The organism is Croceimicrobium hydrocarbonivorans (assembly GCF_014524565.1).
Taxonomy (GTDB): domain Bacteria; phylum Bacteroidota; class Bacteroidia; order Flavobacteriales; family Schleiferiaceae; genus Croceimicrobium; species Croceimicrobium hydrocarbonivorans.
Genome location: NZ_CP060139.1, coordinates 2660866 through 2718536, shown reverse-complemented (window position 1 = coordinate 2718536; position 57671 = coordinate 2660866). Strand labels below are relative to the sequence as shown.

The 57671-nt window shown below is 43.7% G+C and carries 59 protein-coding genes and 1 tRNA gene (1 of these 60 running past the window's edge); 30 read left to right on the top strand and 30 right to left on the bottom strand.

The features are described from left to right. From H4K34_RS12380 to H4K34_RS12370, 3 genes are read right to left on the bottom strand one after another with little or no spacing between them, the layout of a single operon-like run. Nucleotides 1–471, bottom strand: a complete 471-nt coding sequence (locus H4K34_RS12380; RefSeq protein ID WP_210757704.1) for a hypothetical protein — start codon at nucleotides 469–471, stop codon at nucleotides 1–3. Nucleotides 472–508: 37 nt separating this feature from the next. After that, complete coding sequence (locus H4K34_RS12375) at nucleotides 509–2287, bottom strand: hypothetical protein (protein ID WP_210757703.1); 1779 nt, start codon at nucleotides 2285–2287, stop codon at nucleotides 509–511. Continuing rightward, entirely contained in the window at nucleotides 2284–2769 is a 486-nt protein-coding gene (locus H4K34_RS12370) for a hypothetical protein (RefSeq protein WP_210757702.1), read from the bottom strand. Before H4K34_RS12370 ends, H4K34_RS12375 begins: the two co-directional genes overlap by 4 nt. Nucleotides 2770–3133: 364 nt before the next feature. Between H4K34_RS12370 and H4K34_RS12365 the strand changes: the two genes are divergently transcribed. Next, nucleotides 3134–5500, top strand: a complete 2367-nt coding sequence (locus H4K34_RS12365) for an NACHT domain-containing protein (protein WP_210757701.1) — start codon at nucleotides 3134–3136, stop codon at nucleotides 5498–5500. Between the two features lie 3 nt (nucleotides 5501–5503). Here the strand turns inward: H4K34_RS12365 and H4K34_RS18190 are convergent, their stop codons facing one another. From H4K34_RS18190 to H4K34_RS12350, 3 genes are all read right to left on the bottom strand, one after another. Next, entirely contained in the window at nucleotides 5504–5725 is a 222-nt protein-coding gene (locus H4K34_RS18190; RefSeq protein ID WP_210757700.1) for a DUF4248 domain-containing protein, read from the bottom strand. A 48-nt stretch (nucleotides 5726–5773) separates the two neighbouring features. Beyond that, a complete protein-coding gene (locus H4K34_RS12355; RefSeq protein WP_246452112.1) occupies nucleotides 5774–7021 on the bottom strand; it encodes a site-specific integrase in 1248 nt (415 codons plus the stop codon). Between the two features lie 269 nt (nucleotides 7022–7290). Next, nucleotides 7291–7375 (bottom strand) — tRNA-Ser (locus H4K34_RS12350). Between the two features lie 127 nt (nucleotides 7376–7502). Here H4K34_RS12350 and H4K34_RS12345 point away from each other — a divergent pair. From H4K34_RS12345 to H4K34_RS12335, 3 genes are read left to right on the top strand one after another with little or no spacing between them, the layout of a single operon-like run. Further along, a complete protein-coding gene (locus H4K34_RS12345) occupies nucleotides 7503–9020 on the top strand; it encodes a GWxTD domain-containing protein (protein WP_210757698.1) in 1518 nt (505 codons plus the stop codon). 9 nt (nucleotides 9021–9029) lie between these two features. Beyond that, nucleotides 9030–9887, top strand: a complete 858-nt coding sequence (locus tag H4K34_RS12340) for a lysophospholipid acyltransferase family protein (protein WP_210757697.1) — start codon at nucleotides 9030–9032, stop codon at nucleotides 9885–9887. Beyond that, entirely contained in the window at nucleotides 9880–10896 is a 1017-nt protein-coding gene (locus tag H4K34_RS12335; protein ID WP_210757696.1) for a glycosyltransferase family 2 protein, read from the top strand. Before H4K34_RS12340 ends, H4K34_RS12335 begins: the two co-directional genes overlap by 8 nt. Nucleotides 10897–10935: 39 nt before the next feature. On the opposite strand, the gene H4K34_RS12330 is transcribed toward H4K34_RS12335, so the two are convergent. The 6 genes from H4K34_RS12330 to H4K34_RS12305 all read right to left on the bottom strand — a co-directional run bounded on the left by H4K34_RS12330 (nucleotide 10936) and on the right by H4K34_RS12305 (nucleotide 16546). Next, nucleotides 10936–11571 (bottom strand): hypothetical protein, encoded by a 636-nt coding sequence (locus H4K34_RS12330; protein WP_210757695.1) that lies wholly within the window; start codon nucleotides 11569–11571, stop codon nucleotides 10936–10938. Between the two features lie 78 nt (nucleotides 11572–11649). Beyond that, complete coding sequence (locus H4K34_RS12325; RefSeq protein WP_210757694.1) at nucleotides 11650–11853, bottom strand: hypothetical protein; 204 nt, start codon at nucleotides 11851–11853, stop codon at nucleotides 11650–11652. Continuing rightward, nucleotides 11853–13643, bottom strand: coding sequence for an AMP-dependent synthetase/ligase (locus H4K34_RS12320; protein WP_210757693.1), 1791 nt, complete (start codon nucleotides 13641–13643; stop codon nucleotides 11853–11855). Before H4K34_RS12320 ends, H4K34_RS12325 begins: the two co-directional genes overlap by 1 nt. A gap of 101 nt (nucleotides 13644–13744) precedes the next feature. After that, entirely contained in the window at nucleotides 13745–14644 is a 900-nt protein-coding gene (locus H4K34_RS12315) for a glycosyltransferase family 2 protein (RefSeq protein ID WP_210757692.1), read from the bottom strand. Further along, entirely contained in the window at nucleotides 14644–16260 is a 1617-nt protein-coding gene (locus H4K34_RS12310; RefSeq protein WP_210757691.1) for an amidohydrolase, read from the bottom strand. Before H4K34_RS12310 ends, H4K34_RS12315 begins: the two co-directional genes overlap by 1 nt. A gap of 112 nt (nucleotides 16261–16372) precedes the next feature. After that, complete coding sequence (locus H4K34_RS12305) at nucleotides 16373–16546, bottom strand: hypothetical protein (protein WP_210757690.1); 174 nt, start codon at nucleotides 16544–16546, stop codon at nucleotides 16373–16375. Nucleotides 16547–16616: 70 nt separating this feature from the next. Here H4K34_RS12305 and H4K34_RS12300 point away from each other — a divergent pair, with 70 nt between their 5' ends. Together H4K34_RS12300 and fumC are read left to right on the top strand one after the other, a co-directional pair. Beyond that, nucleotides 16617–16928 carry a hypothetical protein gene (locus H4K34_RS12300; protein WP_210757689.1) on the top strand — a complete coding sequence of 104 codons (312 nt, stop codon included), beginning with the start codon at nucleotides 16617–16619 and terminating at the stop codon, nucleotides 16926–16928. A gap of 18 nt (nucleotides 16929–16946) precedes the next feature. After that, a complete protein-coding gene (gene fumC / locus H4K34_RS12295) occupies nucleotides 16947–18344 on the top strand; it encodes a class II fumarate hydratase (protein ID WP_210757688.1) in 1398 nt (465 codons plus the stop codon). Nucleotides 18345–18410: 66 nt separating this feature from the next. Here the strand turns inward: fumC and H4K34_RS12290 are convergent, their stop codons facing one another. Next, nucleotides 18411–18986, bottom strand: coding sequence for an acyl carrier protein phosphodiesterase (locus H4K34_RS12290; RefSeq protein ID WP_210757687.1), 576 nt, complete (start codon nucleotides 18984–18986; stop codon nucleotides 18411–18413). A 120-nt stretch (nucleotides 18987–19106) separates the two neighbouring features. On the opposite strand from H4K34_RS12290, the gene H4K34_RS12285 reads away from it, so the two are divergent. The 3 genes from H4K34_RS12285 to H4K34_RS12275 are packed head-to-tail and all read left to right on the top strand — an operon-like array spanning nucleotide 19107 to nucleotide 20693. Then, nucleotides 19107–19484 (top strand): hypothetical protein, encoded by a 378-nt coding sequence (locus H4K34_RS12285; RefSeq protein ID WP_210757686.1) that lies wholly within the window; start codon nucleotides 19107–19109, stop codon nucleotides 19482–19484. A gap of 31 nt (nucleotides 19485–19515) precedes the next feature. Then, nucleotides 19516–20394, top strand: a complete 879-nt coding sequence (locus H4K34_RS12280) for a transporter family protein (protein ID WP_210757685.1) — start codon at nucleotides 19516–19518, stop codon at nucleotides 20392–20394. Continuing rightward, entirely contained in the window at nucleotides 20391–20693 is a 303-nt protein-coding gene (locus tag H4K34_RS12275; protein ID WP_210757684.1) for a hypothetical protein, read from the top strand. Before H4K34_RS12280 ends, H4K34_RS12275 begins: the two co-directional genes overlap by 4 nt. A gap of 190 nt (nucleotides 20694–20883) precedes the next feature. Here the strand turns inward: H4K34_RS12275 and purS are convergent, their stop codons facing one another. Continuing rightward, the gene (gene purS / locus H4K34_RS12270; protein ID WP_210757683.1) at nucleotides 20884–21135 is read right to left on the bottom strand and encodes a phosphoribosylformylglycinamidine synthase subunit PurS; all 252 of its coding nucleotides are present in this window, start codon (nucleotides 21133–21135) and stop codon (nucleotides 20884–20886) included. Nucleotides 21136–21146: 11 nt separating this feature from the next. Continuing rightward, a complete protein-coding gene (locus H4K34_RS12265) occupies nucleotides 21147–21857 on the bottom strand; it encodes a CDP-alcohol phosphatidyltransferase family protein (RefSeq protein WP_210757682.1) in 711 nt (236 codons plus the stop codon). Between the two features lie 101 nt (nucleotides 21858–21958). Here H4K34_RS12265 and H4K34_RS12260 point away from each other — a divergent pair, with 101 nt between their 5' ends. The 8 genes from H4K34_RS12260 to H4K34_RS12225 all read left to right on the top strand — a co-directional run bounded on the left by H4K34_RS12260 (nucleotide 21959) and on the right by H4K34_RS12225 (nucleotide 30598). Then, a complete protein-coding gene (locus H4K34_RS12260; RefSeq protein WP_210760584.1) occupies nucleotides 21959–22993 on the top strand; it encodes a putative type IX sorting system protein PorV2 in 1035 nt (344 codons plus the stop codon). Further along, nucleotides 22993–23712 (top strand): hypothetical protein, encoded by a 720-nt coding sequence (locus H4K34_RS12255; protein ID WP_210757681.1) that lies wholly within the window; start codon nucleotides 22993–22995, stop codon nucleotides 23710–23712. Before H4K34_RS12260 ends, H4K34_RS12255 begins: the two co-directional genes overlap by 1 nt. Further along, entirely contained in the window at nucleotides 23696–24718 is a 1023-nt protein-coding gene (locus H4K34_RS12250) for a threonine aldolase family protein (RefSeq protein ID WP_210757680.1), read from the top strand. Before H4K34_RS12255 ends, H4K34_RS12250 begins: the two co-directional genes overlap by 17 nt. 30 nt (nucleotides 24719–24748) lie before the next feature. Continuing rightward, a complete protein-coding gene (locus tag H4K34_RS12245; protein ID WP_210757679.1) occupies nucleotides 24749–25975 on the top strand; it encodes an outer membrane beta-barrel protein in 1227 nt (408 codons plus the stop codon). Between the two features lie 33 nt (nucleotides 25976–26008). Continuing rightward, entirely contained in the window at nucleotides 26009–28129 is a 2121-nt protein-coding gene (locus H4K34_RS12240; RefSeq protein ID WP_210757678.1) for a M48 family metallopeptidase, read from the top strand. Between the two features lie 233 nt (nucleotides 28130–28362). Continuing rightward, the gene (locus H4K34_RS12235; protein WP_246452109.1) at nucleotides 28363–28959 is read left to right on the top strand and encodes a hypothetical protein; all 597 of its coding nucleotides are present in this window, start codon (nucleotides 28363–28365) and stop codon (nucleotides 28957–28959) included. A gap of 118 nt (nucleotides 28960–29077) precedes the next feature. Continuing rightward, nucleotides 29078–30022 (top strand): YHYH protein, encoded by a 945-nt coding sequence (locus H4K34_RS12230; RefSeq protein WP_210757676.1) that lies wholly within the window; start codon nucleotides 29078–29080, stop codon nucleotides 30020–30022. Then, nucleotides 30023–30598: a hypothetical protein gene (locus H4K34_RS12225; RefSeq protein ID WP_210757675.1), complete on the top strand. Its 576-nt coding sequence runs from the start codon at nucleotides 30023–30025 to the stop codon at nucleotides 30596–30598. It abuts the gene before it with no gap. Here the strand turns inward: H4K34_RS12225 and H4K34_RS12220 are convergent. Further along, the gene (locus H4K34_RS12220; RefSeq protein ID WP_210757674.1) at nucleotides 30588–31430 is read right to left on the bottom strand and encodes a T9SS type A sorting domain-containing protein; all 843 of its coding nucleotides are present in this window, start codon (nucleotides 31428–31430) and stop codon (nucleotides 30588–30590) included. The genes H4K34_RS12225 and H4K34_RS12220 overlap by 11 nt on opposite strands. Before the next feature lie 208 nt (nucleotides 31431–31638). On the opposite strand from H4K34_RS12220, the gene sqr reads away from it, so the two are divergent. The 5 genes from sqr (at nucleotide 31639) to H4K34_RS12195 (ending at nucleotide 35930) form a co-directional block, all read left to right on the top strand. Then, nucleotides 31639–32883: a type III sulfide quinone reductase, selenoprotein subtype gene (sqr, locus tag H4K34_RS12215; RefSeq protein ID WP_210757673.1), complete on the top strand. Its 1245-nt coding sequence runs from the start codon at nucleotides 31639–31641 to the stop codon at nucleotides 32881–32883. Between the two features lie 11 nt (nucleotides 32884–32894). Then, nucleotides 32895–33203 carry a TusE/DsrC/DsvC family sulfur relay protein gene (locus H4K34_RS12210; RefSeq protein ID WP_210757672.1) on the top strand — a complete coding sequence of 103 codons (309 nt, stop codon included), beginning with the start codon at nucleotides 32895–32897 and terminating at the stop codon, nucleotides 33201–33203. A 12-nt stretch (nucleotides 33204–33215) separates the two neighbouring features. Further along, the gene (locus tag H4K34_RS12205; protein WP_246452107.1) at nucleotides 33216–33728 is read left to right on the top strand and encodes a DsrE/DsrF/DrsH-like family protein; all 513 of its coding nucleotides are present in this window, start codon (nucleotides 33216–33218) and stop codon (nucleotides 33726–33728) included. A gap of 82 nt (nucleotides 33729–33810) precedes the next feature. Continuing rightward, nucleotides 33811–35082: an N-acetylmuramoyl-L-alanine amidase gene (locus H4K34_RS12200; protein WP_210757671.1), complete on the top strand. Its 1272-nt coding sequence runs from the start codon at nucleotides 33811–33813 to the stop codon at nucleotides 35080–35082. Beyond that, a complete protein-coding gene (locus H4K34_RS12195) occupies nucleotides 35079–35930 on the top strand; it encodes a ChaN family lipoprotein (RefSeq protein WP_210757670.1) in 852 nt (283 codons plus the stop codon). The genes H4K34_RS12200 and H4K34_RS12195 overlap by 4 nt, the downstream gene beginning before the upstream one ends. Here the strand turns inward: H4K34_RS12195 and H4K34_RS12190 are convergent. The 7 genes from H4K34_RS12190 to rplU form a co-directional block, all read right to left on the bottom strand. Next, a complete protein-coding gene (locus tag H4K34_RS12190) occupies nucleotides 35927–36412 on the bottom strand; it encodes a regulatory protein RecX (RefSeq protein WP_246452105.1) in 486 nt (161 codons plus the stop codon). The two genes, H4K34_RS12195 and H4K34_RS12190, sit on opposite strands and share 4 nt — an antisense overlap. Beyond that, nucleotides 36412–36726: a DUF4286 family protein gene (locus H4K34_RS12185; RefSeq protein ID WP_210757669.1), complete on the bottom strand. Its 315-nt coding sequence runs from the start codon at nucleotides 36724–36726 to the stop codon at nucleotides 36412–36414. The genes H4K34_RS12190 and H4K34_RS12185 overlap by 1 nt, the downstream gene beginning before the upstream one ends. A 2-nt stretch (nucleotides 36727–36728) precedes the next feature. After that, nucleotides 36729–38564: a tetratricopeptide repeat protein gene (locus H4K34_RS12180; protein ID WP_210757668.1), complete on the bottom strand. Its 1836-nt coding sequence runs from the start codon at nucleotides 38562–38564 to the stop codon at nucleotides 36729–36731. Nucleotides 38565–38573: 9 nt separating this feature from the next. After that, complete coding sequence (locus H4K34_RS12175) at nucleotides 38574–39125, bottom strand: hypothetical protein (RefSeq protein WP_210757667.1); 552 nt, start codon at nucleotides 39123–39125, stop codon at nucleotides 38574–38576. A 3-nt stretch (nucleotides 39126–39128) separates the two neighbouring features. Continuing rightward, nucleotides 39129–40397 carry a serine--tRNA ligase gene (gene serS / locus H4K34_RS12170; RefSeq protein WP_210757666.1) on the bottom strand — a complete coding sequence of 423 codons (1269 nt, stop codon included), beginning with the start codon at nucleotides 40395–40397 and terminating at the stop codon, nucleotides 39129–39131. 139 nt (nucleotides 40398–40536) lie between these two features. After that, nucleotides 40537–40794 carry a 50S ribosomal protein L27 gene (gene rpmA, locus H4K34_RS12165; RefSeq protein WP_210757665.1) on the bottom strand — a complete coding sequence of 86 codons (258 nt, stop codon included), beginning with the start codon at nucleotides 40792–40794 and terminating at the stop codon, nucleotides 40537–40539. Between the two features lie 32 nt (nucleotides 40795–40826). Beyond that, entirely contained in the window at nucleotides 40827–41135 is a 309-nt protein-coding gene (gene rplU / locus H4K34_RS12160; protein WP_210757664.1) for a 50S ribosomal protein L21, read from the bottom strand. Between the two features lie 250 nt (nucleotides 41136–41385). Between rplU and H4K34_RS12155 the strand changes: the two genes are divergently transcribed. Together H4K34_RS12155 and H4K34_RS12150 are read left to right on the top strand one after the other, a co-directional pair. After that, on the top strand, nucleotides 41386–42702 hold the full coding sequence (locus H4K34_RS12155; RefSeq protein ID WP_210757663.1) for a M16 family metallopeptidase: 1317 nt from the start codon (nucleotides 41386–41388) through the stop codon (nucleotides 42700–42702). Between the two features lie 8 nt (nucleotides 42703–42710). After that, nucleotides 42711–44786 (top strand): insulinase family protein, encoded by a 2076-nt coding sequence (locus H4K34_RS12150; protein WP_210757662.1) that lies wholly within the window; start codon nucleotides 42711–42713, stop codon nucleotides 44784–44786. Between the two features lie 115 nt (nucleotides 44787–44901). On the opposite strand, the gene H4K34_RS12145 is transcribed toward H4K34_RS12150, so the two are convergent. Then, complete coding sequence (locus tag H4K34_RS12145) at nucleotides 44902–46287, bottom strand: RCC1 domain-containing protein (protein ID WP_210757661.1); 1386 nt, start codon at nucleotides 46285–46287, stop codon at nucleotides 44902–44904. Between the two features lie 369 nt (nucleotides 46288–46656). After that, nucleotides 46657–47580 carry a DMT family transporter gene (locus H4K34_RS12140; protein WP_210757660.1) on the bottom strand — a complete coding sequence of 308 codons (924 nt, stop codon included), beginning with the start codon at nucleotides 47578–47580 and terminating at the stop codon, nucleotides 46657–46659. Between the two features lie 56 nt (nucleotides 47581–47636). Between H4K34_RS12140 and H4K34_RS12135 the strand changes: the two genes are divergently transcribed. From H4K34_RS12135 to H4K34_RS12120, 4 genes are all read left to right on the top strand, one after another. Then, nucleotides 47637–48185: a hypothetical protein gene (locus tag H4K34_RS12135; RefSeq protein WP_210757659.1), complete on the top strand. Its 549-nt coding sequence runs from the start codon at nucleotides 47637–47639 to the stop codon at nucleotides 48183–48185. A 21-nt stretch (nucleotides 48186–48206) separates the two neighbouring features. Then, nucleotides 48207–50618: a TonB-dependent receptor plug domain-containing protein gene (locus tag H4K34_RS12130; protein WP_210757658.1), complete on the top strand. Its 2412-nt coding sequence runs from the start codon at nucleotides 48207–48209 to the stop codon at nucleotides 50616–50618. 156 nt (nucleotides 50619–50774) lie between these two features. Beyond that, nucleotides 50775–51971 carry a Kelch repeat-containing protein gene (locus tag H4K34_RS12125; protein ID WP_210757657.1) on the top strand — a complete coding sequence of 399 codons (1197 nt, stop codon included), beginning with the start codon at nucleotides 50775–50777 and terminating at the stop codon, nucleotides 51969–51971. A 70-nt stretch (nucleotides 51972–52041) separates the two neighbouring features. Further along, on the top strand, nucleotides 52042–53079 hold the full coding sequence (locus tag H4K34_RS12120) for a COX15/CtaA family protein (RefSeq protein WP_210757656.1): 1038 nt from the start codon (nucleotides 52042–52044) through the stop codon (nucleotides 53077–53079). On the opposite strand, the gene H4K34_RS12115 is transcribed toward H4K34_RS12120, so the two are convergent. Genes H4K34_RS12115 through mutY form a run of 5 tightly spaced genes read right to left on the bottom strand, consistent with a single transcriptional unit; the run spans nucleotide 53069 to nucleotide 56780 of the window. Further along, entirely contained in the window at nucleotides 53069–53299 is a 231-nt protein-coding gene (locus H4K34_RS12115; RefSeq protein WP_210757655.1) for a putative signal transducing protein, read from the bottom strand. The two genes, H4K34_RS12120 and H4K34_RS12115, sit on opposite strands and share 11 nt — an antisense overlap. Next, nucleotides 53284–53844 (bottom strand): gliding motility lipoprotein GldD, encoded by a 561-nt coding sequence (gene gldD / locus H4K34_RS12110; RefSeq protein ID WP_210757654.1) that lies wholly within the window; start codon nucleotides 53842–53844, stop codon nucleotides 53284–53286. The genes H4K34_RS12115 and gldD overlap by 16 nt, the downstream gene beginning before the upstream one ends. After that, nucleotides 53831–55168 carry a gliding motility-associated protein GldE gene (gene gldE, locus H4K34_RS12105; RefSeq protein ID WP_210757653.1) on the bottom strand — a complete coding sequence of 446 codons (1338 nt, stop codon included), beginning with the start codon at nucleotides 55166–55168 and terminating at the stop codon, nucleotides 53831–53833. Before gldE ends, gldD begins: the two co-directional genes overlap by 14 nt. Nucleotides 55169–55188: 20 nt before the next feature. Continuing rightward, on the bottom strand, nucleotides 55189–55659 hold the full coding sequence (locus H4K34_RS12100) for a single-stranded DNA-binding protein (protein ID WP_210757652.1): 471 nt from the start codon (nucleotides 55657–55659) through the stop codon (nucleotides 55189–55191). A gap of 50 nt (nucleotides 55660–55709) precedes the next feature. Further along, on the bottom strand, nucleotides 55710–56780 hold the full coding sequence (gene mutY, locus H4K34_RS12095) for an A/G-specific adenine glycosylase (protein WP_210757651.1): 1071 nt from the start codon (nucleotides 56778–56780) through the stop codon (nucleotides 55710–55712). 123 nt (nucleotides 56781–56903) lie between these two features. Here mutY and H4K34_RS12090 point away from each other — a divergent pair, with 123 nt between their 5' ends. Together H4K34_RS12090 and H4K34_RS12085 are read left to right on the top strand one after the other, a co-directional pair. Next, nucleotides 56904–57194: an HU family DNA-binding protein gene (locus tag H4K34_RS12090; protein WP_210757650.1), complete on the top strand. Its 291-nt coding sequence runs from the start codon at nucleotides 56904–56906 to the stop codon at nucleotides 57192–57194. Nucleotides 57195–57199: 5 nt separating this feature from the next. Next, a protein-coding gene (locus H4K34_RS12085; RefSeq protein ID WP_210757649.1) for a tetratricopeptide repeat protein crosses the window boundary here: on the top strand, nucleotides 57200–57671 show its 5' portion. The gene runs 47 nt beyond the window's last position; 472 of the gene's 519 nt are visible here — the first part of the coding sequence; the start codon lies at nucleotides 57200–57202; its stop codon lies off the right edge, out of view.

The following is a 57671-nucleotide window of genomic DNA, read 5'->3' as shown; positions in this document are numbered from 1 at the left end:
TTAAATGATTTCGATTTCGGCGTCCGTATAATCGCTTACAACCTCGCCAGGGCTGTATGATTTTATTGTTTGTTCCTCAGCCTCATAGCTGCTTGCGGATAAGGCAGGAAGATTGGGTTCGTAAGACTCGATGGAGTGCACAACCGGATCCTGATATACGGTCATTGGAGCCGCGATTTCAGGCGTACCATCCAATCCGCTCAACAGGTCTTTTTTCAAGACCACCTTCACGGTAGAAACCACACCTGATGCACCCACACCGGCAGATAGCATTTTGAGATCTTGATTTTTAAGCTTGAGACTTCCAAGTACGCCTGCGCCAAGAAGTGCAGCTGGACGTACAAACTTTTTAGCTTGGAAGCCAGGAAGGGTATCGTCCACCTTCAACACTTTGTCGATGGCTTTTCCTCCCATGGTACCGAGGATCATTCCTCCACTGATCATAGCCAGAGAGCGCAACTCGCCCAACATGGCCTTGTTTGATACTTTCTTTGTTCTCATGAGATGTTTATTTAAGCGTTACTTTTTTGATTGTGCTTTTGCGTTTTGTGGAGGTCCTTTTGGTGGGAGTTTTACGGGTTCCCGATAATCCCCGAGAGGTTTTCTTTTTAGGTTTTAGCAGCATGTAACCACCAATGAGTACTGCACCTGCTCCCAGGGCAGCCACTGCTGGATTGTTCTTGACAAAAGCCATGATTCCGCCACCTGATGCCCCCTGCGTTGCAGGAGGTGCAGTAGATTGTGGAGGGGCAATGGGAGGAACACTGGCTTGCACGATGGGCATTGAGGGAGCATTTGTTGGAATGCTCACATTGCTTGGTACGTTAGAGGTTTGTTGAGCTGATGCAGCCTCGGCCTGAAGATTATTGGTAGAGGTATCCTCCCCAGGTGAGAATAGACCGGAGTCCTTTAGGATCTTAATGGCAGCTACAATAACTGGAGTAGCAGCAGCCACCGCAGCAGTCATGGAAATAGGTTCACCCAATCCGCTCAAATCATAGGCATCCGGATGCAGTTCCCCGTTAAGTCCACCTGCACGTCCTTTTAGAATGGCATCCTTCAATGCGCTTCGTTTTCCTTGAAGCTTATCAGCATAAAGACTTTCAATCTTGGATAGAGCCGTTTTAGCCTTACGCCACTCATTAGCCGAAACACCTTTCGCAGCGGCTTGTGATTGAGTAGCATACGCCCATTTAAGCTTAGAAGCCATCTTCTTCAAATTGAGCTTCATGGCAGCTAAGAATCCAAGTCGAGCAGTTACGCTTAGTGGATTATAGCGGACGATGGCTTTACCCACTTTCTGCGCTACGTTCTTGATGCCTGATCCTACTTTCTTCGCGAAATCACCAATGCGTTTAAAGAAGCCTCTTCGGGCAGCACCTAGCGCATCATCATCCCAATCCCAGTCATCCTCGTAGCCGGAAAATCCATTCTTAAGATTGAGTTTCTCTTCATTTTGTGCGAGTACTTCAAGCGCTTCGTCTCGTTTGTCGGTGTACCAATACTGAATGGCATAATCCAGCATTTTTAAGAATGCCTGGGGATCCTCGATGTGAGCGATGTGATTTGGATTTGCTGCTACTGCATTTCGGGTAGAAACCAAATAGCGATACATCGCATCCAACTGTTGCTCTTCACTCGCATTTCCTAATTCATCAAAGTCAGGAAAACCAAGTAATACATCGCTGAGCTCGTCATCATGGCCGCTCAGCACAGCCACGTCTATACCGGAAAGGTTCATATCAAAATCTTTATGTTCTGAAAAAGGTTTTTCGTAGTTGAAGCGGGAGAGCACAGGGTCGATGATGATGTTTCCGGTTCCGTTGGGAACTACCACATACACATGTTGGAAGTGGTCACCACCGTATTTGGTGATCCGAAAAGAATGAGGGATTTTCAAATTGGTGAGGATCGAGCTGGCGAAAATGGAGAAGCAATCACAATCGATTCCTTCCGTGCGATCTGCCCAGCTCCGAGCAGGTCGTCTTAGTTGTTCCAGGCCACGTTTATCCAGCTTGTACTGTATGTGATGGTAGAGGAAATCCCAGATATTCTGGCTGGTCTGGGTTTTAGATTCTCCTTTTAAATGCTGGGCTATGGCTTTGGTATCATCGATGTATCGCCAAACCACACGTTTCATCAAATCAACGGTGTCTTCAACCTCACCATCTTCAATGATGATTCGATCGGAAACTTCTGGTTTAGGAAAGAAATGATCATACTTCCTTCCGTCACGAATGGTGCGATAACCGCTGGTTATAGATCCTATTTCAAATCGTGCTTTCATACCAGTCGTTCAGGAGTTGATTCGTAAAAGATGTCGTTCACATACACCGAGTAGCGGTATTCCAGAGGAAGGTTGAGGGATTGAATGCTAGTGTTGCCACCGCGCACCAATGCCGGAATTCTGCTTACCAGATTAGAGATGTAGGGGGTTAGAGCGCTCCAAGGCACTTCCACTTGAGCCACACCCAAAGAAGTTTGATTTAAGGGTGCGATGGTAAATTGATCTCGAGTAGGAACACTAGAAGCGACATACTTGCCACCAGTAGTGATTGTAATCACCGGTTTGGTGATTTGGACACTGACATTGGTGGGATTGTCCACGTAGATATCCGTGGCCAAAGTTATTCCGGCAAAGGTGATCTTCGCAATACGCGGATTAAGTGTGCGCACCACCGATTTATCACTCAATCGTTTGGCACTCAGTGCTCGACTCCCCCAATAGAGAAGTCCACCTATAATTCCTATGGCTAGAACGCTTCTCACTTTGTATCTTTCCCTTTGCGGAATCGTTGATAGATGAGATCCATAGCCACTTTTACGCAATAGCCCACACTAGCACTGACCACTGCATAAGCAGCTACGTCAATGACACCTGGAAATGTGATGGTCGTGTTGGAAAATTGCTCCGACAAGGCTCGGGACAGACCTCCGAGCATGCCGGAAGCGGTAGTAGCAAAAGAAAGACTATGGTCGTGCTGCATCTTCAATGATTTCACATGATTGTGAAAGCGAAGATTTCTTCAAATAAAATGGTGAGATGAACTTGTTGTAATAACAATGAATATAGATTACTTTAAACGCCAATTTGTAACTAAATAACAGCCTACTTAACCTGAATTCACAGCCTATGACCAATAAAGAAGAGAAATTAGCATATCTGCATAGCATAAAGAAGGAAACTGAGATCCATACGCTTCTTGAAGAACTACTTCCTGAATTAGGATATTCTGATGTGATTATTACTCATGAAAAGGGAAATGAACCAGAGTATGGTAAGGATCTCGTCTGCTCCAAGATGGACGATATAGAGGGCAAAAAGGATTGGATTGCCTTTGTAGTGAAGAAAGGGAAGGTAAGTGGAAGTGCCGGAGTGGTCAAGGAAATTGACGATCAGGTAGCCGAATGCTTTGAATATCCGTATAAGTCCTTACATCAGACTAAGACAATACCAATTAACAAAGTCAAAGTAGTTACTAACCAGCACTTTTCATCAGGAGCTAAGAACAAAATATTCAATGGTAATGCTGAAAAGAAGGCGAATATTGACTTTTGGGATGATGAAAAACTCGTTTATTTTATTGATAAATATTACCCAAAGTATTGGTTACAGGGCTCCAAACAGTACAAGAAATATGTTGAAAGAATTCAAGAAAGGATTAAAAGTGATTCATTGGTTAAATCTTTGAGTATTGATGATAAAAAATCAGAGAAATTCTTAAACAGCATTATTGAACCTAAGCTGAGTGAGAGGATTACTAACGAAGATGGATCAATAAAGTGGGTTGGAAAAAAATCTAACACAATTATCACCATTCCGGACAATTCGATAATTATTGGTGAGCCTGGTAGTGGTAAATCTACTTTATTTAAATCATTGTCGAATGAGATTATTACTCAAAATTCGCTCAGAAATCACACGGAATTTTACCCTGTTATTCTAACTTTTAAAGAAGTAGCTTCTACTGGTTTTGACCTAGAAAAGGCTTTAGAGTATTTCTTCAGTAAGGACTGGCTTGAAGACTTGTCTATTGATGTCAGTCAAATACTCAAGACTAATAGTTGCGTCATCTTCATAGATGCACTAGATGAATTACCTCAATTAGACCTAAAAGAGAAAGCATTAGACGCAATTGGAGAATTCAAGACAAACTTTCCAGAGATCAGGGTGATTTGTTCATCTCGTCCCTCTGATTATTTATTTCATAATTGTGAAACAGCGGGTTTCCGTTATCTAGAAATAAATGATTTGAATAGGGAACAAGTCGAATCATTCCTTTACAATTATTTTGGTGAAAATGTCATTAAATCAAAGTCACTATTAAAATCTTTAAAGGATTCCGAGATACTTGAAAAATTACCAAAGACCCCTCTCACTATTGCCTTGATAACTATTCTTTTTGATGAAAAAGAGGTTGAGATTCCTGCTACTATCTCAGATCTTTATGAAAATTTTGTCAATCTACTCATTGGAAAGGTTACCGCGCAAGACTCTTTTGATTTAATCGAGTCTGGAGCAAAACATAGAATTCTTTGTCATATCGCCAAGTCATTCCATGTTTCACTAAAGAGGAGTATGCCTCGAGGTGAAGTCGAGAAGCTCATAAGTGATTATGCTTTGGAAAGAGGGCAGTCATTAGAGTCTAGCAAAATGCTAAATGAGCTCCTAGACCAAATTGGCCTATTGTACTTGAATGATAAAGAAGAGATAGAATTCAAGCATCAATCTTTCCAGGAATATTTTACTGCATTTGAAATATTTCACCATAGACAGGCAGATAGAAGCCTTTTTGTGGATAAGTTTAATGACCTCTGGTGGCAAAACGTGGCGATCTTTTTTGCTGGAATGAGTAAGGATGCTCCTCAATTGCTTAATGATATCCTAAGCCATAGTTCTCCTCAAACTCTCTCTGAGACAATTACTAATATTGGTGGTATAGGAAAGTTACTACAAGCTTTATATAACACCCCCATTGAAGCCAGAGAGAAAGGAATTGAAACAGGGCTTCAGAATACCTACAAAGCAGTAAACAAAATAGAAGTTGAACAAGACGAACACTTTGATTTCTGGAAAAACTTCTCGACCTACGGGTTAATGCAAATATTGGGAGGGTGGTTCATGCACAATTATTGGTCTGTTACCTTGCAAAAGCCATTGGAAAATTGGTTTGATAGCAATATTCAAAGGTTAGAAGCTAATAAAGACGATGAGAACTTAGAGTACATGCTTTATCTTACTTCCGGTATTTTAGCCTCAGATGATTTTCAAAGTTTCGAAAGATTAGAAAAATTGGTTTCTACGTCGAGTTTAAAGAACCTTAACCTATTAGCAACCTACGACACTCATCTGAAAAGAATCTTGAAGCACTTACCTAAAGAGTTCAAAAGGAATGAGGATCTAAAATCAATACAACGAAAGCTAAAGAAGAAGATTAGAGCAATTCCTTCATTTGCCGAGATTGTAAATGAACCAATTAAGGCTAAATTGAAAGAGTAATAACTATGGCTCCCCGATTACTGAGACAATTTCTCGTACCATTTCGGGAGTAAGAATCTTACAACCTTTGAAGAAACCCAATTCTAGCAACTTAGAGTATAGAGCCGTATTTCTTTCCAACCAGGCCCTCAGCCTCAATGAAGCGCTCCTTGGTTGAATGTTTGGCAAATACAAGGTTGCCAACTCCTGGAACCCATAGGATCTAATCTTAAAAGTATCTTCCATAAGTAAGTAATGGCCGGTAAGCCCTTGAGCTCACCGGCCTCTTTTTTATTATGCCCAATTCATATTTATTTTCCTTTCTAAGCGACTCGAAAGCATCTTCATGTCTTCGGATACCTTCTGGTCAATAATTCTCGCGTAGTGTTGCGTAGAGGTGATATTCTTGTGGCCAAGCATCTTACTCACACTTTCAATAGGAACACCATTTAACATGGTTACAGTGGTCGCAAAAGTGTGTCGAGCAATGTGGTAACTCAGCTTCTTCGTGATACCGGCCAAATCGGCCACCTCTTTCAGGTATGCATTCAACTTTTGGTTGCTCATCACCGGAAGCACCTTGTCAGTTGGAAAGAGCTCCTCAAAATGTGGATTGTACTTCATGATAATCTTCCAGGGCACTTCGAGCAGAGGAATATTGGCCTTTCCTCCAGTCTTACGTCTTCTGGTTTTGATCCAGTAGCCATCTTCGGTGAATTCGATTTCTTCTCGAGTGAGCTTCTTTACATCGGCATAAGAGAGGCCAGTGAAACAAGCAAACAAGAAGAAGTCTCTCACACGATCTAAACGATCCATTTTGATTTCAAGTCCCATCAGTCGGTTGAGCTCTTCTTCATTCAAGTAGGGACGTGCTACCTCTTTTAATGAGAGACTCTTATTCATGAAGGGGTTCTTCACCAGCCAGCCGTTACTGATACAAATAGTAGTAATCCTCTTGAGGTTTTGAAGAAACTTGATGCTAGTGTTGTAGTTACACCCTTTCTCTGTTTTAAGGAAATGTTCAAAAGCCTCGATCATCTCGTGATCCACACGTTTGACACTAACATCGTGAACCCGATACTTCTTTTTGAGGAACTCCTGGAAGTGATTTCTAGCCGTGCGATACTTCTGCATGGTTGGATAGGTGCATTCCTTGCCAACCAGTGATTTGAGCTTCTCTACGTGATCATCCCAAACGGTGATAATGGTCTTAGGACGGGCTGAATTAGTACCCAGAATAGCATCTTTAAGCATCGGTGCAGTTACCTCCGCATAACTTACAAGCAATTCATTGTATAACTTGTTAGCCCTCAATCTAATAGCGTCAAGGTACTTATTGAAGGTTTGTGCCTCCTGGGAACGTCCCTTCATGCAACTTTTCTCTGCTGACCACTGTTCCGGAAGGACATGGCGCTTGATGGGAAAACTGGCTTTTCCCCCATTAATGTTGATCTTCAGATAGATTGGACACTCACCATTTTTCTTTGGACGAGTGCGGCTGATGTAAAACACCAGCGAGTAATTTGACCTTTCGTTTAACATACGACTTAATGTTCATTAAGCCCTCCATTTCATTTTCAAAAGTGCCAAACTTCGACCTAAAAAACCAATCGTAACTATTTGATTTTCGTATCATTATGTATCGTTTTGTCACATTGCTGGCTTGCTTTTTTGGGTTTTGAAAAAAAGCAAGCCGCTAAGCAACCCAAAAGGGGTACAAAACGGTGTTTTTTGATACAGGTTGAAAGCAAAAAAAAATGCCCAAAACCTTGGTTTTGAGCATTTTGATACAATTTGTTACTGTATCTATGCGGAGAGAGAGGGATTCGAACCCCCGGAGGTGTGACCCTCAACGGTTTTCAAGACCGCCGCATTCGACCACTCTGCCATCTCTCCTTAGAAACTGGATTGACCAGGTTTCTGAAATTTGGGCTGCAAATGTAAAATTTTTTTAGCCCGAGCAAACAACCATTTGCTTCTTTTTACGTCTATCTTCGTAGATCATTGGTCAAAACTCAATTTTATGCGGCGTTTTCTACTTCTCATCCTCCTGTCTTCCTCCCTTTTACAGGCCAAAACCACCAATCTTTACATCTCCCTCAATGAATTCATGACCGGAGAACGTGAAAACTACATCGAAATAAATTTTGGTATTGGTAGTGAAAGCCTCGATTATCTAAAACAAGCAAATGGAAGCTTTTTAGGTGGACTGGAAGTAACTATCGCTGTTTACAAAGGAGATTCAGTAGTGAGTGCCGATCGTTTCCGCATCCTAAGCCCCGCCTATAAGGACACCGCTAATCTGCAAGAACTACTCTATCATCAAAAGCGTTTCTTCCTCAACAAAGGAAAATATCGCCTCAAAATGGATATTCAGGATATAAACGATGCCGAAGAAGATTATCATATCGACCGTCCATTACAACTCACCATTACTAAAAACTTCCCTGATCATTCTCAGGTAGTTTATTTGGAGGACTTTAAGCCTGCCACTGAAAACTTAAAAGCCGCCTACACTCGCTCCGGTTATGCCATGTACCCTATTATCAGCACCGGCACCCCTTTTATTCCGCAAGGTCTTAATCGATTAGCCTTTTACAATGAGCTCTATAATCTGGATGAAAAATTAGGGGCCGATGAAAGTTTCCTAATTCGCTACTACCTCCAAAATGAAGCAGATGGACGAGTGCTTTCGCAATTCGGAGGTTTTCAACGCGCAAAGGCCAGTGTTGTAAATCCTATTCTGGGTCAAATTGATATTAGCAAACTCCCTAGTGGAAATTACTTATTGGTAATTGAGGCCATCGACTCCAAGGGAGAGAAAATCATCAAGCAGGACAACTTCTTCTACCGTCGTGGCGATGAAAGAGAAATCATTGCTGGTTCCTTCGAAGATCGTGCAGTTAGCGGATCTTGGGTAGATCAATTAGGCAATTTGGATTCGATTGTGAAATTTATGGATTACCTCTACCCTATTTCCAGCGAACGCGAACAAAGAATTCAGGAAAACCTACTCGCTTCCGCAGATGAAGAATTGATGAAAAAATACTTCTTCGCTTTTTGGGAAAATCGCAAACCATTAGCCCCAAAAGAAGCTTGGGAAGATTACCATAAGGAAATCCTGGTGGCTAATAAATTATTCACCTCCGGACTCAGCAAAGGCTATAAAACGGATCGCGGTCGGGTTTGGTTGATGTACGGTAAACCCAGTCAAGTAGAGAGACGAGACATGGAGCCTAATATGCCTCCCTATATTATCTGGCAATACGACAATGTTACCACAGCTTATGCGGTGCCTCAAAACAATAAGATTTTCATTTTTGGAGAGTTTGAGCCATCTACCCAAATCTTCAAATTGATCCATTCCACCGCTATTGGCGAAATCAATAGTCCTGACTGGAAACAGGAGCTTTACTTCCGCGCTTATGGCGGTCCAGGCACCATCGATCCGGGTAATGATCCCAATGAAAGAGAGTTCGGAAGTCGTGCTAACCAAAACATCATCCTCGGAACTACCGGCGCCGATCAGAGAAACCGCTAAATTTGCGGCATGATTGGATATTATCTGGCGCTGGCTTTTGGGCGCTTGCTTTCCTATATGCCCTTTTTCCTTTTGTATCGCCTAAGCGATTTCCTCGCCTGGCTGATGTCAAAAGTTTTAAAATACCGTCAGGAAGTTATTGATGGCAACTTAAAGCGTTCCTTTCCTGAGAAAGATGAGGCCGAAATTAAAGGTATTCGCCGCCGCTTTTACCGCAATTTCAGTGACATCTTGGTAGAGTCATTTAAAAGCCTGAGCGTTTCTGAGAAAACCATGCGCAAGCGATTTGTACTTCGCAATCCAGAGGTTTTCCAAAATATCTACGATCAAAATCGCGGATTGATAATGGTAATGGGGCATCATACCAATTTCGAATGGACTGCCATGAGCATTCCCTTGGTAGTACCCCAAAATTGCTTCGCGGTTTACCATCCTTTGAAAAACCCTCGCTTCAATAAACTGATCGTTAAGATCCGGGAGCAATTCGGTTTAAAGCTCTTCAAAATGGAGGATACTTATCCCTTCATGTTAAACAATTCCGACCCTCGCCCCCTCTATGTTTTTATGGCCGATCAAAGTCCACATCGAGGAAAAATAAAATACCGAACCCAATTTTTACATCAAGATACTCCTGTGCACTTAGGCGTTGAGAACCTTAGTCGCAAATGTGACTTAGCGGTGGTCTTTATCGATATCCATCGCGTGAAGCGTGGTTACTATGAAATTGAGGGGCATTTGCTTTTTGAGAATACCCAAGATCGAGAGCCTCATGTGGTAACTGACACCCATGTAAAAGCCCTGGAAAAACTCATTCAATCCGATCCTCCTAATTGGCTATGGAGCCATAAACGCTGGAAATATGCCTGATACAATCGCCGTAGCAGTTCTCAACTGGAATGGCCAATCTTTACTAGAGCGCTACCTACCCAAATTGGTGGCTGACTCGAAAGGCCTCGGAAAAGTGTATCTGATAGATAATGCCAGCTCAGATAATAGTATTAGCTGGACCCAGGAAAAGCTTCCCGAAGTAGAGATCTTGAAACTCGACGACAATTATGGCTATGCTGGTGGTTATAATAAAGCCATTGCGCAGTTAGAAGAAGATTTAGTGGTATTAATCAATTCGGATATTGAATCCACTCCCAATTGGCTGGAGCCTATCGCAGCACGATTTGCAACAGAACCTAAATTGGGCGCCTTGCAACCCAAGATTCTCGACCTAAAGGATCGCTCCAAATTTGAATACGCCGGAGCCAGCGGTGGTTATATGGATAGCCTGGGTTATGCCTTTTGCAGAGGTCGCCTCTTCGATGATTTGGAAAGTGATGAAGGGCAATACAACGACTATCAGGAATGTTTTTGGGCCACCGGAGCCTGTCTCGCGGTGCGCAAAACTGCCTTCAATGAGGTGCGCGGTTTATACGCTACCCTCTTTGCACATATGGAGGAAATTGACCTCTGTTGGAAAATGCAAATCCAAGGCTGGAAGGTTGCGGTGGAACCCGCCAGTGTGGTCTATCACTTAGGAGGAGCAACTTTGGAAGCGGCCTCACCGAAGAAAACCTATCTCAATTTTCGCAATAACCTGATCATCCTCTTCCTTAACCTTCCGCATTGGGAATCCATGCGAATTATCTTCAGTCGCTTGCTCCTGGATGGATTAGCAGGATTGCGCCTTTTAAGTCAAGGCAAACTATCTCATGTTTGGGCAATTGTTAGGGCTCATTTCGCTTTTTATGGAATGTTCACCGAACTTTATCGAGAGCGCATCAAGCGAAAGCAAGAGCCCTTTAAAAACATGAAAGGCCTTTATCCAAAGAGTATCATTTGGGCCTATTTCGCCCAGAAAAAGCGGAAATTTTCAGACTTATCCTAATATTAGCGAAGCGCAAAAAAGGATTCAACCTACTGAACCTTATTTAGCTAAAAGCTCGGAATAGCTAAGGAATTCACAAGCATGATCCGAATCTGGGCCATGGACGCAGTTTCTAGTAAATCGCATCTTGCGCCCATAGTCTGGTCGAGTATTCTCCAGCTTAATCTCAAGTTCCTTGTTTAATGGGCGATACACAAAATGCAACCTGAAGCCCGGATAAGTTTGCTCGAAAAGCACCAATAAACTCGTCAAATCCCCTTTGGCAAAACCGTTCCAACCTGGAGAAGGCTCCTTGCTAAAATATGTCCAGTTTATATAGTCTGGCTCTACTTGCAGATCCCGCACTATTTCATCTAAATAGTAGCGAGCGGAATCCAGACTGATACCAACTATATTAATTCGTCGAATCCGAAGATTACGCTTTCCAAAAGTGCCAATCTCCACTTTCTTTCTCCCCTTGCTAAAACAAAAAACGGCATTTCGAGGTCGATCACAATCAACAAGGTTCCATGCAGGAAGCTCCACAGAATCGCTCATCAATTGATTGAAAGAAAAGCCTGCAATGGATAAGGGCAGGAATATTCGCGCTTGCTGATTGGGCACTGCTAGATTTCGGCCCTTAGTTCCCAATGATTCAGCTTTGGCTTGCATGGCCTGCATTTCAGACTCATCCAAACTTTGTTCTTCAACTAAAACGAAATCACCATCTCGCAGATAATGAAAGGCTTTGATGGCTCCACTGGCCGAATCTTTCTAGGCTATTTGCATTTCATCCCAAGTATCCGAAACGGCTACATTTTCGACCAGCCAACCAGAATTAGGAATGCCATTCTTAAATAACTGCCCCAGGTAATGATGCTCCGCCTCTTGAATGCTCAATTTTTCACCTACCTGAGAACAGGCTTCCAAGCCTACAAAAACCAAAGCCATTAAAAGGACAACTCGAATAGAATGCACTATTTACCAGGTTTATGTCCGTAGATACGCTCGTAATGATCTTGATGCAGGGACTGCACGATACGACGTTTTAATTTCATGGTTGGCGTTAATTCACCCGAATCTACTGTCCAGGCATGATCGCTCAACTCTATTTTCTTCACCTGCTCCCATTTCCCGAAGTGGCGATTAATCGCTTCTACATCCTGGAAAATCCGGGCTTTAATCTTCTCGTTCTGGATTACTTCTTTATCGGAACCATAGTCCAATCCCTTGCGTTTGCAATAGGACTTTAAGAATTCAAAATCAGGCTGAACGATGGCAGCAGGATGCTTCTCACCCTCACCAATCACCATGATTTGCTCAATAAAGTGGCTTTCCTTAAAACGAGTCTCCATTAACTGAGGAGCAATATATTTCCCACCACTGGTCTTGAAAATCTCTTTCTTACGATCGGTAATTTTCAAGAAGTCACCATCTACAAATTCGCCGATGTCGCCGGTATGGAACCAGCCATCTTCACTTAACACCTCGGCGGTAGCTTCCGGCTTATTGTAATAGCCCAACATAACATTAGGACCTTTACATAGAATTTCACCATCCTCGGCAATCTTCACTTCTACATTGCGAATTAGGCGACCTACCGTACCAATGCGCTTTTGATCTACATCCGGACCATTCACCGAAATTACTGGTGATGTCTCCGTTAAACCGTAGCCTTCCTGGATATTCACCCCGGCCGCTGAGAATATGCGAATCAAACGTGGGTTTAAAGCGGCTGAACCACTGGCAATAGCCTTCACTCTACCACCCAGGGCTTCCATCCATTTGCTGAAAATCAGCTTCCGAACAATAGCCAACTTCATTTTATACAGGCCCCCTTTTCCGGTGAGCTCATATTCTTCGCCCAGTTCAATGGCCCAAAAGAAGAGCTTCTTCTTAATCCCGGTCAGTTCAGAGCCTTTGGCTACAATACGGTCGTAAATCTTTTCTAATAAGCGAGGTACGGCAGTGAAAATAGTGGGTTTTAATTCGCGGATATTATCCCCAATACTATCCATGCTTTCTGCATAGTAAATAGGCACACAGGCATAGCAGTAGAGGTAAATCAGCATACGCTCGTACACGTGGCAGAGCGGCAAGAAACTTAATGCCAATTCATTATCGCCCTTAGTGGGAATGCGCGGAAAGGAATCCAAGCTATTCGAGGCAATATTCTGGTGGGAGAGCATCACCCCTTTAGGTCGTCCTGTAGTTCCAGAAGTATAAATTAGGGTCGCCAAATCTTCCGTTTTCACAGCCTTCATACGCTGCTCCAAAACCTCTTGATGGGTATTACTTTCCCCCATGGCCATAAAATCCATCCAATTAGGCGCATTCGGCACCTGATCAAAGGTGTAGATTTCAGCCAGACCTGCTACCTTATCTTTAATGTGAATGATCTTTTCATAGAGCGCTAAATCTGAAACGAAAACCAGCTTTACGCCTGCATCATTAAAGATATACTCATAATCATCTTCCGAAATAGTGGGATAAACCGGCACATCTACGCAGCCGGCTTGCAGGGTACCGATATCGAGAATATTCCATTCCCAACGGTTATTCGTAGATGCGACTGCTACTTTATCACCCGGTTGCAGACCAGCTTCAATCAGCGCTCGGCCAAATTGATCACTCATATCAACATATTCCTGGGTGGATATCTTTTTCCACTTCCCATCTACCTTTGTGGCTAGTGAATCCGCTAAAGGCTTATTATTCAATTGAAAGCGTGGGAAATCAAATAATCGAGTCGGCGTATCTCCTTTCATATATTCCTGCAAAATCTTGTGGATGCTAAATATAGCGGAAAAAGCTATAAATGTTAAGCAGACACCAATGATATCGAGCTATTCTATCTGAGAATTCAGGCCTATTGATCCTGGAATTTTTGATGGAAGTTTTTCAAGTCCTGTAAAGCCTTTTCGGGAAAGGGATCATATACTGCATTGGACCGTCGATAATGCCAATCCTCTAAAATAGCCGGGCGCTCCTTTCCATCAAAAAAAGCTCTGCGCCCGCGTTTTACCCGTTTAAAAAATGCTTCGGTACGGTACCAATAATGTTTAATGTGGCCGGGCTCAATTAAAACCCGTTTTTGTCCCGGACGAAATCTCTCTCCATCACTCCAATACAAAGGAGCCCAAGGCGAATAATTGGGATAATGTGGATTCTTATTGAAAAAGTGTGCGCCGTATCCTGAGCGAATTACAGTCTTAACTTGCTGGTTCTCTTCATGCCCATCCGGGAAACGACGATTCAGTTTTTCCAACATCCATTCGCCTTCTGCCAAATCCTCTTGATGCGCCGTGCCATATATCAGCCAATTGAAAACCAATCCCGAAGCATTGCCAGGAACATTCTTCAAGACCGAGGCATAACCCTCTTCGCAGTACCAAAACTCATCACTGTCTAAAAAAGCAATCCATTCGTATTTTTTGGCGGCTTTCGCCGAAATGCGCTTTTTATGGTATTCCTCGCGGGTATAAAAATCAGGATGATTTATACTGTTTTCGACTTCCACTAATCCCGCTTCCAGATAGGGCTTTAGCACCTCTTGCCAATGATCACTGCTCTTATCATTGGTCAAATAAATATGCTTGATCCCTTGCGAAAGATGATACTCGATCCACTCTGCTAAAAAGGGAGCCTCATCCTTAAACATAGCATGCAGGGCTATTTGCCCATTACGCTGCTTAGGCTTAAGCCAATAATCCAAAGTACAGAGGATCTTAACAGCCCCATTCCGAATGCGATAGGACCAATTTGCCATTAGAGACTGTAGAGAAATTCACCATTAATAGCAGTTGCCTTTACTTCCAGATTGGAAAACTCATCGGCCTTTAGCTTTTTCAAATCGCGATCCATCACAATGAAATCAGCATAATAACCGCGCTCCAATAATCCTTTCACTTCTTCTTCAAAACTGGCATAAGCTCCAGACCAAGTCATGCCTTTTAAGGCTTCATCAAAGCTTAGGGCTTCTTCGGCTCTAAAGCCCCCTTGTGGATAGGCATTGGCATCTACGCGAAAACGGGCTGCTCTAAAAGTATTGAGGGGATTAATATCCTCTACCGGAAAATCGGTTCCCAAGGGTAAAACCAATCCCTGATCTAAAAAGCTTTGTGCACGATAAGCATACTGAATGGCTTCAGGCCCCAGCCTTTCCTCCGCCCAATACATATCTGAGGTGGCATGGGTAGGCTGTATTGAAGGAATTACGCCCAAGGCCTTCATATCTTCCAGATCCTTAGGATGCACAACTTGCGCATGTTCGATCCGCCAACGGTGATTGCGATTATGTAAATACCCCACGCCAAAGATTTGCGTGGCTAAGCGGTTGGCCGAATCGCCAATGGCATGAATGGCCATTTGCCACTTCTGATGACTCAAGGAATCGGCCATCTCTAAAAAGTAATTGGTGGGCTTTAATTGCAGACCATAATTACCGGGATCATCTGCATAAGAATTCAACAATAAAGCTCCACGAGAACCCAAAGCGCCATCCAAATAAAACTTCACCGTTTTTAACCTAAAACGCGGCTCTTCAATAGGCCCTCTGGCAAAATAATAGGCCAAAGAAGCTGAATCATCTGAGACCATTACATTGAGGCGCAGCTTTAATTCACCACTCTCACTTAGGTCCTGTAAAATTTGAATATCCTTCTTTTTAAGACCCGCATCGGTGATGGAAGTTAAGCCAGCATGTACGCAAAACTCCTGGGCTTTTAAGATCAATTCTTTATCTCGCTCCGGATCGTTTGCAGGTTCTTCAATAAGGTCTACTGCATTATCGATTAAGATGCCCTTTACTATATCAATAGTCCCTCCTGCCACGGTCGTTGATGCATTAATCCCGGCATAGTCCAAAGCTGCTTGATTGGCAATAGCCGCATGTCCGTCGATTCGCTTCAATAGAACCGGGGTATGGGGATAAAGTGAGTCCAAAGCTTTTCGATCGGGGAATTCCTTACTCTCCCAATCATTCTGATCCCAACCTCGACCTAAGAGAAAATCATTGGGATTCTTTTCAGCAAAATTCTGCAAACGCTCCAAGCATTCTTGCCAGGATTGGGTAGCTACTAAATTCACCCTCCCTAAACTGCGAGCATAGCCGAGAAAATGCGCATGGGCATCATTAAAACCCGGGTAGATATACATGCCCTCAAAAACCTTGACTGCTTGTGGCTTATAAGCCGACTCTAATTCTTTCTGGCTGCCCGTAGCCCAAACCTTACCATCTTTAATCACCATGGCCTGGGCGGTCTCACCTGCTTTCAGGTAAATCTGCTTAGCCACTACCAATAGATCTACCGGCACCTTTTTAGCTTCTGTTTGACAAGAAACCGAAGTCAGCAAAATCAGGAGAGCGAAAAAAATACGGGCCATAAGCTGAATTTTGGTAAAGATAATTATTGCCGCGAGGGGAAAGTAGGCGCATAAAAAAACCGCTTCGGCATAAGCCAAAACGGTTTTTCAAAATATGATATAAAGCTTAGGACTAAGCCTCTTCTTCTTTGTAGCCAATCATCTTGTAGGCTAATTTAGGAGCCACTTGCTCCAAGCCAATAAGGGTTAACCAGTAGCCTACAAAGAGACCCAAGAATAGCAACATGCTGAAACCCATCAAGAAGATGAACAAAAAGATAAAGAATCCTAATACTTTGGTGAACATCGTTGGTAAATTTGTGGCCGCTAAAGTACAGCAAAAACTCAATCCACTAAAGTCCTAAACACCATTTTTAATGAGTCTGCGCAAATTCCTCACCTTCAGCGCCCTGATCTGCGCCTTCTTTTGCATCTATCTGGGATACTTCGGATTGGAGCAAGAATTTTGGCAAAAGCTATTTGTGGCGGTGCAGGCTAGTAGCTCCGGCCAATGGGATAATCCTCCGGAATGGGCCTTGGGCTTTCGCTGGATGGGCTACCTCTTAATCGCCTTTAATTTAGCCCTCTATTTTTTAGGTAAAAATTGGCACCGCGGCCTCTACCTCGGTATTTTTGTACTCACTTTGCTGTTGACGGTTTTCATCAGCAGTTGGATAATTACACACTAAATTCTCAAATTCAAGAATATGGATTACCGTATCGAAAAGGACACCATGGGCGAAGTTCAGGTGCCCGCCGATAAGTATTGGGGTGCGCAAACCGAGCGTAGCCGTAACAATTTTAAGATCGGAGCAGCAGCCAGCATGCCCATCGAAATCGTGCATGGCTTTGCTTATTTGAAAAAAGCAGCCGCTCACGCCAATGCAGATTTAGGTGTTCTTCCGGTAGAAAAGAGAGATCTCATTTCTAAAGTTTGTGATGAAATTTTAACTGGCAGCCTCAATGATCAATTTCCATTGGTGATCTGGCAAACAGGTTCCGGTACCCAAAGCAATATGAACGTAAATGAGGTGGTAGCCAACCGCGCTCATGTTATTGCTGGCAACAAATTGGGTGAGGGCGAGCGCATGATTCACCCGAATGATGACGTAAACAAAAGTCAGTCTTCTAACGACACCTTCCCTACCGGCATGCACATCGCCGCTTATAAGATGATCGTAGAAACCACCATTCCAGGGGTTAAGCAATTACGCGATACCCTGGCGGCTAAATCCGAAGCCTATAAAAATGTGGTGAAAATTGGCCGTACACACTTAATGGACGCTACCCCCCTAACCTTGGGTCAGGAGTTCAGTGGCTATGTATCGCAATTAGATCACGGTTTAAAAGCCCTCAATAATACTTTGGACCACCTTTCAGAAGTAGCTTTAGGGGGTACCGCGGTTGGAACCGGAATTAACACTCCAGAAGGTTATGCCGAATTAGTAGCGAAGAAAATCGCTGAATTCACCGGTATGCCTTTCCGTTCGGCCGACAATAAATTTGAAGCTTTAGCGGCTCACGATGCCTTAGTAGAAACCCATGGCGCCTTGAAGCAATTGGCCGTTTCTTTAATGAAAATCGCTAATGATATTCGCCTTTTAGCCTCCGGTCCTCGTGCCGGTATTGGTGAGATCTTAATTCCTGCCAATGAGCCAGGTTCTTCCATTATGCCTGGCAAAGTTAATCCTACTCAAGCGGAGGCCATGACCATGGTTGCGGCTCGTGTAATGGGTAATGACACCACTGTAACTGTTGGCGGATCGAATGGTCATTATGAATTGAACGTATTCAAACCGGTAATGGCCCACGCGGTATTAGAATCGGCTCGTTTAATTGGTGATGCCTGTGTTAGCTTCGATGAGCATTGTGCTGTAGGCATTGAGCCTAATCACGATGTAATTAAACGTCACTTGAACAACTCCTTGATGTTGGTGACGGCCTTAAACACAAAGATTGGTTACGAAAAAGCGGCTAAGATTGCCAAAACCGCCTATGAAAATGGTACTACTCTTAAAGAAGAAGCCATCAATTTAGGCTACCTCAGCGCGGAAGAATTCGATGCTTGGGTAAAACCCGAAAAAATGGTAGGCAGCTTAAAATAAGCTCCTCCACAGTATAATTAAAGCGCAAAGGCCATTAGGTTTTTGCGCTTTTTTTATGATCTAAATTCACAACTGATCTTGCACTGCCTTTTGCAGTTCCGGGAAAAAATTTTCGAATCGCTCCTTAAAGAAATCCTCTTGTCGATCGAGCTGAACCACCGCATGGGCCATGCGATTTTCATTTTGAGCTCTGCGCGACATGCCATTTAAACTGCTCTCCAAACCATGACGATGCTGGTAGTTCTTCAACCAATTACCGCGTTCCATATAGGTAAAAGTATGCTGAGCACGCTCGGGTAATACCGACCAATAATCCCGGAACAAATCATAAGCCTTCTGAGCAAAGGCCTCCAGGTTCTCACCAGTCCAGCTATTGAAACTACGGGCCAAAAAATGATCCATTACGATATCATTCACCACTCCGGCATACTTACCCTGGGCGGGTCGCCAGGCTTCGAGCATTTCACCAACTATCGCATGACTATCGGTAAACTCATCAATAAAATGATGCAATTCGATCCCCTTGCGAATCCCTTCCGAATATTGATCGTAAAACTTACGGCGGGTAAAATCAGCAATGGAATTACCAATCATAATTTCCGGATCATTATCACTGAGGGCCAAATGCGCTAAAAAGTTCATAGTTCGAATTTAGGCTTCTTCCTCGGGTCTATCAATCGAGAATGGCATAATTAAGATTAGATTAAAAGATGAAGAAAGTCACCTTGAGCAAAAGCCCATGCTTTTATCTTTGCAGCCATCGTGCAGAAGCTCGCCAGCATACTCCTCCTTAGCAGCCTCTTAGGCCAGCTCTTGTTACCCATTCCGGTAATGCTGGATTATGCTTTGCGCTATCAGGAATATGCGGAGCAATTATGCGAGAATAAGGACAATCCCGAATCGCAGTGTAATGGCAGCTGCCAGGTAGTAAAAATCTTGCAAGGCGATAGCTCCTCTCAAGAAGAACCAGGCTTACCGGCCTTCCGGATTTTCAATGATTGGTTTTGGCTAGGGCCGGATGAAATTCCTCAAACGAATATTGATGCTAAGACCTTTGACAAGCCTTTAGTGCTATCAGAGTATCTTCAACCCTTTTTGGCTCAGGCTCCTAAGCCCCCAAGTTTTACCCGACTCTTTTAATCGACTTAGGTAAAACTTAATTCTCAATTTCATGAAATTCAAAATTGGGCTCAGCATCCTTTTGTTGAGCGTATCCTGGCTGCGCAGTGCGGCCTGCGATGTTTGCAGCTGTGGTAGCATGGCTTTTGGCATGGGCGATTTCACCAATCAAGGTCGCAGTCTTATTAATTTCAATTATCAGCTTAAAAGCTTTCAAGGGCCTTTAAGTCAGGACTATTTCCATCAATTGCAAATCAGTGGTATTTGGGCTCTTTCCAATAATTGGCAAGTAAAACTGAGCCTGCCCTGGATGTACGCAGAGCGAGAGATTAATGATGATGGCAGTCGCGCCGAACTCAATGGCCCTGGCGATTTAAGCTTAAGCCTGCAAAAGAAAGTTTGGTCATGGATGGGCAATGAAAGCAGTCATAGTCTATATCTCTCTGCCGGTATCCAAGCTCCCACGGGAAAATTTGAAGACCGCCCTATTGAAAGTTTGATTGCCCCCAGCTTTCAGCGTGGCAGTGCCAGTTGGGACTTTCTTTTTAGCCTGCAATATGAATATGGCTGGAAGGATTATTTGCTGGTTTATCAAGCGGCCCATGCGCAGAATACCACCAATCACTATGAATATCGTTTTGGTGACCAATGGCTCAATTCCTTAAAAGCGGCCCGTAACTTCGAATGGGGTAGCAAAGGTTTATCGATGTTTTACCTCAGCCTCGACCATCAATATCTGATGCGCGATGTAAACAAGCGAGGTTATTATCAATTTGGAACGGGGGGCAGTGCCTGGTTGGCCGGATTGGGATATCAATACAGTAGTTCCAAATGGTCATTAACGGGCCAATATCAATTCCCGGGATTTGCTCAGATTGGCGACTATCAAAGTGGTAATCAGATCAGCCTAAGCTTCAATTACTTTTTATGAAAAAGGCAATCTTGTTTTCGGCTTTAAGCCTGATGGCATTTACGGCCTGCGAAAAAGAATTTAGTGCTATGGAAGATCAAAGTGCTCCGGAAATTGAATTATTGTTACCCCATCTCCTCGAAGCTACTGCCGGAGATTCCTTGCATTTTGAAGTTCGCATTAGCGACAATGACCAATTGCATGATTGGTATTTGGGCCTCAATAACCTTTCAACGATGACCAAGGAAATTCACTGGTCACAGCATAGTCATAGTCAAAGCGTGGTTTTAGATACCAGCTATTATCTAGACTCCAATTAAGTGACAGTCATTTTCAGCTACAGCTAGAAGCCAGTGATCACAATGGCAATAAGAGCAGTAAAAAAATTGCCCTATTTGTAAAAGCGAAGGGCTAAAAAAAAGAGGCCATTGCAAGAAATAAATCATTGCAATGGCCTCTTTAAAATTATGGGCTTCAGGTATATACCCTAAAGCACTGGGAGCGGATCGATCAAATTTCGAATACCTCGAACTCGTAACCCTCGGTAATAGGGTTAATTAAGAGTTTCTTGCAGGCTTCATCCACCTTAGCACGAGCAGCATCTGCAGAGTCGGCTTCCACCTCTAGGTGAATGTGCTTACCAATGCGAACATCCGAGATCTCGGGTAAACCGATATTCTTCATGGAGTTACTTACTGCTTTACCTTGGGGATCCAATAAAGCCTTATGAGGCATGATGTTGATTTCCGCTTTAAACTTCATAGTTATAATCATTAGGCCCTTTTACCGGGCTTAAATAGGAGTGAAATTAGAAGGTACAAAGGTATAATAAAGGCCAATGCCCTAAAACGTAAAAGCGCAAAAAGCACAACGATCCCTAAAACCAGGATTATTCGCGAGCGATTGGCCTTCCAGGACCAGTCCTTTATTTTGAAAGACATCAGCGGAAGCTCGGCTACCAAAAGTAAGGAGCTAATGATGCTTAAAGCCGTTAAGAAAAAGGGATGTAACAAAATGGCTTCGGTGGTGGGATTGCTGGTAGTTTGGGCCCAAAGGCAAAGGGAATAGAGCAAAATGGCATTGGAGGGCGTGGGTAAACCAATAAAAAACTCTTCCTGCCGATCGTCCAAATTAAACTTCGCCAAACGTAGGGCGGAGAAAATGGGCACCAGCAAAGCTAAATAGGGTAAAAAGTCGGGCAAAGGCTCTCCACTGCGACCGGCTTCCTGAAAGGTGTGAAAGAGGGCAATACCCGGAGCCAAACCAAAGCTAATCAGATCGGCCATGGAATCGAGTTGCAATCCTAATTCGGAATGCACCCCTAGCGCTCTGGCGACCAAGCCATCTAGAAAATCAAAAACCAATGAAGCTCCCAAAAACCAAAGGATCAAATCCCATCGGCCTTCGAAGAGGGCAATTATTGCCAGCACGCCACTGGCCAAATTGGCCAAAGTGAGCATATTTGGAAGATTCCTTTTAAACATAAGGGCAATATTAGCTAATCGCTAAAGTTATGAAGGAGGAAATTTATTTATTTGCCTAAAGAATTCCCTTGAGACGAATCATTCTTTTTTTAGTCCTCCCTATGCTGGCCTTTTCCCAAGGTCGCAAGTATTCGAACGCCTTTTTGGAAATCGGGGTAGATGCCCGTGCCATGGCGCTTTCCAATGCCGTTATTGCATCCACAAATGATGTGAATGCCACTTATTGGAACCCAGCTGGCCTGGCCAATATTCGAAATTCCTGGCAAGCTTCGGCCATGCATGCCGAGTACTTTGCTAGCATTGCCCAGTACGATTATGCCGCTTATGCGCAAGCGATTGATGATTACAGCTCGGGAGGCCTGGCTTTTATTCGCTTTGGGGTAGATGATATCCTCAATACTACCGATCTTATTGATCAAGATGGCAATGTGGATTATGATCGCATCACCCGTTTCTCTGCGGCCGACTATGCCTTGATTGGTTCCTATGCCCGACGTTCCAAAACTGTGGAAGGCCTCAATTATGGCGGAAGTTTCAAATTAGTTTACCGTCAGATTGGTGAATTCGCCAGCTCCATTGGCTTTGGTTTTGATGCCGGTGTACAGTATCGCAAAGGGGCTTGGATGTTTGGCGCTACCCTACGCGACATCACCACCACCTTTAATGCCTGGACCATTCATGAAGATCAATTTGGCGATATCTTCAATTTAACGCCTAATGAATTGCCAACCGAAAATCTGGAGCTTACCATACCACGCTTACTCTTAGGGGCTGGTCGTAATTTTAAGCTGAACGATCGCTATAATCTGCATGCCGAAGCCAGTGCCGATTTAAGTTTCGGTGGTCAGCAAAATGTTTTATTGGGTTCCGATTTTGTAAACTTCAACCCCAATCTTGGTTTGGAGCTCGCCTACCGTAATTTCATCTTTTTACGGGCTGGGGCCGGAAACATCAAAAAGCTGCAAAACTTCGACAGTAGCGAATACTTTAGCCTGCAACCCAATTTGGGGATTGGCTTTGCCTACAAGGGGATCCATCTGGATTATGCCTTAACGGACATTGCCAGTGCATCCGGCACCTTATATTCGAATATCTTCTCTCTACGCTTTAACTTTGAGACCTTCAATAGGTCTTAATGCGCAAAATATTAGTCCCCCTGGGTACCTCTACCCTGGCTTTCATTTACGGATATCATCACTCAGAATGGCTTTGGTTTCTGCTGGCTTTTGCCTGGACTCCTTTATTGATTGCCGCTGAGCGAGAATTTCCAAAATACCTGACTATTACCGCTGGCCTTTGGGTGCTGGCAGGAGCTTCCTTGGGCGCCGAAAATAGTTGGGGTCTTTTTCCGGCTATCGCCTGGATTCTCTACATTTTAGGCAAGGATTATTGGGGACCACAAAGAGCCAATTTGGCTTTTATCTTCCTGATGCTGAGCGCAGAAGCCCTACCTTTTTATTTCGACCTTAAGCCCTGGGATCTGGGCCTGTATATGGCGATCCCCCGAAATAGTGACGTGTCTTATTTGGAGTGGTTCCCTAGAGTGGGAGCTTTGTTCACTTCTGCCAGCTTGCTGCTTAGTAATCTGTTTATCGCTCGATTATGGCTTCACTTTGAACAAAAAAGAAAGATCGCTTGGAGCTGGGCTATTCCCCTCTTAGTCCTTTTAATTTCACCTTGGATTGGCAATGCCTTAAGCGGATTAGAAAACCCTGAGCTCACCGAAAACTGGCCCTTTTTACCTATGGATCAATTTATGGCGCGCATGAGTTTTTTCCTGGCCTTTTTCCTTTTGCTATTTGCGCTGGTCCGTAAATTACTACCCGAAAAGAATGCAGATGATCGATTTACGTAGCGATACCTTTACCAAGCCTTTGCCCGCCATGCAAAAAGCCATGTGGGCCGCCGAGGTGGGAGACGATGTTTTTGGAGAAGATCCCACCATCAATAAACTAGAAGCCAAGGCTGCCGAAATGTTTGGTATGGAAGCGGCAGTATTTTGCCCCTCCGGCACCATGACCAATCAAATTGCGATTAAAACGCATACCGTTCCGGGCCAAGAGGTAATCTGCCATGAATACTCCCATGTTTACAATTACGAAGGAGGAGGCATCGCCTTTAACAGTGCTTGCCAGGTGCGGCCTTTACGCGGACCCAAGGGGAAATTGGAAGCAGCGGAAGTAGCGGCTTCCCTGCAAAATCCATTGGATCACCATGCCGCTACCAGCCGATTGGTTGTTTTGGAAAACACCAGCAATAAAGGAGGAGGCGCATGCTACGATCTCGAAACCATCGATGCTATTCGAGAAATCACCTCAGCCAAGGGCCTGGGCTTACATCTTGATGGTGCCCGTTTATGGAATGCCTTAGTGGCAACTGGTCAAAAAGCCAGTGACTATGGCCGACGCTTTGACTCTATTTCTGTTTGTCTGAGTAAGGGACTAGGCTGCCCGGTAGGATCTCTATTACTAGGATCTAAAGACTTTATTCACGAAGCCCGCTTCATTCGCAAGAAACTGGGCGGCGCAATGCGACAGGCCGGCTATTTAGCAGCGGCAGGCATTTATGCTTTGGATCACCATATTGACCGATTGGCAGAAGACCATGAAAAGGCGCGTCGCTTAGCTCAGGCATTAGAAGCTTCCGGCTGGGTAGAGCCCATTGAAACTATTGAAACTAATATTCTGATTTTCAACCTAAAGCCCGAAAAGTCGATAGAGCAGTTTAATCAACATCTAAGACAGGCTGGTATTTTACATATCGATATGGGACAAGGCAAGCAACGCTTTGTAACGCATCATGATGTTAGTATGGAAATGACGGAAAGGACTTGTGCGGTAATTGCAGACTTAAACAAATAGGCTTAATTTTCGACTGCCTAAAACCTTAACATGTCTGTCTTCTCGCGTTTGTTTATTTGCTTACTGTGTTTGGCATCCTTCTCTGCATTGGGCCAAAATCAATTCAAAGTTGGAAAAATCTGGGCACTGGACGGCCAAGTAAAATCGGTGCAAATTTTAGATGAAGATTGGAAAAACAATCCTCGCAGCCTCAGTATTCGCAAAGACTCCCTTTCCAATGTTCAAGAATTAGCTTTAGAAGAAATCCAAGGCTTCCAAATCGGAGAGGAACTTAAATACCTCAAAGCGACAGTTCTGGTAGATCACTCCTCTTTAGTTACCAGTAAACTTGATAATAGTCCTGCCCCAAAGTTTCAGCAAGAAACGGTTTTACTTCAGGTTCTTTTTGAAGGGGAATTCAACCTTTACTTTTATCAAAATCATACTCTAAACCTCTTATTTTTCAGCCAGGGTAATGACAGTATAATTCCTTTAAGTTACAAGTTATACAGCCCCTTTGGCCGGGAGGTTCGAGAAAACAACTATTTCCGTCAACAATTAAATGAGGCCTTTTCCAACTGGCCAGAAATTGAGCATAAATCAAAATACCTCTCCTACCAAAGAAAGGCCATTCTTCAGCTCTTTAGAGACTATCATCTGCAAAAAGGACTTAGTTTCAAGGAATATCAAAGATTAAAGAGACCATCGCCCTTCAGCTTTAGCTTAACTGCCTCCAGCCGATACTATCAACTTCACTTAAACCAATATCGCGCCTGGTATAATACCGACCTCTATTTTCCTACTAAGCTCAGTTATAGTTTCGGGCTAAGAACCGCCTGGACTCTTCCTTTTCACAACCGGTCATGGGAATTCATAGTTGAGGCGAACTACTACAAAATTGATGCTCAGGGAACAGACGTGCGCAATCCCGGTGCCTTTAATGAAAGAAAGGTAGACTTTGAGCTGAGCTATGAAGCCATTGAATTTCCAATCATGATTAGACGGTACTGGTTCCTTAGTCCCTCCCAAAAAATCTTTGCTAATGCCGGGGCTAAAATCAATTATCGATTAAGCGGGGAGCTGAGCAGTGAAATAATACATCCTGCCCTAGCTGTGTATACCAACCACAGTTTAAATGCTAATATTGGCCTGGGCTATGAGTTCCGCAATCTATCTCTGGAACTGCGCTATAACGCTTTCCAAGATCTTCTACTTGGAGAGGTATTATGGAGAACAGAATTTAGCACTCTGGACCTGGTCCTGGCCTATCGATTTTAAACTTTTCTAATTTCAGGTTTTGCTATTCAAGATATGAAGGACCTTAAAACAATCAATACAGAGCTGAGAAAGAAAAGCCTCATTGCCGCTTTTGGTTTAGGCCTATTTTTCCTTTCCTATCTACTTTTAATCCTATTCGCCTTAGGCCTAGCGATTGGCCTCACTTATGTTGGCGTTCAACTGGTTATTGCATTCCCACGATTTATCACCCTGCTTTTGGCCATTGCCATGATCATAGTTGGGCCCATGATTATTGCTTACCTATTTAAATTTTTAGGCAAAAAGGCAGAAGATCACAAGGGAGTTGAAATCCAAGTGACGGAAAAGGATCAACCTGAATTATTTAAATTATTAAAGGAACTCACGATTAAGGTGAACACCTCTATGCCCAGGAAGGTATTCTTGGTGCCCGAGATAAATGCTGGGGTATATTTCGACTCCAGCTTTTGGAGCCTCTTTTGGCCAGGTCGCAAGAATTTAAAAATTGGCATGGGCCTATTGCATGCCACCAACAGAACTGAATTAGAGTTTATTCTGGCGCATGAATTCGGACATTTCTCTCAAGGTTCTATGATGCTTGGCTCCTATACCTATCAGGTAAATCAAATTTTGACGGTCTTGCTTAGTCCCGATGAAACTCCCCCTAAACCAGAAGAATATGATAATCTGGGTTTAATTAGCATTGGTCAACGCTTTGGGAAAACCATCATTTATGCCATGTCAGAAATCCTCAAGGGCCTTTATAAATTGGTAAATCTTAGTCATTCCAGTTTATCGCGCCAAATGGAGTTCCATGCCGATGCCGTAGCGGCTAGTATTTATGGACCTAAGCCCTTAAAACACTCCTTTAACCGAACAGAGTTCATGGAGAATTGCTTCAGCCTGATGGGCAATTTCTACAATCGCTATCCCGGAAATCAGTACAGTCCTAAAAATTTATATCGCGATTTAGAGATTGTAAAAAAGGTGCTCTGCGAAGAATATGCAATCCCCGAGCATAATGGTCAGCCCTATATTCGACCTACTGAAAAATTCAAACCAATTAAAAGTCAGATAAGCTTTTATGAAAACTGGAATAGCCATCCTGAACATGAAGAGCGGATCGCCAGTTTAGAAGCTCTTTTTGGAAAACAGGAATTCCCGAAGCCCAATCCAGAAACAGCTTTCAAAATTTTGCTAAACCCAACAAAACTAGAAGAAGAACTAAGTCTCGAAATCCTGAAGGCTGATGCTGAGGAACAAAGTCCACTTAAGGATTCTTTAAATGCTGAAGAATTTGAAAAGGCATTCAAGGATCTTTGGAAACAACAAGTTTACCACCCAGTTTTCAATCATTATTACGATCAATGGAATCCAGAGCCCTTTGATTTGGATCTTGCTGCAAAAACGGAAATCAACATTGAAGCCGAAAGTTTATTTCAAATCGAGATTGTAAATTCTATTCACGACTGCCTTTCTATTAGCGAAGACTTGAACATCCTCGCCCATATCTCAGCCAAGGGTATTGATGTAAAACGCTTTCGCTATAAAGATCGTCAGTATAAGCGCCTGGAATGCGGCAAGCTGAGCATGGAACTCCAAAAAGAACAGGGGGATTTAGTCCATAAAATAGCTAAAAACGATCAAAGGATTTATAGCTACTGCCTGGAGCGTGAAAAGCAATTGAACAAAGAACCACGCCTACAGGAAATGTATCAAAATTGGTTTAAGTTCTTGAAACCACAGGAACAAGATCAGGATCAACCCTTGGCAGCACGCATTATGGCCAAAATGGCTTTTATCGAACAGGTTACCCCTTACGAAACCATTGAGAAGAATTTCAAGAACTTAATCCCTCTGGAACAGGAATTCCGGAAGGAATTAGCAAAGCAGCTTGAAAACAAAAGGCTTTGTCAAACTTTAGGCGAAGAGATATTGGAAAGTTTAAGGGCCTATTTAACTGCAAAGGCAGAGTACTTTAAGGGGGAAAAATATCTTGATGATAATCTCCAACTATTCATTAAGGCTTTACAATACTCGCTGCATATTATTTTGCCTGAACTTTTCCAAAACTGCAAAGTCGATGTTTTAGAGTATCAAGCCAGCCTCTTGCCTCATGAACTTTGTTTAGAAGCTGAGAAAAAACAGAAGGAACCCATTCCCATCGAAGACTGATAGCAACAATCATTTTCTAAAACCGGTATCAAAAGGATATAGCTTAAGAAAAGCTATGCAAATACATTTTCGATATCCAAGATGAAAAATAATGGGGACAAACTCTGGGAATCGCAGACTTTCAATGCTTTATTATTTTCAAAATTCTTGCATCTTTAGGGTCTCAATCAAATAAAACCAATATGACCCGAGAAGAAAGGTTGCTGTTCTGCAAGCAATGTGAAAATCAAAAAATGGACCTGAAACAAGGTATCATCTGTAGCTTAACCGGCGCACCAGCGGCATTTGAAGGCACCTGTGATGATTTCGTAGACAGCCCAGAAAAGGCAGCCTTGCACCAATCCCATGCTAGCCCAGAAGTGGATGGTTCGGATACTGTAATCCTAAGCCCTGAAGAGCTGGAAAAATACCGTTCGGAACAAAACCTGGGCTTGGGGATTGCCGCCGCACTTGGAACCGGTTTAGTTGGTGCCATACTATGGGCAACCTTAACTGTGGCTACTGGATACCAAATCGGTTATATGGCCCTGGCTATTGGTTTTGGTGTGGGCTTTATGAATCGCCAGGCAGGAAAAGGTATTGATCCTATTTTCGGAATTAGCGGAGCCATTATTGCCTTGGTGTCGGTTTTCCTTGGAAATATTTTTAGCATCATCGCCATTGCTTCTGATGAACTGCAAAGCACATTCTTTGAAACCCTAAGCATCATAGATTTCAGTTTGCTATTTCAGGTAATGATGGATGATTTTTCTCCCATTGATATTTTATTCTATGGTATTGCCGCTTATGAAGGCTATAAATTCTCTTTCCGAACTTTCGAGAAAGCCTGATATACCAGAACTACCAATATTTAGTAGCCGTCTCTTTTTATCGAGGCGGCTATTTTTTTTAGCCTCCGATTAAACCTCTGGTCATTTGCATAGTCCTATAGAGCATATATGCAAAACGATGAACCAAATCAAAGTACTTAGCACCCTTCTTAGTTTATCACTTCTTCTATCAGCCTGCTCTGAAGATGATGACACCACAGCAAGCAATACCTCCAATTGCACCTCTGATATCGAATTTGATGATAGTCGCGGTGATTGCGATCAAAGCCTTAGCTATAGCAGTCAAATAAGCATTAGCAGTTCCAATGGAAACTGGCTAATATCCGCTAATAGCATCCCCGATCATAAGGTTGGGCTATTTGGTCGAGTGCCCGGTGCCTTAAATCCTAATGCCGTATCACCTCAAAGTGAATCCTATACCATTACCCAAAACCCACAGCTAAGTGGATCTATGGTGGCTTGCCTGGGACCCAATGGCCCGCAATATCGTTTCGGAATTCTCTTCAATGGTGTAGAACTGGACCCCGTTGCAGCTGAACCCTGGCCCCATGAAGGAATAATGAGCCCTGATGTGAATTGGGAATGGAACCTCGAAGCCTTGAACGTTTCTATTGGCCTCGACTGTAATAATGCCCATGTTCAACCTAGTGGGCAATATCATTACCATGGCAAGCCTCAGCTCTACTTGGATGACTTAAACCTTAGCACTTCTGAAATGAAACAAATTGGCTTTGCAGCCGATGGCTTTCCGGTTTACTATAAATATGCCTACAGCGATGCAAATGACAGCACTTCAGCAGTGGTGGCCATGCAATCCAGCTATCGTTTAAAATCAGGTCAACGACCCGGTGATGGCGAATCAGCACCCTGCGGAGCCTATACCGGAGTATACAGCAATGATTATGAGTATGTAGATGGACTAGGCAGCCTGGATGAGGCAAATGGTCGCTACGGCATTACTCCCGAATATCCTGATGGCATTTACTACTATGTAATAACAGATGAATTCCCGGCTATCCCCCGCTATTTAAAAGGAAGTCCTTCCAGTAGTTTTGGTTTTTAGATGAAAGCCCTCCTTGTAATAGCACTAGTTCTATTGGGAATCCCCAGGGCCCGGGCGCATGATGCGGACCGGGCCTTTTTCACAATTTATTTTGAAAGCACCGCTATTCGCATTGAAGCGGAGGTACCCTGGACTTTCAGAAAAGCAGTGAGTCAGGCTTTTCCCGAAGCGATGCTGAGCAAAGACAGCTTGTTAATTGCTCAAGCCTTTGAACTCTATCTACGAAATAGCATCAAGGCTTTTGACCCAGCCAATAAAGAATTAACCTTCTTAAAATGGAACAGCCTTCCGGCGGAAGGGCATCAACATTCGGGGCATTTTGAACTCTTCTTCGAAAAGGGAAAATTGGCTCGTTTAGAAAATCACTGTATGCTGGAACTCTATGAAGATCAAGAGAACCAGCACTATATACCACAATGGGATCTAAGCTTTAGAACCAATCGTCAGAATCCGAGCTTTAAGTTCGAAAGCGATCAAAGTTCTGCTATTCTAAACTCTTGGTTTTTCGTTGGCCTAGCGCTGATCTTCAGCCTTATGGTTGGACTGAAGATTCGAGAAAGATTGCTTAGTGAATAATTAAATACTGCGATTGGGAACTTTCTGTAGAGCGGAGCAAATACATGCCCGGACTTAAATCCAAATGCAAGGTACTTCCCTCTGCTTGCCTAAAAACCTTGAGCAGTCTTCCATGCAGATCCAACAATTCTAAATCACCCATTTCTGGCAGCCAGTTCTCAATTTGCACTTGATCCTTAGCGGGCTGAGGATAAACTTGCCAGGACTGAGTACTTAATTCTTCACGAGCCAAGCTGCTGGTAAAAATCATGGTACCCCAGGTATCAGGCCGATAATGATCTGCCATTAAAGGCCAATGAAACCATTCAAATGTGGTATTGGTATTCACGAAGGCAATTCCAATACTATCTCCTGCTTGAGGATAAAAATTTAACATAGACCAAGGAATCGCCATTTCAAAAGTATCTGGATAAAAAGCTGCATTGGCATTAGGTATTCCAATCCAATTGGGACGAACCTCCTGGCAAGAATCATAGACCCCATAAGCCCCTTGATTTTCGCAATCAGTGGCCGATACATGGAACCACCAATCATCTGCCGCAAAAGCCGTATCTCGATCCAAATTCAAATCTAAAAGCACTTCCGGGAAGCGAAATTGCGGTCCTAAATGATCTGTAAAAGCGAAATATAAATACTGATCATCATATTGATAATAGGCTTTTGAATAAACATTGGGCGTAATATCAATACCCACATAATCTTGCAGATCCCATTCGCCGGCACTTAAATGACCGTCTACTTGCACCGCATTATAAACTCGGGGGCTTATTACATTTTGAGCTAGTATAGAGCTCGAAATAAGCCCTAGAAATAGGAGTAGTGTTCTTCGCATAAATAGAGTTTTGCCTAAGATAATTCTCCAACAATTAGGAGAACCACAATTTCTTGCTAAAGCTCTGTTATTGAATCCTTTTCCGCAATAATAAACAAGTTAAAGCGCTAATGTTACTAAAGTCACCAAAGGCCTAAAGCTAACTTTTATCATACTTTTTCCTCTTGGTTCAGGGGACCTTTACTAAGGTAAATGAAACCCATAAGCCATGAAAGATTTAGTGATTTTAGGCGCAGGAACTGCCGGAACCATGATGAGTAATCATCTGGCCAAACGCCTTCCAGACGACTGGAGAATCCGCATTGTAGACCAACGCAAGATTCACCACTACCAACCCGGATATCTTTTTATTCCCTTTGGAACTTATAAAGAAGAAGATATCATCAAACCCATACAGCAGTTTATTCCCGAACGTGCTGAATACATCCAACAAAGTATCTTAAAAGTAGATGCCGATCATAATCGGGTTTACCTCGAAGACAGCCGCGTTTTAGACTATGATGTTTTAATCATTGCCACCGGTACCGACATTGCTCCAGAAGAAATTGACGGAATGCTAGGCGATCACTGGCATAAGTCTGTATTCGACTTTTACACCCTGGATGGTGCTGTGAAACTCCATGAAAAACTGGAAAGTTGGGAAGGTGGACATTTAGCCGTTCACATTTCTGAAATGCCGATTAAGTGTCCGGTTGCTCCTCTGGAATTCACCTTCTTAGCTGATGCCTATTTCGAACAAAGAGGCATTCGCGACAAAGTGAAAATCTCCTTTGTAACCCCAATGGATGGTGCCTTTACCAAACCCGTAGCCAGTGCCCACCTTGGTCACCTACTGGAAGAAAAAGGTATCGAGGTGGTGCCCAACTTCAATATCATGAGCCTGGATGGTGAAAGAAAGGTTATTACCGACTACGAAGGCAGAGAAGTAAGCTATGATCTGCTGGTTACCATCCCTACCAATAAAGGTGCGGATTATGTAGAACGCAGTGGCCTGGGCGATGAGCTCAACTTTATCCCTACTCACAAGGGCACCCTGCAAAGCAAGGCTAAGGAAAACATCTTTGTGATAGGTGATGCCACCAATTTACCCGCCTCTAAAGCTGGTTCTGTAGCTCACTTCGAGGGAGAAATCCTACTCGAAAATGTAATGCGCTTTATCAATGGCAAGGAATTGCTCGATGAATTCGATGGCCATGCCAACTGCTTTGTTGAAACCGGTCATGGTAAAGCCCTTTTAATTGACTTTAATTATACCCATCAGCCCGTAAGCGGCACCTTCCCCATTCCTGGCGTAGGTCCTTTAAATCTCCTTAAGGAGAGCCGCATGAACCACATGGGCAAGATGGCCTTTAAATGGATTTACTGGAATATGCTCATTACCGGCAAGCATATCCCCTTTGTTAGCTCTAAAATGAACGAAGCCGGTAAAAACTTTGAAGAAGCAAACGTTTAAAAACAAATGCCATGGAAACCACAATTGCCGGTCAAATCATTGACCTCAACAACGAAGGATACCTCACCGATTTAAATCAATGGAATAAAGAGGTAGCCGCCCAGATTGCCCAAGAAGAGGGCATAGAACTCACCGACGGACATTGGCCCGTATTGGAATACTTACAAGAACAATATCGCAATGAAGTACCACTAAGCATTCGTAAAGTGGGAAAAAGCGGGGTTGTAGACATCAAGCAATTTTATGCTTTGTTCCCCGGTGGACCGCTTAAAAAAGCCAGCCGCATCGCCGGAATTCCTAAACCCGCCAGTTGCATCTAAAAACGAAAGATCATGGACCCCAAGACAATGGATAATCCCGCGGAAGTAAACAAAGATGCCCGCGTTAAAAAAATGATGCTCATCCTTTCTAAGGCGACCATCGACAACGTATACGCCTGCTTCATCCTGGCCAATGGTGCCCGTATGGAAGGTATCGAAGCAGAAATTTTCTTCACCTTCTTCGGCTTGGAAGCCGTGCAGAAGAAAAAACTGGAACATCTGCATGTGGCCACCGTAGGAAACCCAGCCATGCACATCCCTACCCTTTTAGGAGGTTTACCAGGAATGGAATCCTTTGCCACCAATATGATGAAAAAGGAAATGGAGAAATTGGACATTCCTCCGGTAGGTGAATTCATCGAAATACTGGAAGCCTCCGGAGCTAAACTCTGGGCTTGCAAATTAGCGATGGACATGTTCCACCTTGAACGCGAAGATTTAGTTGACGAAATTTCTGATGTAATTACCGTTGGAGACTTCTACAACCGCGCCCAGGGAGAAAATACACATTTGTTGTTCATTTAGAGCAAATTGTGGGTTTCATCGGAATCGCCTCGAATGTAAATTCGGGGCGATTCTATTTTTTGCATTAGCGTACCTTCGTGGCATGAAGAAAACCCTGCTATTGCTCTTCCTTCCCCTATGGGGATTATTGGCCCAAGAAAGTCACACCTTAAAATTAAAGCCCTCTAATTTCCATGAAGTGGCCCACGAAGTATTCTATTCCGATAGCGAATGGACCAATGGCAATTATGCTTTCCTAGGCATATCGGCCTACAGCTTCGCAAAAAATCCTTTTGAGCTCGACATCCGATTTAAAACCAAAGATGGCTGGCAAGAATGGCAGGCAATGGATGATCAGCATAATGAAGAAGACATTAAGGACCGACAAACTTTTGTTCTAAACCCTTTCGAAGAGCAAATCCTGGCCTGGGAAATTCACAGTTCGGACCTACCTCAATCGGATCTGGTGATGCGATTTTTCACGGCACCCAAAGAAAATAGTCAAGCTCTTCAATTAGATTTTAGCTCAATTTCAGACCCCGAAAGCTGCTCTTGTCCTCGTCCTCCGGTATGCGATCGAACTTGCTGGTGTCCCGATGGCACTTGCCCTCCCCCCACTTACGATAATACTACACCTACACACTTAATAGTGCATCATTCTGCTGGCTTCACTAACGCTACAGACTATCAATATGTGGTCGCCTATTATTGGGATTTGCATGTGAATACCAATGGCTGGAGCGATATCGGCTACAATTGGCTGATAGACCCTAACGGAGTGGTTTACGAAGGCCGTGGAAGCGGTCATTCTGGAGCTCATTTCAGCTGCATGAATTCTGGCACCCTGGGCTTTTGTGTTATAGGTGATTACCGTACTAATCCGGTTCAGTCTGCCGCACTGCAGTCTTTGGCCGAAATACTGCTATACGAAGGCTGCCAAAATTCTATTAACCTAGCAGACAGCAGCCTGCATACCAGTTCGCAATTAATGCTCCGCCATATTTCCGGACATCGCGATGGGAACAGCGCCTCGGTAGGCTGCCCCAAAGGAACTCTTTGTCCGGGACAAGTTCTTTACGATAAACTCGATTCCTTGGCCTTGGCTTTAAGTCAAAATGCTTGCATGTTGAGTCAAGAGGATTACACCTTCGATCAGAGCTTAAAGCTATTCCCTAATCCAGCAACTGAGATTCTACATTGGGAAGGAAATGGACTTTGGACTAAGCCCGAAATCAGAGACCTTTCCGGTCGCACCATATTGACGAATAGCATTAGTGAAAACAGCCTCGATGTTTCCGATCTTGCCGCCGGTATTTACTTTTTAAGCCTTCAGCATGAGGGCCATCGCCAAACCTTTAAATTTTGGATACAATGAGGATTTTAGTCCTGACTTTCCTTCTTCTAAACTTCAGCTTACAAGCTCAAAATTTACAAGCTTATCAACTCTACAATGCAGATGGCGAAAAAGTAAGTTTCGCAGAAATGACCGCTTCTCTGGCTGAAGCCGATGTTGTCCTCTTCGGTGAATTACACAACAATCCTATCTGTCACTGGCTGCAATTTGAGATTACCCAAAGTTTGCATCAGCAAGATTCCAATATGGTTTTAGGTGCTGAGATGTTTGAAGCCGATAACCAAGAACCTTTAAATCTCTATCTCCAAGATAGCATTGATAGCAAGGGACTCGACAGCCTAGCGCGTCTTTGGAACAATTACAAAACGGATTACAAAGGTTTAGTTGATTTCGCGAAAGGTCATCAGCTGCCTTTCATCGCCACTAATATCCCTCGTCCTTATGCCCGCCAGGTATTTAAGCAAGGTTTGGAAAGTTTGGATACCCTGTCAGACAGCGTGAAAAACTGGATCGCTCCCTTGCCCATCGACTATGATGGCGAGCTTCCTGGCTACAAAGCCATGCTCGAAATGATGGGCGGCCACGGTGGTGAAAACCTCCCTAAAGCCCAAGCTATTAAAGATGCTACCATGGCACATTTCATTGTTTTAAATCTGCCGGAAGACGGTATTTTCATCCATTACAATGGTGATTACCACTCTAAAGATTTTGAAGGCATTAGCTGGTATCTAAATCAGTATGCAGAGGACTTAAAGATCATGACCATCAGCACTCAAGTGCAGGATAATGTGAATGAATTAGATAGTGCCAATGGCGGTCATGCTGATTTCACCTTACTTATCGACGGACAGGTAACCAGCAGTTATTAGTCGCGGCCCAATTCGGCTTCTACCACATCCCTAATCAGGTCCATTTCGTAACCTTGGCGCTGCAGGTAGCCTATTAACTTGCTGCGTCGAACATAGTCATTGGGGCCCTTGCTAAGCGGCCATCGTTTTTGGCACAGAGCAATAAGATTTTGATAATAGAGCTCAGGATCAATTTCGCTAAAAGCCTTTTTTAAGACATAAGCACTAAGCTGATGGGGATAAAGCGCCTGCTTGATTTTAATTCGCCCCCATTTTTTAATCTTATACTTACCCCGCACAAAAGCCCGGGCAAAGCGTTCCTCATCTACAAAGCGCTCTTGAATCAATTCGGATAATAAGGTATCGGCAATTTCCGGAAAGAGGCCATAGCTCAACAGCTTGTCTCGCACTTCCTTCTGACTCCTTTCCCGATACAAGCAATAGCCACGGATTTTCTCCCGAGCTTCATTCAGGTCATAGATTTTGCCCTGATTGGAGGACATTAAGCCTGATCTTCGTGATCAATGCGCAAGATGGTGCGAAAGGCAGCGAACTTATTTTGGAAACGCTTGGAATGCTCCGCTTGCAAACGCGGTGCATGGTCTTTTTGATAACGCTCCAAATCCCGTAAATCCTTAAAACGATATTGCAAAGAATAGGTAATCCCCTGCTCTTCTTCCACCATAACATGGCAGATGCGGTTATCGATAAAAATACCTGTAGCCAAGACATCCGGAATATGCACTTCCTTCATCCATTGCAGCCACTCATCATGCACATCCTTCTCGATGTTTACCGTTACATTATAGATATACATCTCTAATTGATTTGATCCCCTCTTAAGCGACGATAGGCCTTCCTTGCATCACTGGCAAAGAAACTGTCTACATGTTCTGTAAACAACTGCTCATAAGCCTTCATAGCCGCATCAGTGTGGTTTAGTTTTTCTTCCGTTTTTCCAATTTCATAAAGGGCATCGTCTACGAGGATATCATCACTGTATTCATCTACCACCCTCTGCCATAATTTAATGGCTTCTGCATCCTGATGCTGCGCTCTTTTTATAGATGCGCGCAAAAACAGGCTTTCATCGGCAATGGGATGATCCGCATAACCAATGTCTAATACTTCTAAAATGGCCAAAGCCGAATCGTAAATTTCACGATAGTAAAAGAGATCCGCCCGAGCATAGGCTTCCAAAGCCTCCGTTGTGGAGTCCAGAGCCATATTATCGGTTATCAAGAGCGAATACTGCATGGCATCATTGGCAATCAATTTCGAAGTAGATTCCTTCAATACCGAAAATATCCCTTGCGCCCATTGAAAGTCGCCCACATAGTAGGCTGCCTTAGCCCTTTTAAATTTGGCTTCTTGTCCGATTACTGATTGATCCAAAGCCTTCTCTGCCTTGCGATAGTAAATGATTGCATCCCAACGTCGCCCGGTAAAAAGCAATAAATCGGCATAGGCAATTTGCGCCAGCGCCTGATCATCTTCACCAATCCAGGAACGATCAAATAAAGAAGTTAAAATAGCTTCGGCCGTATCTGCTTGATTTAAGCGATAGGCATAAACCTCCGCTAAGGGAATCATCAAATCAGCCTGAAAAGGATCCCCTCTAAAGCCCTTACCATATTGCTCATAGTCGGCCGCCAAAGACTGCCAAGCTTCCAATGTGCTGCTCTCCGATTCTTGCAAGCTGTGCTTACGTGAGTCCAGCCAAGCAATTACCGAAGATTGATAATAGGGATAGCTATCCCCTTTATCCAATTCATACTTATAGATGCGCGCCGCCAAATCGAAATCTCCGGCATTATAGGCCAAGCGGGCTAAATTGGAAATCTCCTTTCCTTCCAAACGACCTTGACGATCCAAGGCTCGCAACTGGGTAAAGGCGGCTCTGAAGTTTTCTTCCTGACTATAAATATGAATCAAGAGTTCATTGAAACGTTCCGGTCCTCCGCCTTGAATGCGTTTAATGATTTCCTGCTTAAGCAATTCCAGGTTTTCATCCCTTTGACCTGCTTCGATGGATTGAGCCAGCAGCGCTTTTACCGTAGCCAAATAGCCGGGGGTGCGCTCCACCATTTGCAGGTACATCTCATGCATTTTAGGAATATCACCCAGCTCTCCGTAGAGCAAAGCCATCTGATAGTCGAAATTCATATTCGGATTTCCCTTAATGGCGTGCTGATACACGCTGAGGGCGCGATTGGCATAACCTCTATCGCTTAGAGCTTTACCATAAGCATAAGCTTGCCCCGGACTGCGATCGATAATCTCATAAAAAGATTCCATCAACTTTTCTGCATCCCGCTGGTCTTCCTCCTTTAGGTGCAAATACAATTGATCTACCTCAAAATTGGCTTTCCGACCGGGCAAGCGACGGGCCCAATCACGACTGAGCTTAATGGCATCGCGATATTCTTCTAATTCCAGATAGGAATCAAATAGTAATTGATAGACCTGAGGCTCTACACTTCGTTCACCTAGATCCTCCAATTTATCGATGACCTTCTCATACTCCTGATCCTGAAAATACTGTTTAGCCAAGGCCAAGGCTTGAGCATCATTAGCCTGATTGGGACTCTGGCTAAAGGCCGGAAGGGTCCACAAACAAAGGAGGCTCAAGAAAATACTAAACAGATTTTTCAATGGCATGGGCTATTGAGCCAAGCTATCGCTTTTGGACACTAAATCCAAGTAGCGTGCTTCGGCAGTATCCCAAATCGCTTTCGCTTCTAATACCGGTACAATACGCTTGCCGATTAAAACTTGCATATCATTCAAAGCTTTTTCTTCCGCTTGAATGTAATCTCTAACCTGAGTGGTATCCAATTTCTGATCTTCGAGGCTATTGCGTAAAGATTCTAATTGTGATTTGGAATAGGCTAAACCGCGACGCATCTTCTTATAATCACCGCTGTACTTCATATATGGATGATGCACCACATCGATATTCGCCATGGTAACGGTCCAATAACGCTTATCTTGCTGATCGGCCATCGGGCCTGATAAAATCTTGTACAGGGAATCAACCTTTGGGAAGTCCTGTAAAATCTGAGTTGAATCTACTTGATCAAAAGATTTCTGAAGGCTATCGTTAATAGCCAACATAGAGTCGACATGAGCAATTTCCTCAGCGTACTGAGCTTCTCCAGAATTACAGGCCCAAAGCAAGCTGAGGCTTAAGGCCGATACAATAAGTTTACGCATGAATTAAATTTTGTCGAATCCCGTAAAGGCTTGCAGCGCCTCAGGAATTCGGATTCCATCTTCACCTTGATGATTTTCAAGCAAGGCGGCAACGATACGTGGCAAGGCCAGTGCACTGCCATTTAAGCTGTGCAATAACTGGGTCTTCTTGTCTTCACCACGATAACGAATTTTCATTCGATTGGTTTGGAAGGTCTTGAAATTGGATACAGAACTTACTTCTAACCAGCGTTCTTGTGCGGCACTCCATACTTCAAAATCGTAGGTAATGGCCGAAGTGAAGCCCATATCTCCACCACATAAACGCAGAATTCGGTAGGGTAATTCCAGCTTTTCCAATAGCCCAGCTACATGCTCTACCATAGAGTCGAGCATGGGCATAGAATCTTCTGGCTTGGTAAGGCAAACAATCTCTACTTTATCAAATTGATGCAGGCGGTTTAAGCCTCGAACATCTTTACCATAAGATCCTGCCTCGCGACGGAAACAAGCAGAGTAAGCGGTGGCTTTGATGGGTAAATCTTCATCTTCGATGATATCGCCACGGAAAATATTGGTGATGGGCACCTCCGCGGTAGGAATGGCATAAAGCTTATCCTCCGTTACGTGGTACATCTGTCCTTCCTTATCGGGTAATTGACCGGTTCCAAAACCTGAATCTTCGTTTACCATTAAAGGAGGTTGGTACTCTTCAAAACCGGCATTGCGATTTTCCTCCAAGAAGAAATTGATTAAGGCTCTTTGCAATCGGGCGCCCTTACCTTGATAAACGGGGAAACCCGCTCCGGTAATTTTCACACCCAGATCGAAGCGAATCAATTTCAGTTCTTCAGCCAATTCCCAGTGAGGCTTTGCACCTTCGGGCATGGCTTTGATTTCACCTACTCGCTTTACCTCTTCATTGTCGGCTTCCGATTTTCCGGCCGGAACAATATCAATCGGCACATTGGGCAAGGCTACCAAATCTTGATCTAGGCTATTTTTAAGTTGCTCCTGTTCTTGTTGAAGCTCCTTAATGCGATCTTTTAATTCGGCAGTACGCGCTTTGGCTTTATCGGCTTCTTCACGCTTACCCTCTTTATATAAGAGTCCAATTTCCTTCGAAATTTGATTGCTTTCGGCTAAAGCCTGATCCAGTTCATTCTGGTTTTGTCGACGTAATTCGTCGAGCTTTAAAATATCTTGAATACTCTGCTCCGCGTCGAGGCCACGTTTCTTAAGGCCAGCTGCTGCTTCCTGAGCATGTTCACGGAGATAAGTGATTTCGAGCATGATTGTGATTTTGATGCGAATTTACAATAGAGCGAAGAGACCTGATAGCCCACGAGAATTAATTCTTTAGGGCCTTAAACGAAAAAATCCCTCGCCGACCTAAGCCAACGAGGGATCTGAATACGATATCACACGCAGCTTAGGCCTGAGGCTCTACTGATACGAATGATTTGTTATTACTTTTCTTCTGGAATTTCACGGTACCATCAGTTAAGGCGAATAAGGTGTGGTCTTTACCCATACCTACATTCTCACCAGGATTGTGACGAGTACCACGCTGGCGCACGATGATGTTACCGGCAATTGCTTGCTGACCACCAAAGATTTTCACACCTAAGCGTTTACTTTCCGATTCGCGTCCGTTCTTGGAACTACCTACTCCTTTTTTGTGAGCCATGTCTTCTAATTTTAGGTTTCGGTTTACCTGAACTAACCGATGCCAGTAATTTCAATTTGAGAAATGTACTGACGGTGACCGTTCATCTTCTGGTAACCTTTACGACGTTTCTTCTTAAACACTAATACTTTGTCAGCTCTTAAGTGCTGTACAATTTTGGCATTTACTTTAATGCCTTCTATAACCGGGGCGCCAACTTCTACTTTACCGTCATTGTCGGTTAACATAACCTTATCAAAAGAAAGTTCTGCACCTTCTTCTGCATCTAAACGGTTAACGTAGATACGTTGATCTTTCTGTACTTTGTACTGATGCCCTGCTATCTCTACGATGGCGTACATACAATATCATTTTTAAGGGCTGCAAATTTAGGACAAATATTCAAGCGACTGATCATCAAAGAGTATTTTTTTCATTTCTTAATCACTTCGCTTTCAAGATGTCGTCAAAGGTAAAAAACTAAAATACTGTTAAGACCGACCTCCAAGCAAGGGGAAAAGGCCTATAATCTAATGTAAGCTCCTTAAAAAGTGTTAAAATTGCCTTCCGATTTTAACGGGAAATTAGATCAATAAATAAATCGAAAACGACATGAAGAAAAAGCTTTTGGGTTTGATTCTTCTTCTGGGATTCGGATCAGCGCAAGCGCAGACCGACATCAAATTTGAAGAATATGACCTCCCCAACGGTTTGCACGTGATTTTACATGAAGATCACAGCACCCCTATTGTTGCAGTGAGCGTACTGTACCATGTGGGAAGTAAAAACGAAAAAGAAGGACGCTCGGGCTTTGCCCATTTCTTTGAGCATTTAATGTTCGAAGGTTCTCCCAATATCGAGCGTGGCGAATACATGAAGATTGTTCAGGCTAATGGTGGTGCCCTTAATGCCAACACTTCTTTCGACCGCACCTATTATTATGAAATCCTTCCTTCCAATCAATTGGAATTAGGTTTATGGTTAGAGAGTGAGCGTATGCTTCAAGCTACTGTAGATTTAGAAGGAGTAGAAACTCAACGTGAAGTAGTAAAAGAAGAAAAGCGTTTACGCATCGACAACCAGCCTTATGGTTCTTTCCAGGCTAAGATGTTCGGAGCTGCTTTCGGCGACAGCTATTATGGTATCCCTCCAATCGGTACCATGGAAGATTTGAATGCTGCCGAAACTGCGGACTTCACTGATTTCTACGAAACTTTCTACGTTCCTAATAATGCCACTCTTTCAATTGCTGGTGATATCGACCCTAAACAAGCCAAAGCTTGGATCGAAAAATACTTCAGCGGTATTCCTGCCGGAACCAAAGAAATTCCTCGTCCTACCGAAGAACCTGCTGGTTTGAGTGGAGAGGTAATTGACACTATTTACGACAATATCCAATTACCAGGTATCATCATGGGCTACCGCAGTCCTAAACAAGGTACCAAGGAAGCTTATGCTATGGATATGATCTCTACTATTCTTTCGGATGGCCAGAGCTCACGCTTGTATAAGTCTTTAGTAGATGATCAGCAATTAGGATTAGTAATCCAATCTTTCCCTTTCACCTTAGAAAATGCGGGAGTATTCATCACCTTCGGATTGGCGAATCAAGGCGTAGACCTTAATGATTTCATCGCCGCTATCGATACTGAGATTAGCAAGATGACCACCGAAATGATTTCTGAAAAGGAATACACCAAAATTCAAAATCAATTGGAGAACGATTTCGTATCTACCAATGGCAGTATGGCCGGTATCGCAGAGAGCTTAGCCGACAACCATGTTTACCTGGGTGATGCTAATTTGATCAATACCGAAATCGAAGAGTATCGCAATATCGATCGCGAGTTTATCCTGGCAGTTGCGAAGAAATACCTTCGTCCAGAAAACCGCGTGGTACTGGTTTACTTACCTAAAAACGAACAATAAATAACAGCATGATGAAACGCATTTTAACCAGCGCATTGGCCATGCTGATTAGTGTGGCAACCTTTGCTCAACTCGACCGTTCGGTGCGCCCAGAGCCTGCACCTGCGAAAAGCATCGAGTTTGGCGATTACGAGGTATATAAATTGGATAATGGCTTAACCATTATTGTAGTAGAGAACGATAAACTACCCCGGGTTTCTTTTAGCCTGGTAGTAGATCGCGATCCAATCTTTGAAGGCGACAAAGCCGGATATGTTTCTTTGGCCGGACAATTATTACGTCAAGGAACTACCAATCGCAGCAAAGACCAGTTAGATGAAGAAATTGACTTCATTGGCGCCAGTCTTTTTACTGGATCCAGCAATGTGTACGCGGCTGGCTTAACTAAGTATCAAGAAACCTTAGTAGAGCTTTTAGCCGATGTAGCTTTAAACCCTTCTTTCCCTTCGGAGGAATTCGACAAGCTGAAAAAGCAAGCCATCTCTGGAATTGAAAATGCCAAGGATGATCCTAACAGCCTTTCCAGCCGTATCTTCAACCAAAGCCTATATGGTAAGGATCACCCTTACGGTGAATTACAATCTGAAGAAAATGTTGAGAACATCAGCATCGAGGACTGTAAAAGCTACTACAATAACTACTGGACTCCCAGCAAGACTTACATTACTGTAGTTGGCGACATCAAGGCTCGCAAAGCCAAGAAGTTGATCAAGAAGTATTTTGGCGATTGGCAAGCCAAGGAAATGCCTAGCGCTACCTACCCTGCCGTTCCTCAGTACGACGGTACTATTGTAAATGTAGTTAACCGTAACAGCTCAGTACAAACTGTACTTTCTATCGGTAACACTATCGACCTTAAACCCGGCGATCCCGATATCGTGAAATTGCGCGTGGCCAACCAAATCTTAGGTGGTGGTAGCATGGGTCGTTTATTCCAAAACATCCGCGAAGACAAAGGCTATACTTACGGAGCCTATTCTAGCTACGATTCTGATCGTTTAGTAGGTGAGTTCAGCGCTGGTGCTTCTGTGCGTAATGAAGTAACCGATAGTGCAGTGGTAGAATTCATCAAAGAATTTGAGCGTTTGCAAAACGAAGCTGTTACAGATGAAGAGTTGCAAGCCGCTAAAAACAACATCATTGGTGAAATTGGCCGTTCTTTAGAAAGTCCTCAAACCATTGCTTCTTTTGCTCTCAACATTCAACGTTACAATTTACCAGCAGATTATTACAGCAATTACTTGACGCGCTTAGACGCGGTAAGCAAGGAAGATATTATGGCTGTGGCCAAGAAATACTTCCATACCAATGCTTTGGTAATTACTGCGGTAGGTAAAGGAGCTGAAATCGCTGCTGGCTTGGAAAAATTCGGCCCGGTTACCTATTATGATTTCTATGGTGAAGAAACTGGCCCTCCCAGCTTACCTGTACCTGATGGCATGACCGCCCAAGATGTATTGGATGGCTACACTAAAGCCCTTGGTGGTAATGATAAATTAGATAAGGTAAAAGACCTTACTATCACCAGCAGTATTGAGATTCCTGGTTTACCAATGCCTGCTAAAGGTATTACCATGCAAAAGCGTCCGAACTTGTTTAAAAATGAAATGAGTGTTGACGGAATGGGAGTTATGCAGAAAACCGTTTACGATGGTAAAAAAGCCAACATTAGCGGAATGGGTGGCAGCAAGGAAGTAACCGACAGCGAAGAGCTTAAGGCTTATGAGGCTCAGGCTACCTTCTTCGCCGAAACTCAGTACCCTGCCTTAGGCTATACCTTAGAACTGACTTCAATTGGTTTTGTTGATGGTGAAAAGGCCTATGTAATGGAAGTAACCAGCCCAGAAGGTGATAAAAGCACTGAATTCTACTCAGTAGAAACCGGCTTGAAGATTAAAGAAGAAAGCAGCTTTGAAGGTCCAGAAGGCCCTATGACTGCCAGCACTGCTTATGCAGATTACCGCGAGGTGAATGGCATTATGTTCCCTTTCACCATGACTATGAGTCAAGGTCCTCAGAAAATCAAATTCGAGGTTAAAACCATAGAGGTGAACAGCGGATTGAAAAAAGGCGACTTCAACTAAGAAGGCCTCTTTATGATATCAGAAGCCGTCTCATTAATTTGAGGCGGCTTTTATTTTTTATTTAGGAAATCTAAAGTTCAGGTATTAACTGCTTTATAAAAAAACAGCGTAAATACTATCGCTTTATCAAAATCTTACGGGAATAGACTTCATCTCCTTGCACCAATTTTAGTAGGTAAAGGCCATTTGCTAAGCCACTGAGATCAATAGCCCTAGCACGCCATTTAGCTTCCCGCCAAACCAATTCACCTTTTAGATTGTAAATACTTAGCTCTGCCTCAGTGCCTTCTGAAACCCGCACTTGCAGATAATTTGTAACAGGATTAGGATATAGCTCCATTATTTTATTACTCTCTTGCTCTTCAGCACCAATCGACGGAATACACGCAGTGAAATTTACTGGCGTTGGCAATGCCTTAAGGGTATCATTGCCCTGCAGTAACCACTCATAACCATATCCCCAGGTATAAAGTGTCCCAAGACTATCTAAGGCATAGCAAACTGCTCCATTTAATCCAACAGCATAAATATTCTGTAATCCAGGCACATAGTCCGGATAAAAGCGATCCTGTAAAGTACCATCTCCCAATTGAAAATAATTATTCCTCCCCCAGGCCTTCACTCTCCCATCAGATAATAAAGCGAGGGTAGTACCAAAACCGGAAGCAATTTGGACAGCCTGGTTAATACCTTGCACCTGCTGCGGATTTACAATATAAGGATCCCCGTTGGTGGCTATCGGTACACCTAATTCTCCCTGCTGGTTTTCGCCCCATGCCCATACATGGCCAGAAGAATCTATACCGAATGATGTGAAATCTGCTAAAAAAACTGAGGAAAATTTCAGATTTGGCATTCTTCCGGCCCTGAAGCGATTTGAAAGATTCCCTAAACCTAATTGCCCCCATCCTCCAGCCCCCCAAAGCCAGAGTTGACCGTACTTATCCAAGGCTGCACTATGGTTATAACCCGCATAAACTGAAACAATTTCTTGCAAGGTGTCTACTGGGCCAAAGTAATTCCGAGGAATAGAATCTAAAGATCTCCCTAATGCCCCATATGCTGAAGAGCCCGCGGTAAAAACCAAGCTATCCACACTTAACAATATACTATTGCCATCTCCAGCAGCAATTGACTTTACTGGCGGAACATTTGGCACTAAAGCAGGGATTAGGGTATCCCAATAAGGACCTATACCGAGGTTACCTACCAGATTATCACCCCAGGCGTAAAGGTCACCGTTAGATTTAACTGCTAGCACATATCCAATTCCTGAAGCGAATGAATGAATAGAGTCCATGCCTGGCACCTTACTAAAACTGCTTGTATGACTCCCAGTGCTACCATTACCCGACTGACCAGATTCATTTATACCGGCAAAATACAATTGATTATCTGCGCATTTAAGTAATACCACCCCATAGCGAGCTTCTATAACCTGTGCAAACAGACCATTTAGATTTAAGAAAGAAACAAGTAAGCTTATTACAATTTTGTTCATCCTATTGAATTTGAAGGTTGTAAGAATCAGCAATCTGACCATCACAAATTAAAACAACTAAATAATTCCCAACAGCCATGCCAGTTGTAACCAAATCTACAGCGCTTGCCATTGGATTCAAGTTTAAACTCAAAGCCGTGCTGCCACTACTCGCATTAACGATTAATAAACTTGCATTTTGAGCTCCTTCAGCAAGATATTCAACCGTACAAAGCGTTTGAGCCGGATTTGGATTAGACTAAGGAACATCTGAAATTCATTTATCCCTTTAATAAACCATGTACCCAAGGCGAAAACAATCTTCCTCCGAGTATTAATGAAAAGTCTTAAACTGAAATAATCTGTGTTTTGAGTAGGCCTTCCTCGAAACTACCTTGCTTTCGCCAAACGTTTACGAATACGATCGGCCGGTGAACCTTTGAAGTTTACTAAATAAACCCCGGCTAAAATCAGGAGCATACCTACCAAATGTTCAGGACCTACATCTTCACCATCCCAAATACCCCAAAGTAGAGCTACCAATGGAATAGCATAAGTAACACTAGCTGCAAAAAGAGAGCTGGTCCCCTTAATGAGATAATTAAAGAGAATTACCGCTAAGCTGGTTCCCACAATACCCATAATAGAGATATAACCCAAATTAAGCCAGGCATTAGGATTCGTTTGCATGATCTCCAGAAAGTCGGTACTAAACACATAGATCAAGGCCAAAGGTCCGACAGTGCTAGTACTAAATAGGGTGATGGACAATGAGTCTAAATCCTTCAATTTAGAATTAATGGTATTGATACTCAAAGCATAGCATACCGTGGCTATAATGGGATAAATACCAAAACCTAGTTTATCAGCATCTATTTGAAGACCGGGCAATAATAACCATAGTGCCCCGGCAAAACCGAGGATTATTCCTGTTACACCAATCCAGCGCACGCGTACTCCAAACCAGATCAAGCCAATGATTAAGGTGAAAAGTGGCACCAAAGAATTTAAGATTCCTACCAGGGAAGAATCCAATCGAGTTACCGCCAAGGGAAAAAGAATATAGGGGATGGCATTCCCGAAATAGCCCACAATGGCCGAAGGCATAGTATCTACCTTCTTCCAAAACTTGAACTTTCGGAAGGCAATAATCACCGTGAAAATCCAAGCCGTGGCGATCCGCAGCATGCCAATTTGCGCAAAATCGAAGCTCTCCAAACCACGCTTCATCAGGATAAAAGAGCTACCCCAAATTAAGGCTAGCAAAACAAACATGGCCCAGGCCAGAGCAGGATTTATCTTCGGTGTTTTCACGCCGCAAATGTATCTATTTGTTAGCGCCGCAGACCCCGCTATATTTGCCAGATAGAATGTATCGATACTTCCTTAAATATTTAGGCATCTCCAGTCTGATTTTCAGCCTGATACTCCCCTCTGTTTTAAATCTGAGCCTATTTTCCTGGCGCAGCTTAGAACTGAGGAAGGAGCTAAAAGCTCGTTTTAAAAGCGGGATTCCCGAATCGGAATGCACGGTATTTCTATTGGAAGCTCTGGAGTATCAAAATCTCGACTGGGATAATGCAACTGAATTTTTCTGGCAAGATCATAAATACGACCTCATCGCTTTGGAGGTAAAGGAAGGGCGTATCAAATTAATGGCCTGGCTGGATGAAGAGGAAAGTGAACTGAAACGTCGCTTTCATCAATTGCTACAGAAACATCCCCCGCAACAAGAGGATTGCCCCATAGCCTTAATCGACCACTTTAAAAATTTCTTTCTGGACTGGCCTTCGGCTTGGACGGCTTTCGCCGAATATGACTTTCATGTAGATCACTGGATCAATCCAGAGAGTAGCGCACATCTACTAAGTTTAAGCCCCCCTCCCCGATTGGGATTATTCACCTCCGTCAATTTTTGAATAATCCTTAATTAATAAATCATGAAAAAAATATGGAGCCTGGTTATAGCGATTATAGCCGGAAACGCTCTTTTTGCGCAAACTTTAAAGGTGGTAGACGCCGTTGAAGGCGAAGCTATTGAACATGCCACCCTGCGTATTCGCGCCGAACATTTACTGCCTCTTTACACGGATGATCAAGGAATGGTAGACATCTCTGTTTTTGAAGGAAGAGAAATTAGCATTAGCGCGCTCGGTTATCACCAAAAGACTTTAAGCTACCAGGAAATTCAGGCTTTAGGATTTCTGGTTAAACTCAGTCCTAAGCCCATGGCCTTGGATCAGGTGGTAATATCAGCCTCTCGTTGGAGCCAGTCCTCAAGGGAGCTTCCCTATCATATCAGCAGTATAAAAAGTAGGGAAATCTATTTCCAAAGTCCCCAAACTGCTGCAGATTTACTCGGCCAGAGTGGCGAAGTATTTATCCAAAAAAGTCAACAAGGTGGCGGTAGTCCAATGATTAGAGGCTTTGCTACCAATCGACTCTTAATCGCCGTAGATGGCATCCGGATGAACAATGCCATTTTTAGGGCGGGTAACCTGCAACAGGTAATTTCATTGGACCCATTTGCCATTGATCGCAGTGAAGTGTTCTTTGGTCCGGCATCGGTAATCTATGGCTCAGATGCTATTGGAGGGGTGATGAGTTTCAATACCCTTCGCCCTGAATTCAGCACCGATACCGCCCTGCTAGTTTACGGATCCGCCTACAGTCGCTATTCCTCCGCTAATCAAGAATTGACTCAGCATGTGGATTATAATGTAGGTAGTGAAAAGCTGGCTTGGCGCGGAAGCTTTAGCTACAATCGCTATGGTGATTTACGCATGGGTTCGCAGGGTTCGGATGAATTGCTACGACCTTATTCGGTGCAGCGCATCGATAGCCAAGATGTGGTAATCCGCAATACCGATCCTACCTTGCAGCTAAATACTGGCTTCGAGCAATTTCATACTCTACAGAAGCTACGTTATCGCCCCAGCAACCATTTGGATTTCGAATACAGCTTTATGTATTCTCGTACCGGAAACTACGATCGTTATGATCGCCTTATTCGTACGCGAGGAGGTTTACCTCGTGCCGCCGAATGGTATTACGGGCCACAGGTTTGGGCCATGAATAAGTTCGAAGTAAACTATCGCAAATCCAGTCTGCTATTTGATGGCGCTACTTTAAGAGTCGCTTCACAGGTATTTGAAGAAAGTCGTCATGATCGCGATTTCGGCAGCACGGATCTCAATCATCGCTTTGAAGATGTGCAGGCCCTTTCCTTCAATTTAGATCTGCAAAAGCGCATTTCCGAATCTCATAAGCTCTTTTACGGTGTTGAAGCTATTCGCAATGATGTACGCTCTACTGGCACAACAGAGGATATTGTAAGTGGAGATATAAGCAATGCTGCTTCCCGTTATCCTCAGTCGGATTGGTCGAGCTATGCTGCCTATCTAAACCATGAATGGGAGCTGAGCCAAAAGTTCACCACTCAATTAGGATTGCGTTACAATCACTTTATCATTAACAGTGATTTTAGCGACAACCTAGCCTATTATCCGCTCCCCTTCTCTACTGCGGAGATTAACACTGGTAATCTTACAGGGAGCTTAGGTTTTGTATTCCGCCCTACCGAGAATTGGAAATGGCGCTTAAATCTGGGAACCGCTTTCCGGGCTCCTAATGTGGATGATATTGGCAAGATCTTCGATTCGGGCGATGCCATTGTGGTGGTTCCAAACCCTGACCTTAAAGCCGAATATGCCTACAATGCCGAGTTTGGTGCTGCCACCCATTTATGGGAAAGCATTAAACTGGATGCTAGTGCTTATTACACCTATTTAGATCAAGCTATGGTGCGCCGGCCTTACACTATAAACGGACAAAGCAGCCTCTTTTACGATGGTGAATTGAGTGAAATTCATGCCGTTCAGAATGCAGCCCGAGCTCAAGTATATGGTGTGCAAATCGGTTTAGATTGGAACTACAATCAGACTTGGTTCTGGCGAAATCAGTTTAACTGGCAAAAAGGAGAAGAGGAAGATCAGGATGGAGTGGTTGGACCTTCTCGTCATGCCGCCCCTTGGTTTGGAGTAAGTCGTATTCAGTTTGAGAATAAAGGTTTACGATTGGAAGCCAATGTTCAGGTTTCTGGCGAAGTGAGTGCTGAAAACCTCAACTTCGAAGAAGCTGGGAAAGGCTACCTCTACCAAACCGATGCCGATGGCAATGCCTACTCACCCGGTTGGTATACCCTCAACTTCAAATCGAGCTACCAGCTTAATGAAGCCTGGACCATCAGTGCCGGAATTGAGAATATTACCGATCAACGATACCGTCCCTACAGCAGTGGTTTAGTGGCTGCGGGACGCAATTTCATTTTAGCAGCACGCTTTCACTTTTAAGTGACCGCAGACTAAATTTCGAAAGCCGGCCATAGCGCCGGCTTTTTTCATTCTGGCAATTCTTGCTAAAGACTTAGCTATCAATCAACTTATTTGGAAGCAGAGCCTTTGGGTCCTATTTTCGAACCTTTCCCTATTCCAAAAGTTTAAGATTTCATGAAAAACACCACTACTCTATTTTTAGCACTACTTTATTCTGCAGGCCTGCTCGCGCAGAGTCAAACCTGGGAAACGCTTAGTGGCATTCCCGATGGTATCCACCACCCCGTAACCTTTGCCATTGGCGATTACGGTTATTCTGTAACCGGAGTTTCCAGCTTTGGCGTAGAAACCGATAATGCCAATCGCTACAATCCGCTTACTGATACCTGGTCTACCCTGCCGGATTTCCCAGGAGGGGCCCGCGGTTTCGCTATTGGCCTTAGCTATAAAGGCTATGGCTATTTAGGATTTGGAGCCAGCAGCAGTCAGTATTTCAAAGACCTCTGGCGCTTCGACACCAGCAATAATCAATGGACCCAATTAGCAGATTGCGGCTGTGTGGGTCGTCGCCATCCAGCCCTTATGGCTGCCAACGATAAAATTTACCTGGGCTTAGGTAATGATAATACTGGGGACCTCAAAGATTTTTGGGTCTACGATATCCCCACCGACACCTGGACCCAATTACCCGATATTCCCGGGCCTGCCCGCCATCATCCATTTATGTTTGCAACCAATGGTGAGGTTTATGCCGGAATGGGCCATGGAGGCAATTTCATTTTTGGTGATTGGTATCGCTTTGATACGGTGAACATGAACTGGCAGAGCATGAGCAATTTCCCAGGCGAAGCAAGAGTTGCCGGAACCCAGTTCGACCATGCAGGCTATGGCTATGTGCTCAGCGGTGATGGCGACAATCACAGTTTCATGGGAACAGGCGAAATGTGGCAATATGAGTCTAGTACTGATACCTGGACCGAACTAGATCCACATCCTGGCTTTAGCCGTTGGGCTCCCGGGTCTTTTGTTATTGGCGACACCCTTTATTTCTTTGGTGGTTTCGATCGAGCCAATTCGACCTTCCCAACCGACATGTACAAGTACTTTTTTAATACCAATGGAATAGGCCTCACTGAGCTAAAGCAAAATGCTTCCCTCTTTTACCCCAACCCCAGTAGAGGTCTCATTCGCATTAATCCGGAATGGATTGAAAATGAATTAAAGCTCTACAATCTACAAGGGCAACTGCTACAAGGCTGGCCTCAAGCTCCTGGTGAGATCGATTTCAGCGAGCTCCCTCCAGCGATTTACATCCTCGAAATTCGAGATGATAAAGGTCAAATACACCGCGAAAAATTCTGGAAAAAATAAACAGGCGCTCCTTCGGGAGCACTTTTATTTTGGAATCCTTCTATCTACAATCATGGCTTAAATTTGCGGCATGAAAAAGTGGTTGTTAATTCTGTCGCGGATCGAAATTGTTCTGATCTTTCTGGTAATCATCGCTGGTTCCGTAGTGCGAATGAGCGGTTCAGGTATGGGATGCCCCGATTGGCCTAAGTGTTTTGGTCATTTAATTCCACCCACAGAACGCAGTCAACTCGATTGGAAAGCGGATAGCCACTTCAATAAAAAGCAGATCATTATTAAGGATGAAGCCCTCTATTATGCCTTGGAGGATTTCACTTCCGGAAGCGAATACAATCCTGAGAACTGGGCGAAATACACCCGTCATGATTACGCTCTGTTTAATCCTACTCACACCTGGATTGAGTACATCAACCGATTAATCGGTGCCCTATCAGGCTTACCAATGCTTCTTATGTTTGTATTAACCTTGGCGCTGATTCGCCAGAATTGGTGGTATACGCTGCTATCTGGAGCAGGTCTCTTTATGCTGGGTTTCGAGGCCTGGTTGGGCAAATTGGTGGTAGATGGAAATTTAATCCCGGGTAGCATCACCATCCACATGATTGGTGCCCTGCTGATAGTTGCCATCCTTCTAGTATTTAATGGCTTATTGGAAAGAGAGGAAAACTCAGCATCGGCCTACACTCCTAATTTCAAAAAATGGAGCCTTCTGGCCTTAATCCTAACTTTGATTCAGATTGGCCTAGGTACTCAGGTTCGGGAAACTATTGATACCCTGCAACAAAATGGTCTGGCCCGTACTGAATGGATGAATAATATGGATTTGGTCTTTTATGTACACCGAAGCTTCTCCATTTTAATATTAGCCCTAAACCTCTGGCTCTGGCAACAAAACCGCAAACTGCAATTGGGCTACTGGCAATGGAATGCCGTTTTACTAGTGCTTGTGTTGGAAATACTCGCGGGAATTATTTTGGCTTATTTCGACATGCCCTATTTCGCACAGCCAGTACATCTTTTATTGGGATCTATCCTCTTCGCTTTGCAAAGCCACGCCATCATCAAAATGATTCTCAATGGCAGCCGAAGGGTAATTCCTATAAGCTAATAGGGTTTCCGCTGGGGTTTTCGTAAAGGATATCCAAAGCGCGAATGCTATCCTCCAGCGGCACTTGCAATACCACCTTGGTGAAGCCAATTCCTGGTAAAACGCTATTGAGATTTTCATTGGTCAGGAAGCAAGATATTCCTTCTGATTCCAATCGGCTTTTAAGCACATAGGCTTCGTTTACCGCATCGAATTCCGCTATACTTATGAGTTTTCCCATTCGAGACTTTCAATCATACGAATCATTTCGCCCCGCATAAAATCGTTCACCGGTTTTAGGGAATCAGCATTGGGACTGGCATAATAATAGAGTACGCCGCGAAGAAAATGATCAGTACTGTCGGTCATGAAAAACTGCATACTGGTAGCAGCATCACCTTTGAGCTGATAGAGCAAACCATAGACTCTTTTTTGCTCATCGATATAGAGTTTCTCATCAATCCCATCGGCCTTTACAGTATGCTTATAGGCCAACTCATGACCTTCATAAAGCAAGGTATCCAAATTATCTTCAGTTACCTGGCGATAGGTTAATTGCAAAGTGGCTTTTAGCCTTGGGTATTTAATATCATACCAGCAACGACCTTTATCCTTCAGGGTCGCTACCTTATTATAATCGAAATGAAATGGGCAATCACTCTTAAATTCCTGATACACTGTTGCCGGCATATCGATACGGAAATAGCCTTTGGGCTTAGGAGTATAATCACCTTCGCACGCTCCTAAAAACAGGGCACTTAAAAGAATCAGCTTAAGCTTCCTCATCTCCATGCTTTTCCATCAAGCTTACCTTGATACGTTTCATGCGTCGACCATCCAGGCTTTCTACTTTAAAGCGATAATGCTTGTAGTCGATCTCCTCGTTTTTCTCAGGGAACTTACCGGCTACTTCCAAGAGCAGACCGGCCAAGGTTTCGGCCTCATCCAAAAAGTCTTCGAAATCACTTTCTACCGCACCGATCACTTTAAAGAAGTCGGTAAGGTGAATCTTCGCTTCGAATACATAATTGCGATCATCGAGCTTGGAGTAAAAGAGTTCCTCCTCATCAAATTCATCGCTAATTTCTCCTACAATTTCTTCAATAATATCTTCCAGGGTAACAATACCCGAGGTACCCCCATATTCATCTACTACAATAGCCAAGTGGATTTTACGATCCTGGAACTCACGCAAAAGGTCGTCGATCTTTTTATTCTCCGGCACAAAGAAAGGTTCGCGTAAAAGGCTTTGCCATTGAAAATCGTCCCCCGCTTCAATATGAGAAAGCAAATCCTTGATGTAGAGTATACCCTTTACCTGATCGAAGCTTTCTTCATAAATCGGAATCCTTGAAAAGCCACTGCTCAAAATCACCTCCATCACTTGCGGATAGGTAGAGCTTTGATCGAGGGAAACCACATCCATCCGAGGTTTCATAATCTGCTTTACATTGGTAGAACCGAATTTCACGATGCCTTCCAAAATCTTTTGCTCTTCTTGGGGGCTTTCATCATTACTAGTAATCTCCAGCGCCTGGCTTAAATCATCTACCGACAAAGCTTCGGAACGGGTTTGCAAGCGCTTTTCGAAAAAGCCTGTAGAGCGCACCAAAAGAATACTTACCGGGCGGAATAATCTACGCATGATAAACATCGGTCCGCACATAATTAAGCCGAAGCTCGTGCTGTTCTTGGTAGCGTAAACCTTAGGTAAAACCTCCCCAAACAATAAAATTAAAAAGGTGATTATACCGATTTGAAAGATCAGTCCTAATTGCTCATTGGCACTAAAATCAAACAGGGCATCGCTCAAAAACTTGGAGAGGATAACAATTCCCACATTGATGAAATTATTCGCAATGAGGATGGTCGCCAATAAGGTTTTGGGGTGATCCAGTAATTCGATAAGCGTATCTAGGCGGGGATGCTTGCGATCCTTAAGTTCGTCAATATCGCGTGGAGTGATCGAAAAAAATGCTACTTCGGAGCCACTTACGAGGGCGGAACCTAAAAGCAGGATTAAAAGCAGAACCAGCGGAAAGAGCAGGTCCAAGGTAAAGGGTTGAAGGATATCGCTAAGGAAAAGTAAACTCGACGGTTCGGGGTCCAAGGTTTGAATTTTGGTTAAACTTAGAACGGTAGATCGTCTTCTTGATCTTCCGCCTGGGGACTAAATGATGGTCCCGTTGAAGGAGCACTGCTGGCAGCACCCGTATTGTTTCCGTATCCCCCGGATTGGGCTTCGGATGGAGCTGAGGCGGGACGGCCTCCCAACATCTGAAAATTATCGGTCATAATTTCGGTGGTATAGCGCATCTCTTTGCTGCTGGGATCTTGCCAACTGCGGGTACGAATACGGCCCTCAACATAGACCTTTTCACCTTTCTTAATATACTTACTTACTACATCTACCAGGCCACCGCGTACTACTACATTATGCCATTCAGTTTGGGTAACCTGCTCGCCATTGCGATTGGTGTAAGACTCTGAGGTGGCTAGCGGAAAGCGAGCCAGGGATCCCCCGTTCTCAAAATGTTTCACCTCGGGGTCGGCTCCCAGATTTCCAATTAGAATAACTTTATTAACGCTGCCGTTGGCCATAGTGGATTTTTACAATGAGGTAGATTAACAAATATAGCGAATGCCACCTGCTAATCAAGCGGCAAAGTTAGTTGATTTTCATCCAGAAATTTGCGCAGAGGCCGCGGAATTGCAAAGTCTTCTAATTGACTAACAGTCACTTTCTTCCAGCCAATACCTTCCCTTAAAGTCACATCCGGCGAAAGCCGCAATTTCCAAACTGTTATAAAAAGACTCTGATGACTCAATTTGTGCACCGGTAAATCTTGTCTTTGGATATCAAAATCTGAGCTCTTCAAACCCATAATCTGCAATTGCTCCAAAGCCTGATCCTTTGTTAATTCTTGCCCGCTTTCGTAGAGAGGAAATTGAAAAAGCCCCTTCCAAATTCCCTCATCTCTTTGCTGCAACCAGGTGTTCTCTGCTTGCTGAAAGAACCAATAATTGAGATAGCGCTGGCGATCGTATTTCTTCTTTTGCTTTACCGGAAGTTCATCTTGTATTGCTCTTGCTCGAGCCTGACAAGCTTCGGCCAATGGACAAATATCACATTCCGGATTCTTGGGTTTACATAAGGTTGCTCCCAATTCCATGATAGCCTGATTATGGGTAGCAGGATCTTTAGTATTAAGAAATGCATCGGCTAAAGCCTGAAAGCGCTTTTTACCTTTGGCACTATTCACCGCTTCGTACTCCGCGAAAAAACGACTTAAAACCCTTTGCACATTCCCATCTACCACGGCATGTGGCAAATCAAAAGCAAAGGAAGCGATGGCTGCAGCCGTATAATCCCCCACTCCTTTTAAACTGCGAATAGCTGCATATTGATCGGGAAAGCGCGACTCATGCTCTTCTACAATACTTTGAGCGGCGGCATGCATATTTCGCGCCCTACTATAATAACCGAGGCCTTCCCAAAGTTTTAATACTTCCTCTTGAGGAGCTTGAGCCAAATCTTTTACCTCCGGGTATTTTTGGATAAAGCGCTCATAGTAAGGTAAACCCTGATTTACCCGGGTTTGTTGAAGGATAATTTCACTAAGCCAAATGGAATAGGCATCGCGCGTTTTACGCCATGGAAGCGGACGATAATGCTTTTGATACCAATTGCGGAGTTTATGTTGTACAGATGTAAAATCCAAATTATTTGTATTTGAGCGATTTAGCCAGAAAAATAATTCCCTTTTTAGCTGGCGGGTATCAGAAAAAACCTTCTATATTTGCAGCCCTCAAAATTAGAGTTTTAACACATAATTGATATTCAAATGACTAAGGCTGACATTGTAACCAAAATTACTGACAAGACCGGCATGGAGAAGTCTGATGTACAGGCGGTTGTTGAGTCTTTCATGAAGGAGGTACGTAACAGCTTGGAAACTGGTGAAAATGTGTATCTGAGAGGATTCGGTAGCTTCATTATTAAGAAGCGTGCAGAGAAAACCGGACGTAACATCTCTAAGAACACCACCATTATCATTCCTGCTCACAACATTCCATCTTTCAAACCAGCGAAAACTTTCGTTGAGTCAGTAAAGAAGAAAGTTAAAGTTAGCTAAGACTCTTGAAAACTGGTCCTGCCATACTCACTTTAGCCGGCATTGTACTTATTGCCGCCTTTATGCTGATGCCTAGTAGCCCCGAGGGCACTGCATCGGTAGCTGAGGAAGCAGATCATGCTCATGAAACCACGCAGAGCGAATCAGACGCTCTGTCTGTTGGGGACTCCATTATTAAAGATGCTATCAGCAAGCTGGAAAGCGGAGAAGTAGCACCGATGATTGCCATTCGCAGCATATTAAATGTGGCGGAGCAAAACCCGGAAAACAGCTACGCTCAATTTGCTTTAGGGGAACTAGGCTTGCAAAGCGGACAATTCGATAAGGCCATTGCGCGCTTTGAAAATGTTTTAAAATTGGATTCCCAAAACGGAGAAGCTCACCTCTTATTAGCACGTGCCCGCCTTGCATTAGGCGATAGCACTGCAGCGATCGACGGTCTGAAAAAAGCGTTGGAAACTCTTAGCAACAAAGAAA

Coding starts and splice junctions, on each gene's coding strand:
- H4K34_RS12380 (WP_210757704.1), bottom strand. CDS start 471: ATGTTGGGCGAGTTGCGCTCTCTGGCTATGATCAGTGGAGGAATGATC.
- H4K34_RS12375 (WP_210757703.1), bottom strand. CDS start 2,287: ATGAAAGCACGATTTGAAATAGGATCTATAACCAGCGGTTATCGCACC.
- H4K34_RS12365 (WP_210757701.1), top strand. CDS start 3,134: ATGACCAATAAAGAAGAGAAATTAGCATATCTGCATAGCATAAAGAAG.
- H4K34_RS18190 (WP_210757700.1), bottom strand. CDS start 5,725: ATGGAAGATACTTTTAAGATTAGATCCTATGGGTTCCAGGAGTTGGCA.
- H4K34_RS12355 (WP_246452112.1), bottom strand. CDS start 7,021: ATGTTAAACGAAAGGTCAAATTACTCGCTGGTGTTTTACATCAGCCGC.
- H4K34_RS12345 (WP_210757698.1), top strand. CDS start 7,503: ATGCGGCGTTTTCTACTTCTCATCCTCCTGTCTTCCTCCCTTTTACAG.
- H4K34_RS12340 (WP_210757697.1), top strand. CDS start 9,030: ATGATTGGATATTATCTGGCGCTGGCTTTTGGGCGCTTGCTTTCCTAT.
- H4K34_RS12335 (WP_210757696.1), top strand. CDS start 9,880: ATGCCTGATACAATCGCCGTAGCAGTTCTCAACTGGAATGGCCAATCT.
- H4K34_RS12320 (WP_210757693.1), bottom strand. CDS start 13,643: ATGAAAGGAGATACGCCGACTCGATTATTTGATTTCCCACGCTTTCAA.
- H4K34_RS12315 (WP_210757692.1), bottom strand. CDS start 14,644: ATGGCAAATTGGTCCTATCGCATTCGGAATGGGGCTGTTAAGATCCTC.
- H4K34_RS12310 (WP_210757691.1), bottom strand. CDS start 16,260: ATGGCCCGTATTTTTTTCGCTCTCCTGATTTTGCTGACTTCGGTTTCT.
- H4K34_RS12305 (WP_210757690.1), bottom strand. CDS start 16,546: ATGTTCACCAAAGTATTAGGATTCTTTATCTTTTTGTTCATCTTCTTG.
- H4K34_RS12300 (WP_210757689.1), top strand. CDS start 16,617: ATGAGTCTGCGCAAATTCCTCACCTTCAGCGCCCTGATCTGCGCCTTC.
- fumC (WP_210757688.1), top strand. CDS start 16,947: ATGGATTACCGTATCGAAAAGGACACCATGGGCGAAGTTCAGGTGCCC.
- H4K34_RS12290 (WP_210757687.1), bottom strand. CDS start 18,986: ATGAACTTTTTAGCGCATTTGGCCCTCAGTGATAATGATCCGGAAATT.
- H4K34_RS12280 (WP_210757685.1), top strand. CDS start 19,516: ATGAAATTCAAAATTGGGCTCAGCATCCTTTTGTTGAGCGTATCCTGG.
- H4K34_RS12275 (WP_210757684.1), top strand. CDS start 20,391: ATGAAAAAGGCAATCTTGTTTTCGGCTTTAAGCCTGATGGCATTTACG.
- purS (WP_210757683.1), bottom strand. CDS start 21,135: ATGAAGTTTAAAGCGGAAATCAACATCATGCCTCATAAGGCTTTATTG.
- H4K34_RS12265 (WP_210757682.1), bottom strand. CDS start 21,857: ATGTTTAAAAGGAATCTTCCAAATATGCTCACTTTGGCCAATTTGGCC.
- H4K34_RS12260 (WP_210760584.1), top strand. CDS start 21,959: ATGCTGGCCTTTTCCCAAGGTCGCAAGTATTCGAACGCCTTTTTGGAA.
- H4K34_RS12255 (WP_210757681.1), top strand. CDS start 22,993: ATGCGCAAAATATTAGTCCCCCTGGGTACCTCTACCCTGGCTTTCATT.
- H4K34_RS12250 (WP_210757680.1), top strand. CDS start 23,696: ATGATCGATTTACGTAGCGATACCTTTACCAAGCCTTTGCCCGCCATG.
- H4K34_RS12245 (WP_210757679.1), top strand. CDS start 24,749: ATGTCTGTCTTCTCGCGTTTGTTTATTTGCTTACTGTGTTTGGCATCC.
- H4K34_RS12240 (WP_210757678.1), top strand. CDS start 26,009: ATGAAGGACCTTAAAACAATCAATACAGAGCTGAGAAAGAAAAGCCTC.
- H4K34_RS12235 (WP_246452109.1), top strand. CDS start 28,363: ATGGACCTGAAACAAGGTATCATCTGTAGCTTAACCGGCGCACCAGCG.
- H4K34_RS12230 (WP_210757676.1), top strand. CDS start 29,078: ATGAACCAAATCAAAGTACTTAGCACCCTTCTTAGTTTATCACTTCTT.
- H4K34_RS12225 (WP_210757675.1), top strand. CDS start 30,023: ATGAAAGCCCTCCTTGTAATAGCACTAGTTCTATTGGGAATCCCCAGG.
- H4K34_RS12220 (WP_210757674.1), bottom strand. CDS start 31,430: ATGCGAAGAACACTACTCCTATTTCTAGGGCTTATTTCGAGCTCTATA.
- sqr (WP_210757673.1), top strand. CDS start 31,639: ATGAAAGATTTAGTGATTTTAGGCGCAGGAACTGCCGGAACCATGATG.
- H4K34_RS12210 (WP_210757672.1), top strand. CDS start 32,895: ATGGAAACCACAATTGCCGGTCAAATCATTGACCTCAACAACGAAGGA.
- H4K34_RS12205 (WP_246452107.1), top strand. CDS start 33,216: ATGGACCCCAAGACAATGGATAATCCCGCGGAAGTAAACAAAGATGCC.
- H4K34_RS12200 (WP_210757671.1), top strand. CDS start 33,811: ATGAAGAAAACCCTGCTATTGCTCTTCCTTCCCCTATGGGGATTATTG.
- H4K34_RS12195 (WP_210757670.1), top strand. CDS start 35,079: ATGAGGATTTTAGTCCTGACTTTCCTTCTTCTAAACTTCAGCTTACAA.
- H4K34_RS12190 (WP_246452105.1), bottom strand. CDS start 36,412: ATGTCCTCCAATCAGGGCAAAATCTATGACCTGAATGAAGCTCGGGAG.
- H4K34_RS12185 (WP_210757669.1), bottom strand. CDS start 36,726: ATGTATATCTATAATGTAACGGTAAACATCGAGAAGGATGTGCATGAT.
- H4K34_RS12175 (WP_210757667.1), bottom strand. CDS start 39,125: ATGCGTAAACTTATTGTATCGGCCTTAAGCCTCAGCTTGCTTTGGGCC.
- serS (WP_210757666.1), bottom strand. CDS start 40,397: ATGCTCGAAATCACTTATCTCCGTGAACATGCTCAGGAAGCAGCAGCT.
- rpmA (WP_210757665.1), bottom strand. CDS start 40,794: ATGGCTCACAAAAAAGGAGTAGGTAGTTCCAAGAACGGACGCGAATCG.
- rplU (WP_210757664.1), bottom strand. CDS start 41,135: ATGTACGCCATCGTAGAGATAGCAGGGCATCAGTACAAAGTACAGAAA.
- H4K34_RS12155 (WP_210757663.1), top strand. CDS start 41,386: ATGAAGAAAAAGCTTTTGGGTTTGATTCTTCTTCTGGGATTCGGATCA.
- H4K34_RS12150 (WP_210757662.1), top strand. CDS start 42,711: ATGATGAAACGCATTTTAACCAGCGCATTGGCCATGCTGATTAGTGTG.
- H4K34_RS12145 (WP_210757661.1), bottom strand. CDS start 46,287: ATGAACAAAATTGTAATAAGCTTACTTGTTTCTTTCTTAAATCTAAAT.
- H4K34_RS12135 (WP_210757659.1), top strand. CDS start 47,637: ATGTATCGATACTTCCTTAAATATTTAGGCATCTCCAGTCTGATTTTC.
- H4K34_RS12130 (WP_210757658.1), top strand. CDS start 48,207: ATGAAAAAAATATGGAGCCTGGTTATAGCGATTATAGCCGGAAACGCT.
- H4K34_RS12125 (WP_210757657.1), top strand. CDS start 50,775: ATGAAAAACACCACTACTCTATTTTTAGCACTACTTTATTCTGCAGGC.
- H4K34_RS12120 (WP_210757656.1), top strand. CDS start 52,042: ATGAAAAAGTGGTTGTTAATTCTGTCGCGGATCGAAATTGTTCTGATC.
- H4K34_RS12115 (WP_210757655.1), bottom strand. CDS start 53,299: ATGGGAAAACTCATAAGTATAGCGGAATTCGATGCGGTAAACGAAGCC.
- gldD (WP_210757654.1), bottom strand. CDS start 53,844: ATGAGGAAGCTTAAGCTGATTCTTTTAAGTGCCCTGTTTTTAGGAGCG.
- H4K34_RS12100 (WP_210757652.1), bottom strand. CDS start 55,659: ATGGCCAACGGCAGCGTTAATAAAGTTATTCTAATTGGAAATCTGGGA.
- H4K34_RS12090 (WP_210757650.1), top strand. CDS start 56,904: ATGACTAAGGCTGACATTGTAACCAAAATTACTGACAAGACCGGCATG.